The organism is Streptomyces sp. NPDC039609 (assembly GCF_055596705.1).
Window position 1 is genome coordinate 988,072 of record NZ_JBVIUJ010000001.1, and the last position, 56,307, is coordinate 1,044,378.

Annotated in this window: 52 protein-coding genes, 1 tRNA gene and 3 pseudogenes (1 of these 56 only partly in view); 35 read left to right on the forward strand and 21 right to left on the reverse strand. The window is 69.7% G+C overall.

Annotated elements, in window-relative coordinates:
- The first annotated feature begins 68 nt into the window (after positions 1-68).
- The 10 genes from ACZ561_RS04395 (at position 69) to ACZ561_RS04440 (ending at position 9,364) form a co-directional block, all read left to right on the forward strand.
- Entirely contained in the window at positions 69-323 is a 255-nt protein-coding gene (locus ACZ561_RS04395; protein ID WP_470989535.1) for a hypothetical protein, read from the forward strand.
- A gap of 759 nt (positions 324-1,082) precedes the next feature.
- The gene (locus ACZ561_RS04400) at positions 1,083-1,166 is read left to right on the forward strand and encodes a putative leader peptide (protein ID WP_376430351.1); all 84 of its coding nucleotides are present in this window, start codon (positions 1,083-1,085) and stop codon (positions 1,164-1,166) included.
- Positions 1,167-1,448: 282 nt separating this feature from the next.
- Entirely contained in the window at positions 1,449-2,516 is a 1,068-nt protein-coding gene (locus tag ACZ561_RS04405; RefSeq protein ID WP_470989537.1) for an ABC transporter substrate-binding protein, read from the forward strand.
- A gap of 4 nt (positions 2,517-2,520) precedes the next feature.
- Positions 2,521-3,372 carry an ABC transporter ATP-binding protein gene (locus tag ACZ561_RS04410; protein WP_470989540.1) on the forward strand — a complete coding sequence of 284 codons (852 nt, stop codon included), beginning with the start codon at positions 2,521-2,523 and terminating at the stop codon, positions 3,370-3,372.
- On the forward strand, positions 3,369-4,319 hold the full coding sequence (locus tag ACZ561_RS04415; protein ID WP_470989542.1) for an ABC transporter permease: 951 nt from the start codon (positions 3,369-3,371) through the stop codon (positions 4,317-4,319). The genes ACZ561_RS04410 and ACZ561_RS04415 overlap by 4 nt, the downstream gene beginning before the upstream one ends.
- Positions 4,320-4,432: 113 nt before the next feature.
- Entirely contained in the window at positions 4,433-5,788 is a 1,356-nt protein-coding gene (locus tag ACZ561_RS04420) for an LLM class flavin-dependent oxidoreductase (protein ID WP_470989545.1), read from the forward strand.
- A complete protein-coding gene (locus ACZ561_RS04425) occupies positions 5,785-7,389 on the forward strand; it encodes an FAD-binding protein (protein WP_470989548.1) in 1,605 nt (534 codons plus the stop codon). Before ACZ561_RS04420 ends, ACZ561_RS04425 begins: the two co-directional genes overlap by 4 nt.
- Positions 7,386-7,757, forward strand: a complete 372-nt coding sequence (locus ACZ561_RS04430; RefSeq protein WP_470989551.1) for a 4Fe-4S dicluster domain-containing protein — start codon at positions 7,386-7,388, stop codon at positions 7,755-7,757. Before ACZ561_RS04425 ends, ACZ561_RS04430 begins: the two co-directional genes overlap by 4 nt.
- Before the next feature lie 24 nt (positions 7,758-7,781).
- Positions 7,782-8,681 (forward strand): TauD/TfdA dioxygenase family protein, encoded by a 900-nt coding sequence (locus ACZ561_RS04435; RefSeq protein ID WP_470989553.1) that lies wholly within the window; start codon positions 7,782-7,784, stop codon positions 8,679-8,681.
- A gap of 158 nt (positions 8,682-8,839) precedes the next feature.
- Positions 8,840-9,364 (forward strand): SMI1/KNR4 family protein, encoded by a 525-nt coding sequence (locus tag ACZ561_RS04440; protein ID WP_470989556.1) that lies wholly within the window; start codon positions 8,840-8,842, stop codon positions 9,362-9,364.
- Between the two features lie 110 nt (positions 9,365-9,474).
- Here the strand turns inward: ACZ561_RS04440 and ACZ561_RS04445 are convergent, their stop codons facing one another.
- Positions 9,475-10,158 carry a hypothetical protein gene (locus tag ACZ561_RS04445; protein WP_470989558.1) on the reverse strand — a complete coding sequence of 228 codons (684 nt, stop codon included), beginning with the start codon at positions 10,156-10,158 and terminating at the stop codon, positions 9,475-9,477.
- Positions 10,159-10,412: 254 nt separating this feature from the next.
- Between ACZ561_RS04445 and ACZ561_RS04450 the strand changes: the two genes are divergently transcribed.
- The 4 genes from ACZ561_RS04450 (at position 10,413) to ACZ561_RS04465 (ending at position 12,807) form a co-directional block, all read left to right on the forward strand.
- A complete protein-coding gene (locus tag ACZ561_RS04450; protein ID WP_470989561.1) occupies positions 10,413-10,703 on the forward strand; it encodes a WhiB family transcriptional regulator in 291 nt (96 codons plus the stop codon).
- A 141-nt stretch (positions 10,704-10,844) separates the two neighbouring features.
- Positions 10,845-10,918 (forward strand) — tRNA-Met (locus tag ACZ561_RS04455).
- 168 nt (positions 10,919-11,086) lie between these two features.
- The gene (locus ACZ561_RS04460) at positions 11,087-12,268 is read left to right on the forward strand and encodes an FAD-dependent monooxygenase (protein WP_470989564.1); all 1,182 of its coding nucleotides are present in this window, start codon (positions 11,087-11,089) and stop codon (positions 12,266-12,268) included.
- Between the two features lie 170 nt (positions 12,269-12,438).
- Positions 12,439-12,807 (forward strand): low affinity iron permease family protein, encoded by a 369-nt coding sequence (locus ACZ561_RS04465; RefSeq protein WP_470989567.1) that lies wholly within the window; start codon positions 12,439-12,441, stop codon positions 12,805-12,807.
- 82 nt (positions 12,808-12,889) lie between these two features.
- Here the strand turns inward: ACZ561_RS04465 and ACZ561_RS04470 are convergent, their stop codons facing one another.
- Entirely contained in the window at positions 12,890-13,462 is a 573-nt protein-coding gene (locus ACZ561_RS04470) for a dihydrofolate reductase family protein (protein WP_470989569.1), read from the reverse strand.
- A 570-nt stretch (positions 13,463-14,032) separates the two neighbouring features.
- Between ACZ561_RS04470 and ACZ561_RS04475 the strand changes: the two genes are divergently transcribed.
- Together ACZ561_RS04475 and ACZ561_RS04480 are read left to right on the forward strand one after the other, a co-directional pair.
- Positions 14,033-15,487 carry a tetratricopeptide repeat protein gene (locus tag ACZ561_RS04475; RefSeq protein WP_470989571.1) on the forward strand — a complete coding sequence of 485 codons (1,455 nt, stop codon included), beginning with the start codon at positions 14,033-14,035 and terminating at the stop codon, positions 15,485-15,487.
- A 291-nt stretch (positions 15,488-15,778) separates the two neighbouring features.
- Positions 15,779-15,997, forward strand: a pseudogene (locus tag ACZ561_RS04480) (M20 family peptidase); the annotation flags it as partial.
- A gap of 211 nt (positions 15,998-16,208) precedes the next feature.
- Here ACZ561_RS04480 and ACZ561_RS04485 read toward each other — a convergent pair.
- Both ACZ561_RS04485 and ACZ561_RS04490 read right to left on the reverse strand, forming a co-directional pair.
- A complete protein-coding gene (locus ACZ561_RS04485; RefSeq protein WP_470989573.1) occupies positions 16,209-17,480 on the reverse strand; it encodes a TetR/AcrR family transcriptional regulator in 1,272 nt (423 codons plus the stop codon).
- 47 nt (positions 17,481-17,527) lie between these two features.
- Positions 17,528-18,622, reverse strand: a complete 1,095-nt coding sequence (locus ACZ561_RS04490) for an XdhC family protein (RefSeq protein WP_470989576.1) — start codon at positions 18,620-18,622, stop codon at positions 17,528-17,530.
- Positions 18,623-18,762: 140 nt separating this feature from the next.
- Between ACZ561_RS04490 and ACZ561_RS04495 the strand changes: the two genes are divergently transcribed.
- The 6 genes from ACZ561_RS04495 to ACZ561_RS04520 all read left to right on the forward strand — a co-directional run bounded on the left by ACZ561_RS04495 (position 18,763) and on the right by ACZ561_RS04520 (position 28,426).
- Positions 18,763-19,632 carry an FAD binding domain-containing protein gene (locus tag ACZ561_RS04495; RefSeq protein ID WP_470989579.1) on the forward strand — a complete coding sequence of 290 codons (870 nt, stop codon included), beginning with the start codon at positions 18,763-18,765 and terminating at the stop codon, positions 19,630-19,632.
- Entirely contained in the window at positions 19,632-20,168 is a 537-nt protein-coding gene (locus ACZ561_RS04500; RefSeq protein WP_470989581.1) for a (2Fe-2S)-binding protein, read from the forward strand. The genes ACZ561_RS04495 and ACZ561_RS04500 overlap by 1 nt, the downstream gene beginning before the upstream one ends.
- Positions 20,169-20,173: 5 nt before the next feature.
- Positions 20,174-22,561 (forward strand): xanthine dehydrogenase family protein molybdopterin-binding subunit, encoded by a 2,388-nt coding sequence (locus tag ACZ561_RS04505; RefSeq protein WP_470989584.1) that lies wholly within the window; start codon positions 20,174-20,176, stop codon positions 22,559-22,561.
- Positions 22,562-22,633: 72 nt separating this feature from the next.
- Positions 22,634-23,269, forward strand: coding sequence for an SRPBCC family protein (locus tag ACZ561_RS04510; protein ID WP_470989587.1), 636 nt, complete (start codon positions 22,634-22,636; stop codon positions 23,267-23,269).
- Between the two features lie 96 nt (positions 23,270-23,365).
- Positions 23,366-24,373 carry a TrmB family transcriptional regulator gene (locus ACZ561_RS04515; protein WP_470989590.1) on the forward strand — a complete coding sequence of 336 codons (1,008 nt, stop codon included), beginning with the start codon at positions 23,366-23,368 and terminating at the stop codon, positions 24,371-24,373.
- 213 nt (positions 24,374-24,586) lie between these two features.
- Complete coding sequence (locus ACZ561_RS04520) at positions 24,587-28,426, forward strand: S8 family peptidase (protein WP_470989593.1); 3,840 nt, start codon at positions 24,587-24,589, stop codon at positions 28,424-28,426.
- A 124-nt stretch (positions 28,427-28,550) separates the two neighbouring features.
- Here the strand turns inward: ACZ561_RS04520 and ACZ561_RS04525 are convergent, their stop codons facing one another.
- From ACZ561_RS04525 to ACZ561_RS04555, 7 genes are all read right to left on the reverse strand, one after another.
- Positions 28,551-29,528 carry a hypothetical protein gene (locus ACZ561_RS04525; RefSeq protein ID WP_470989595.1) on the reverse strand — a complete coding sequence of 326 codons (978 nt, stop codon included), beginning with the start codon at positions 29,526-29,528 and terminating at the stop codon, positions 28,551-28,553.
- Positions 29,529-29,713: 185 nt separating this feature from the next.
- On the reverse strand, positions 29,714-30,505 hold the full coding sequence (locus ACZ561_RS04530) for a DUF4253 domain-containing protein (RefSeq protein WP_470989597.1): 792 nt from the start codon (positions 30,503-30,505) through the stop codon (positions 29,714-29,716).
- A 118-nt stretch (positions 30,506-30,623) separates the two neighbouring features.
- Complete coding sequence (locus tag ACZ561_RS04535) at positions 30,624-31,487, reverse strand: carbohydrate ABC transporter permease (protein ID WP_470989599.1); 864 nt, start codon at positions 31,485-31,487, stop codon at positions 30,624-30,626.
- Positions 31,484-32,848, reverse strand: a complete 1,365-nt coding sequence (locus ACZ561_RS04540) for an ABC transporter permease subunit (protein ID WP_470989601.1) — start codon at positions 32,846-32,848, stop codon at positions 31,484-31,486. The genes ACZ561_RS04535 and ACZ561_RS04540 overlap by 4 nt, the downstream gene beginning before the upstream one ends.
- Positions 32,849-32,858: 10 nt before the next feature.
- Positions 32,859-34,181 (reverse strand): ABC transporter substrate-binding protein, encoded by a 1,323-nt coding sequence (locus ACZ561_RS04545; protein ID WP_470989604.1) that lies wholly within the window; start codon positions 34,179-34,181, stop codon positions 32,859-32,861.
- Positions 34,178-35,833 carry a glycoside hydrolase family 13 protein gene (locus ACZ561_RS04550; RefSeq protein WP_470989607.1) on the reverse strand — a complete coding sequence of 552 codons (1,656 nt, stop codon included), beginning with the start codon at positions 35,831-35,833 and terminating at the stop codon, positions 34,178-34,180. Before ACZ561_RS04550 ends, ACZ561_RS04545 begins: the two co-directional genes overlap by 4 nt.
- A 234-nt stretch (positions 35,834-36,067) precedes the next feature.
- A complete protein-coding gene (locus ACZ561_RS04555; protein ID WP_470989610.1) occupies positions 36,068-37,342 on the reverse strand; it encodes an ABC transporter substrate-binding protein in 1,275 nt (424 codons plus the stop codon).
- A gap of 123 nt (positions 37,343-37,465) precedes the next feature.
- On the opposite strand from ACZ561_RS04555, the gene ACZ561_RS04560 reads away from it, so the two are divergent.
- From ACZ561_RS04560 to ACZ561_RS04575, 4 genes are all read left to right on the forward strand, one after another.
- On the forward strand, positions 37,466-37,981 hold the full coding sequence (locus ACZ561_RS04560; protein WP_470989613.1) for a PadR family transcriptional regulator: 516 nt from the start codon (positions 37,466-37,468) through the stop codon (positions 37,979-37,981).
- Positions 37,978-38,733 carry an ABC transporter ATP-binding protein gene (locus ACZ561_RS04565; protein ID WP_470989615.1) on the forward strand — a complete coding sequence of 252 codons (756 nt, stop codon included), beginning with the start codon at positions 37,978-37,980 and terminating at the stop codon, positions 38,731-38,733. Before ACZ561_RS04560 ends, ACZ561_RS04565 begins: the two co-directional genes overlap by 4 nt.
- A gap of 3 nt (positions 38,734-38,736) precedes the next feature.
- Positions 38,737-41,055 (forward strand): ABC transporter permease, encoded by a 2,319-nt coding sequence (locus tag ACZ561_RS04570; protein ID WP_470989618.1) that lies wholly within the window; start codon positions 38,737-38,739, stop codon positions 41,053-41,055.
- Positions 41,056-41,297: 242 nt separating this feature from the next.
- Positions 41,298-42,140: a universal stress protein gene (locus ACZ561_RS04575; protein WP_470989622.1), complete on the forward strand. Its 843-nt coding sequence runs from the start codon at positions 41,298-41,300 to the stop codon at positions 42,138-42,140.
- Positions 42,141-42,349: 209 nt separating this feature from the next.
- Here ACZ561_RS04575 and ACZ561_RS04580 read toward each other — a convergent pair.
- The 3 genes and pseudogenes from ACZ561_RS04580 to ACZ561_RS04590 all read right to left on the reverse strand — a co-directional run.
- Positions 42,350-42,664, reverse strand: a pseudogene (locus ACZ561_RS04580) (ABC transporter permease); the annotation flags it as partial.
- Positions 42,661-42,819 (reverse strand): annotated as a pseudogene (locus ACZ561_RS04585) (ABC transporter ATP-binding protein); the annotation flags it as partial. The pseudogenes ACZ561_RS04585 and ACZ561_RS04580, both read right to left, overlap by 4 nt.
- Positions 42,820-42,966: 147 nt before the next feature.
- Positions 42,967-43,359 (reverse strand): hypothetical protein, encoded by a 393-nt coding sequence (locus ACZ561_RS04590; protein ID WP_376430232.1) that lies wholly within the window; start codon positions 43,357-43,359, stop codon positions 42,967-42,969.
- 300 nt (positions 43,360-43,659) lie between these two features.
- On the opposite strand from ACZ561_RS04590, the gene ACZ561_RS04595 reads away from it, so the two are divergent.
- Together ACZ561_RS04595 and ACZ561_RS04600 are read left to right on the forward strand one after the other, a co-directional pair.
- Positions 43,660-44,217: a hypothetical protein gene (locus ACZ561_RS04595; RefSeq protein WP_470989626.1), complete on the forward strand. Its 558-nt coding sequence runs from the start codon at positions 43,660-43,662 to the stop codon at positions 44,215-44,217.
- A 332-nt stretch (positions 44,218-44,549) separates the two neighbouring features.
- Positions 44,550-45,248, forward strand: a complete 699-nt coding sequence (locus ACZ561_RS04600) for a 2-phosphosulfolactate phosphatase (RefSeq protein ID WP_470989629.1) — start codon at positions 44,550-44,552, stop codon at positions 45,246-45,248.
- A 105-nt stretch (positions 45,249-45,353) separates the two neighbouring features.
- Here ACZ561_RS04600 and ACZ561_RS04605 read toward each other — a convergent pair whose 3' ends face one another.
- The 3 genes from ACZ561_RS04605 to ACZ561_RS04615 all read right to left on the reverse strand — a co-directional run bounded on the left by ACZ561_RS04605 (position 45,354) and on the right by ACZ561_RS04615 (position 47,951).
- The gene (locus ACZ561_RS04605) at positions 45,354-46,217 is read right to left on the reverse strand and encodes an alpha/beta hydrolase (RefSeq protein ID WP_470989632.1); all 864 of its coding nucleotides are present in this window, start codon (positions 46,215-46,217) and stop codon (positions 45,354-45,356) included.
- Positions 46,218-46,434: 217 nt separating this feature from the next.
- Entirely contained in the window at positions 46,435-46,560 is a 126-nt protein-coding gene (locus tag ACZ561_RS04610; protein ID WP_470989635.1) for a hypothetical protein, read from the reverse strand.
- Positions 46,561-46,574: 14 nt separating this feature from the next.
- Positions 46,575-47,951, reverse strand: coding sequence for a S41 family peptidase (locus ACZ561_RS04615; protein ID WP_470989637.1), 1,377 nt, complete (start codon positions 47,949-47,951; stop codon positions 46,575-46,577).
- A 281-nt stretch (positions 47,952-48,232) separates the two neighbouring features.
- On the opposite strand from ACZ561_RS04615, the gene ACZ561_RS04620 reads away from it, so the two are divergent.
- The 3 genes from ACZ561_RS04620 to ACZ561_RS04630 all read left to right on the forward strand — a co-directional run bounded on the left by ACZ561_RS04620 (position 48,233) and on the right by ACZ561_RS04630 (position 51,261).
- Positions 48,233-48,364, forward strand: a complete 132-nt coding sequence (locus ACZ561_RS04620) for a hypothetical protein (RefSeq protein ID WP_470989640.1) — start codon at positions 48,233-48,235, stop codon at positions 48,362-48,364.
- Between the two features lie 363 nt (positions 48,365-48,727).
- Positions 48,728-50,140: a purine-cytosine permease family protein gene (locus ACZ561_RS04625; RefSeq protein ID WP_470989642.1), complete on the forward strand. Its 1,413-nt coding sequence runs from the start codon at positions 48,728-48,730 to the stop codon at positions 50,138-50,140.
- Between the two features lie 299 nt (positions 50,141-50,439).
- Positions 50,440-51,261: a universal stress protein gene (locus tag ACZ561_RS04630; RefSeq protein ID WP_470989645.1), complete on the forward strand. Its 822-nt coding sequence runs from the start codon at positions 50,440-50,442 to the stop codon at positions 51,259-51,261.
- 34 nt (positions 51,262-51,295) lie between these two features.
- On the opposite strand, the gene ACZ561_RS04635 is transcribed toward ACZ561_RS04630, so the two are convergent.
- From ACZ561_RS04635 to ACZ561_RS04645, 3 genes are all read right to left on the reverse strand, one after another.
- Positions 51,296-52,501 carry a globin domain-containing protein gene (locus ACZ561_RS04635; RefSeq protein ID WP_470989649.1) on the reverse strand — a complete coding sequence of 402 codons (1,206 nt, stop codon included), beginning with the start codon at positions 52,499-52,501 and terminating at the stop codon, positions 51,296-51,298.
- Between the two features lie 229 nt (positions 52,502-52,730).
- Complete coding sequence (locus ACZ561_RS04640) at positions 52,731-52,883, reverse strand: hypothetical protein (RefSeq protein ID WP_470989652.1); 153 nt, start codon at positions 52,881-52,883, stop codon at positions 52,731-52,733.
- A gap of 26 nt (positions 52,884-52,909) precedes the next feature.
- Positions 52,910-53,368 carry a cyclic nucleotide-binding domain-containing protein gene (locus tag ACZ561_RS04645; RefSeq protein WP_470989655.1) on the reverse strand — a complete coding sequence of 153 codons (459 nt, stop codon included), beginning with the start codon at positions 53,366-53,368 and terminating at the stop codon, positions 52,910-52,912.
- 689 nt (positions 53,369-54,057) lie between these two features.
- Here ACZ561_RS04645 and ACZ561_RS04650 point away from each other — a divergent pair.
- The gene (locus tag ACZ561_RS04650; RefSeq protein WP_470989658.1) at positions 54,058-54,456 is read left to right on the forward strand and encodes an SHOCT domain-containing protein; all 399 of its coding nucleotides are present in this window, start codon (positions 54,058-54,060) and stop codon (positions 54,454-54,456) included.
- A gap of 141 nt (positions 54,457-54,597) precedes the next feature.
- On the opposite strand, the gene ACZ561_RS04655 is transcribed toward ACZ561_RS04650, so the two are convergent.
- Positions 54,598-54,945, reverse strand: a complete 348-nt coding sequence (locus ACZ561_RS04655) for a hypothetical protein (RefSeq protein WP_470989661.1) — start codon at positions 54,943-54,945, stop codon at positions 54,598-54,600.
- A gap of 230 nt (positions 54,946-55,175) precedes the next feature.
- Here ACZ561_RS04655 and ACZ561_RS04660 point away from each other — a divergent pair, with 230 nt between their 5' ends.
- The 3 genes in view from ACZ561_RS04660 to ACZ561_RS04670 are tightly spaced (each overlapping or abutting the next) and all read left to right on the forward strand, a layout consistent with a single transcriptional unit that may run on beyond the window.
- Positions 55,176-55,511 (forward strand): ArsR/SmtB family transcription factor, encoded by a 336-nt coding sequence (locus ACZ561_RS04660; protein WP_470989664.1) that lies wholly within the window; start codon positions 55,176-55,178, stop codon positions 55,509-55,511.
- Positions 55,511-56,248, forward strand: a complete 738-nt coding sequence (locus ACZ561_RS04665) for a cation efflux transmembrane domain-containing protein (protein WP_470990067.1) — start codon at positions 55,511-55,513, stop codon at positions 56,246-56,248. The genes ACZ561_RS04660 and ACZ561_RS04665 overlap by 1 nt, the downstream gene beginning before the upstream one ends.
- Positions 56,245-56,307: the 5' portion of a methyltransferase family protein gene (locus ACZ561_RS04670; protein WP_470989667.1), read on the forward strand. It continues 552 nt past the right edge of the window; 63 of the gene's 615 nt are visible here — the first part of the coding sequence; its start codon is at positions 56,245-56,247; its stop codon lies off the right edge, out of view. The genes ACZ561_RS04665 and ACZ561_RS04670 overlap by 4 nt, the downstream gene beginning before the upstream one ends.

A 56,307-nucleotide genomic window follows, 5' to 3' on the forward strand; every position in this document is an offset into this window, starting at 1 on the left:
GGCGCAAGGTGACCTTGGGATCCGTGAGGAGATCAGCTATGTATGCAGTGATTCGGCGTTACGAAGGAGTGACTGACTCCACCGAGGCAGGACGCCGGGTGGACGAGGGATTCGTGCCTCTCCTCCGCCGAGTCCCCGGCTTCGTGGCGTACTACTGGGTGGACGCAGGGGATGGAGTCATGGTCTCCACCAGCGTCTTCGAAGACCGATCCGGGGCCGACGAATCGGTCGAGCGGGCGGCGGACTTCGTCAGGGACAACCTCGCGTCGCTGCTCCCCAACCGTCCTCAGGTCACGGCCGGCCCGGTTGTGGCCGCTGGGTAGCGATCTGCGAGCGGGCTGCTGGATCGCAACAACCTCCAGATCGAGGATGTCGGCATGAGGGTGGGGGCCTGTGCGACGACGGCGCTATTCGGGAGTGCGGACGGCTGAATCCGGCACCCGAGTACGCGGGACCGGGGCGTCAGGCTGAGCGTGCCCCTGAGGGGGATTCCGTAGGCAGTGGCCGTGCTGGCGGCCATGTCTCCTCCATCGCAAGGGGGAGGTTCCGCAGCGGATGCCACCGGTCGGCCACGCCGAATGCCCCCGCACGGGTGTAGCCGGTTGCCCGGTCCCGGCGGATGACCTCCGCTCCCGGGTGGTGGCCTCCACCCAGGCGGCGAAGGTCTCCGAGCTGCGGTCGGACCGATCGGATGGCTTGCCGTTCTCCACGTCCGCGAGCACCGCTCCGCACCTGTGCCCAACGACGGAAGGCGAAACTGTCCACCCCGAGCACCCGCGGAGCCCGGGCCGGGGTCGGGGTCGCCGGCGGGGGCGGGCAACGGCCAGGAAGCCTGCTCCTCGCACGCGCCCAGGTCCTCGACCCTGATCACATCGTCTCCCGGGACCTTCCCACCGGCCGCGCCCATCGTCTCGACATGCGCAGGAGGGCCTGCGAACGGCTCGCCGCATCAAGTGCTTTCCCGGCCTCGCATCGGCCCATTGTGAACGCCGCACTTCACGCGTATGTCACGGGATTCAATATGCGAGACGCAGCCTGAAGAGACATTGACGTGTCCGGTTTTCGCTGCAAGCCTCTTGGTCATGAGCACGTACGAGAACCTCGCCGCGCGGCTCCACGTCGACCTTCGACGTCAAGCCGGCGCCATCTGTTCCGTCGGTCGATAGGCGCGCCGAACGGCGCGCCTTCTCCTGCTCTCCTCCATGGATCGTCAGTTGCCTCCGTACCGCTGCGGCAACTGACCGGACTTCTCGCTGAATTCTCAGGCGAGCTCCCTCAGCTGACGTTCGGCGTCTGCCATGCCCTGCTCGAATCCTGGCGTGCCGTTTCTGACCGGACTTCCCCATGCCGGACAGCCCGCCCTTGATGTCAGTTCTCGCAAGGTACGCAGAAGAACTCCGTAGAAGCACACCCCAGCCGCTCCATCAAAGAATGTGAACAGGAATTCCATGACTACGACGGCGTCGACCCGACGACAGTTCCTCACTCTGCTCGGTCTCTCCGCGGTCGCGGTCGGCTGCGGCGCGACTGCAACCGGCGCCGGTGGCAAGGGCCAGACCCGGACACTGCGGTATCAGGGCTGGGCAGGACAGGTCACGTTGCCCGAGCTGGCCGAGAACCTCGGCTACCTGGAGGACCTGAAGCTGGAGTGGGTCGGCAACACGATCAGCGGGCCGCAGGACATCCAGTCCGCGGCCACCGGACAGACGGACTTCGGCGGTGCTTTCAACGGCGCCGTCGTCAAACTGGCCGCGAACAAGGCCCCCATCAAGGCTGTCATCAGCTATTACGGCTCCGACAAGCACGCCTACAACGGCTACTACGTCCTTGAGGACAGCCCCATTCGATCCGCCCGCGATCTGACCGGCAAGAAGGTCGGGATGAACACTCTCGGAGCACACGCGGAAGCGATGCTCGACATCTATCTCCAGCGAGACGGTCTTTCCCAGGCGGAGATCGACAAGGTCGAACCACTGGTGGTGCCTCCGGTGAACACCGAGCAGTCGCTGCGCCAGAAACAGATCGACGTGGCCGTACTCGGCGGCATTCTGCGCGACAAGGCCCTCGAGACCGGTGGAATCCGACCGCTCTTCACGGACTTCGACCTGCTCGGCGCCTTCAGCGCCGGCACCTTCGTGATGACGGACCGCTTCCTCAAGCAGAATCCCGACACTGCCCGGATCTTCGTCACCGCGGTGGGACGGGCCATCGAGTGGTCGCGCAGCACTCCGCGTGCGAAGGTCATCGCCCGGATGACGGAGATCGTGAAGAAGCGCGGACGCAACGAGGACACCACACCCCTGAAGTACTGGCGGTCCTACGGCGTCGCCGAGACGGCAGGCCGGATCACCGGCAAGGAACTCCAGCTCTGGATCGACTGGTTGGCCGAGCGCGGTGACATCCGGAAGGGCCAGGTCACGTTGGGCGACCTCTACACCAATGAGTTCAACACCGCTGGCGGGGCCGGCACAGCGCCCGCCTCACCATCCTCCTCCGCCTCGACGAGCGGGAGCTGATCCCATGCCGGCATCCACCACACCCAAGATCGTGTTCGAGGGCGTGCGCAAGGTCTTCAAGGTCAAGGACACGAAAGCGAAGGGGGGTTCGGGGGCACGAAAGCCCAGAGAGTTCACCGCCGTCGACGGCATCGACCTGGAGATAGCGGCGGGCGAGTTCGTCGTCCTGGTCGGCCCCAGCGGCTGCGGCAAGTCGACACTGCTGGATCTCCTCGGCGGCCTTGCACGGCCCAGCGACGGACAGATCCTGCTGGACGGAGAACCCGTCACCGGTCCCGGCCTGAACCGCGGCATCGTCTTCCAGCAGTACGCCCTGCTGCCGTGGCGCACAGCGCAGGGAAATGTCGAGTTCGGCCTGGAGGCCACCGGCGTTTCACGCCGCGAACGGGCCGCACGGGCACGGGAGTTCCTGGACCTGGTCGGCCTGACCGGGTTCGAGAGTCGGCATCCGCATGAGCTGTCGGGCGGGATGAGGCAGCGGGTGGCGATCGCCCGCAGCCTCGCCTACGACCCGGACGTGCTGCTCATGGACGAGCCGTTCGCCGCTCTGGACGCCCAGACCCGTGAGTCGTTGCAGGACGAACTGCTCCGCATCTGGCAGCGCACCGGAAAGACAGTCGTCTTCATCACGCACAGCATCGACGAAGCCGTCTACCTGGGACAGCGCGTCGCCGTCATGACGTCCAGGCCTGGCCGCATCAAACAGATCGTGCCGGTCGCCCTCGACTCCCGCACCAGCACGGACGACATCCGCTCCAGCCCCGAGTTCGCACACCACCGGCACGAGATCTGGGCGCTGCTCCACGACGAAGTGGCCAGAGCTCAGCAGTTGGAGAAGGAGGAGGCTTCCGTATGAGCCTCACGACCGGCACGTCCACCGAAGAGACTCACCCCCGGCCGGCGGCGGGACCGGCGGGCCTCGCCGAAGCCACCCACCCCCCGTCCCTCTCCTCGGCGGTGGCAGCTTCGGCACCCTCACCGCAGCCGCGCCGAGCCCGCGATCAGAAGGTTCGTGTCCACGGGGCGGCCCACCGACTGCTGTCCCTCCTGGCCGCCGGGGCCACCAAGTCCGCGGCGATCGTGGCTCTGCTGTTGCTGTGGGAGACCGCGCCACGGCTCGGACTCGTCGACCGGACCTTCCTGCCGCCGTTCAGTGAGGTCGTCTCCGCCTGGTGGGCGCTGGCGGCCGACGGTCAGCTCGCCGACAACACCTATGCCAGCCTGGTGCGTTCGTTCAGCGGATTCGGCCTGGCCCTGGCCGTCGCCGTACCTCTCGGTCTGCTGATCGGCTGGTATCGGCCTGTCGCCGCTCTGCTCGGGCCGCTGCTGGAGGTGTTCCGCAACACCGCGGCGCTGGCCCTGCTCCCGGTCTTCGTCCTGCTGCTGGGCATCGGGGAGACGTCGAAGATCTCCATCGTGGTGTACGCGTGCACCTGGCCGATCCTGCTCAACACGATCAGCGCGGTACGGCATGTCGACCCCACGCTGCTGAAGTTGGCGAAGTCGATGGACCTGTCCACGCCCCGGCTGTTCCAGAAGGTGATCCTGCCGTCCGCCGTGCCGGTGATGTTCACCGGCATCCGGCTGGCCGGAGCGGTGTCGATCCTGGTGCTGGTCGCCGCCGAGATGATCGGTGCGAAGGCGGGGCTCGGCTATCTGATCAACGCCTCGCAGTTCAACTTCGCGATCCCGCAGATGTACGCGGGCATCATCACGATCTCCGCCATCGGCGTGACCTTCAACCAGCTCCTGGTGGCCGTGGAGCGTCGGCTCAGCTCCTGGCGCGTATCCGCCGACGACTGATCCCGCCGTCGTAGCCTGCCGCGCCGCGCTCATGTCACCGGCCGCGACGCCGCCACCGCTCATCTCGCCGCCCCCGATCGTCTCCCCGCCCCGCCCCGCATCCGAGGAAGCCCATGACCGTGACCAGCCCACGCCGACTGCATCTCAATGCCTTCCTGATGAACGCCGGCCATCATGACGCCGCCTGGCGCCACCCCCGTACCCAGCCCGAGCGGGTCACCGATGTGCGCTACTTCCAGCAGCTCGCCCAGACCGCCGAGCGCGGTCTGCTCGACTCGGTCTTCCTCGCCGACGGTCTCGCCCTGTGGGGGAACGCCCGGTACAACGCGCTCGGCGGCTTCGAACCGCTCACCCTGCTGTCCGCGCTGGCGGCGGTCACCGAGCACGTCGGACTGATCGCCACCGTCTCCACCACCTTCAACGAGCCCTTCCACACCGCCCGCAAGTTCGCCTCTCTGGACCACATCAGCGGCGGTCGGGCCGGCTGGAACATCGTCACCTCCGGCACCGTGAACGAGGCCCGCAACTTCGGCCAGGACGAGCACCTGGAGCACCGGCTGCGCTACGAGCGGGCTCGGGAGTTCGTCGAGGTCGCCACGAAACTGTGGGACAGCTGGGAGGACGACGCGATCCTGCTCGACCGCGAGCGCGGTGTCTACGCCGACACCGACCGGGTGCGGGCGATCGATCACCGCGGCGAGCACTTCGGGGTGCAGGGTCCGCTGAACGTTCCGCGCAGCCCGCAGGGCCACCCGCTGCTGGTCCAGGCCGGTTCGTCGGAGGACGGCAAGGAGTTCGCCGCCCAGTACGCCGAGGCCGTGTTCACCGCCCAGCAGACCCTGGCCGACGGCCAGGCCTTCTACAAGGACCTCAAGTCCCGGCTCGCGCACCACGGCCGGACCGAGGACCAGCTGCTCGTACTTCCCGGTATCGCCCCCGTCATCGGCTCGACCGAGGCCGAGGCACGGGAGCTGGAGCGGGAACTCACGGAGCTGCAGGTCCCCGAGTACGGTCTCGCCCAGCTGTCCGGGATGCTCGGCACCGACCTGACGGGGCTGCCGCTGGACGGGCCACTGCCCGAGCTGCCCGAGGAGCGGGACATCAACGGCAACAAGAGCCGCTTCACGCTTGTCGCCGAGCTGGGCAGCCGCGACGGCCTCACCCTGCGCGAGCTCATCGCCCGCCTCGGTGCCGGCCGCGGGCACCGTGTGTTCGCCGGCACGCCCGAGCAGATAGCCGACCAGATCCAGGAGTGGTTCACGCACGGCGCCGCCGACGGCTTCAACATCATGCCGCCCCATCTGCCGGGCGGCCTGGAGGACTTCGTCGACCACGTCGTGCCGATCCTGCAGCGCCGCGGTCTGTTTCGCACCGAGTACACCGGCCGCACCCTGCGCGAACACTACGGCCTGCCGCGCCCCGCCAACCGACTGGCCGCGCCGGCCGCGGCAGAGGGACGGCCCGCATGACCGGGCTCGAACTCTCCACGGACGTCCTGGTGGTCGGCGGCGGGCCCGCGGCGACGTGGGCAGCGCTCAAGGCGACCCAGGCCGGGGCGGACGTGGTCCTCGTCGACAAGGGTTACTGCGGCACGAGCGGTGCCACCGCATCGAGTGGTACCGGAGTCTGGTACGTGCCGCCGGAGCCCGCCGCGCGCGAGGCGGCCATGGCGAGCCGGGAGGCACTGGGCGGGTTTCTCGCCGACCGGCGCTGGATGGCGCGGGTGCTGGACCAGACGTACGCGGGCATGAACGAGCTGGCGGCGACAGGACGTTACCCCTTCCCGGCAGGTCCGGACGGAAAGCAGCTCAGGAACGGTTTGCAGGGGCCGGAGTACATGCGCAGGATGCGGATCCGCGTTCAGCGGGCCGGGGCACGCATCCTCGACCACAGCCCGGTCACCGAGCTGCTCACCGATGCCTCCGGGGCCGTCGCCGGAGCCAGTGGTCACCAGCGCCAGGCGGGGCGGTCGTACCGGGTGCGCGCGGGAGCGGTCGTACTGGCCACCGGCGGTTGCGCGTTCCTCAGCGGCGCGTTGGGCTGCAACGTCAACACCGGCGACGGTGCGCTGTTCGCCGCCGAAGCGGGCGCGGAACTGTCGGGCATGGAGTTCTCCAACGCCTATGGCATCGCGCCCGAGGGCACCTCCGTCACCAAGACCGCGTTCTACTCCTTCGCGACCTTCTACCGCGAGGACGACACGGTCCTGGAAGGCGCGGCCAGCCAGGGCGGCCGGCCCGTGATCGCGAGGACGCTGCTCAGCGAGAAGGTGTACTGCCGTCTGGACCGGGCGGACTCGGCCGCCCGGCAGGCGATGCGGCTGGCGCAGCCGAACTTCTTCCTCACCTTCGACCGGCTCGGCATCGACCCCTTCACACAGCGCTTCGCCGTCACACTGCTCGCCGAGGGCACCGTGCGCGGCACCGGCGGCATCCGCATCGCCGGCGACGACTGCTCCACCACCGTTCCAGGGCTGTACGCGGCCGGGGACGCCGCCACCCGTGAGCTGATCTGTGGTGGCTTCACCGGCGGTGGCAGCCACAACGCCGCGTGGGCCATCTCCTCCGGCACGTGGGCAGGTCAAGGCGCGGCCCGCCACGCCCTCTCGCTCGGCGTCCGCGCCGATACGAGGCGCCTCGCGGCCGCGGGTGGAGCCGGGCTCCGGCCTGCCGGCACCCCCGGCCCCGGCGACGGATTCCGCGACGTCATCACCGCGGTCCAGGCCGAAGTGCTGCCGTACGAGAAGAACTATCTGCGCCACGGCGAGCAGCTCACCGCTTCACTGCGGGTGCTCGACAGCGTCTGGCAGGGGCTGCGCACCACCCTGCACGCCGAGGGCGGGGACGTGGTGCGGGCCCGGCAGGCGGCGGCGATGGCGGCGCACGCCCGCTGGATGTACGCCGCGGCGCTCGCCCGCAACGAGACCCGCGGCATGGCCAAACGGCTCGACTTCCCGGCGCAGGATCCCCGGCAGCACCACCGCATCGTCACAGGAGGCCTCGACCGGGTGTGGACCCGGCCCGAGCCCCTGACAACCGCACCGGACGTACCACTGGAGGTGGCTTCGTGATCGAACTGGTCTCGGCGGAACGCTGTATCACCTGCGACAAGTGCATCAAGGTCTGCCCCACCGACGTCTTCGACAGGGGTGCGGACGGCATTCCGGTGCTCGCCCGCCGCGACGACTGCCAGACCTGCTTCCAGTGCGAGGCGAACTGCCCGGCCGACGCGCTGTACGTCGCGCCCCAGACCCGCCCGCTGCCCGACGACCACCCCACCGTCCGCGACGAGGAGCACCTGGCCCGCACCGGGCTGCTCGGCAGCTATCGCCGGCACATCGGCTGGGGCCGCGGCCGCACACCCGGCGCGCTGCGAGCCGTCGGCCCCTCCCTCGGCCCACCAGGGACCAAGGGCGCCTCACTTCCCATCACCTCCTGATCATCTCCCGAAGGGACCCCGCACATGACCACCAGTACCGGCTTCGACATCCGCAGGATCGGCGGCCGAATCGGCGCCGAGATCCTCGGCGTGGACCTCGGCGGCGAACTCGACCCCGCCGTCGTCACCGAGATCAACTCCGCGCTCCTGGCACACAAGGCGCTCGTCTTCCGGGACCAGCAGCTCGACGACGAGGGCCAGCTCCGCTTCGCCTCCCTGTTCGGCGACCTCACCACAGCGCACCCCACAGTGCCGTCCGTCGACGGCCGGCCTCAGATCCTGCCCGTCGACGGCGACGAGGGCATCCGCGCCAACCACTGGCACACGGACGTCACCTTCGTCCGCACCCCGCCGAAGGCGTCCACGCTGCGCAGCATCGTGGTCCCGCCCTACGGCGGCAACACCCTCATCGCCGACGCGGGCGCCGCCTACCGGGATCTGCCGGAACCGCTGCGCGAGCTCGCCGACAAGCTGTGGGCTGTGCACACCAACGCCTACGACTACGCCGCACCGAAGAGCGAGAAAGCGGCAGAGCACCGTAGGCGGTTCGTCTCCCGGAAGTACCGCACCGCCCACCCGGTCGTCCGGGTCCATCCCGAGTCCGGGGAGCGCGGGCTGTTCATCGGAGGCTTCGCCCAGAGCATCATCGGCCTCGGCCCCTCCGACTCCCGCGACCTGCTGCGCATCTTCCAGTCGTACGTCACCCGGCCCGAGAACATCGTGCGCGTGGCGTGGCAGCCGGGCGACCTCGTCCTGTTCGACAACCGCATCACCCAGCACTACGCCCCCGACGACTACGGCGACCTGCCCCGACTGCTGCACCGGGTGACCGTCGCGGGGGATGTCCCGGCCGGTGTCGACGGCATCCTCAGCTACGTCATCGAGGGCGACGACGCCACCCACTACACCCCGGCGGCGGGCTGAACTCCCCTTCGGCCGCCGGGCAGGGACCCCTGCCCGGCGGGCCGAAGGGGCCCACCCGTGGCGGACACCGCCGATGCCGTACGAGGACGGCGTCGATGAAGCCGGCCCGCTCCCTTCTGCCCACCCGCGTTGTCAGCGACGGGTGGTATCTGTTTTCCATGAATGTCGATCAGGCCGATCCGGCGGAGCTGGCCCTGCTCCGCAGCGTGCTCCGGAGCGAGGTTCCCCCTCTCGGCTGGGACGCGGTACGAGCCTTCGAGTCCCAGCACGGCATCGTTCTGCCGGAGCCGTACCGCACGTGCGTGGCGGAGATATCCGACGGTTGCGAGCAGGGACCGCCGGACTACGGACTCCTGCCGCTGGCGGAACTGCCCCAGGACTGGGGCGACGCCCGCGACGAACGGCGGCTCGCCATGCCTTTCCCTCTCACGAAGGAATGGATGTGGGAGGACGACGTGGACCCGGACGAAGACGTGCCTGATTCCGTCTTCGATCACGGCTCGATCGTGCTCGGCACCGACGGGTGTGGCATGTACTGGCACCTGATCGTCACCGGCCCGCAGCGCGGGCACATCTGGTGGATCAGTGGCGAGGGGGCCTACCCCTTCTCAGTGAGCGGATCCGGCTTCGGTGCCTGGGTGAGGCATTGGACCAGTGGCGATCCCTGGTACCCCCGGGGCTGACCGTCGTAGGAGCGGTGTCCCGGGCCCTTGGCCCAGTCCGCCGCGCGAACGAGGGGGGTTTCGCCTGCCGCACCGTCTCCTCAACGAGTCGCTGATCGAAGAGACGCCCTCTATGCCTCTGCCGGAGCCTTCGGCTTCTTCTCGTCCGGGGTTTCGGCAGGTGCGGGCTTGGAGTACATCACGGCGCCCTGCTGGGTTCCCTTCTCGACGATGCCCTTCCTGGTCAGGCTCTCCAGGTTGTTGCGGACGACCTGGATGGACGTCGTGCGCTCGGGATGCATCTCCACGAGTTCGGTGCGGATCTCGCTCACCAGGCGGGGCTCACCGGCGTGCTGGGTCAGGATGGTTTCGATGAGTTCGCGCAGGGGAGGCCCGGCGGTCTTCTTCGCGGCGGATGCCTGGGTGGTTGCTGTGACCTGCTTCGGTGTGGCCTTCTTCGTGACGGCCTTCTTGGCGGCGGGCTTCTTCGGCGCGGTCTTCTTGGCGGTCTTGCTGGTGGTCTTCGCCTGCCTGGGCTGCGGAACGGCGACGTCCGGCTCAGCGGGCGACGGGTTGGTGAGGTGCGGCTCCATCGGTGCGGGTTCGGGTGTCGCCTCGGTTGCCGCGGGCTGCGCAACCATGGTCGGCGGCACTGTTCCCAGCATTTCGGTCAGCCACTTCTCGTCCGTCTTGAGCCCGTCCAACCGTGCCTGGAGCTCCGTGAGTTGCCGAGCGATGTCTTCCTGCTCGGAACGGTTCTTCTCGATGTCCCTGGCGAACCGCTCTGCGTACGCGTTCTGAATGTTCTCGGCCATGGCAGCTGATTCTCCTTCGCGTGGTGTGTTGCTGCCGGATGCTACTCACTGCGGGCGTCATATGGGTGGGTTCTGTCCGGGGCCACACTTTCGAGACATGCTCACGGACGCAATCCCCGGCACCCGGAGGGGGTGCGGCATCATCCTGCAGGGTTTGAATCAGGCCATGTCCTGCGTCAGGAGCGCATCCACCGGCCGTCCGTGCAGATTGACGGCATAGGCTCGTTGTTGATGTCGATGGGGGAGGGGACGACATGACCATCGTGGAGGTCCACTGGCGCGAGGACGCCGCATGCAGGACCGCCGATTCGGAGGAGTTGTTCGCCAAGGCCGCCCAGCAGAAGCGCGCCAAGGTGGTGTGCGCGGGCTGCCCGGTACGTACGGAGTGCCTGGCCGAAGCCCTCGACAACCGGATCGAGTTCGGGGTGTGGGGCGGCATGACCGAGCGCGAGCGTCGCGCCCTGCTGCGCCGCAGACCGGATGTCGTCTCCTGGCGCAGTGTGCTGGAATCCGCCCGTGACAGCGCGATGCCCAAGGCGAGCTGAACGGCGACGGGGCGCCGGCAAGGGGCTCTACGTTCCCAGATCGCCTGCATTTCCTCCATGGTTTCGTGGCACGGCACTCGGCGTTGTTCGGCCCACGAAATCCCTTAGCCCGAGGACATGTTGGCGTTCTACGGTGGAGGTCGCCGGGTGGAGCAGGTCGGTAGCTCGCTGGGCTCATAACCCAGAGGTCGCGGGTTCGAATCCCGCCTCGGCCACGCAGGTGTCGGGCCCGTCGCACATGGTGCGGCGGGCCCGACTGCGTACGGGAGGCCGTATGAAGCCGCTGTCGGCGGTGTCCGGGCCCTCCTTGCTCCCTGGCCCAGTTGCGGAGTGAAGTCTCGGCAGCTGAACATGATGCCTTCAACCCGACGGAGAGGTGCTCCATGCCGAGACGACACGCGGTGGTGGTCGGGGCCGGAATGGGCGGCCTCACGGCCGCCATCGCACTGCACCGCCGCGGCTGGCACATCACCGTCTGCGAACGCGCCCCCGAACCCCCCACCACCGGCGCCGGCATCGGCCTCGCCCCCAACGCGCTGCGCGCACTCGCCACCATCGAGGTCGACATCGCCCACGTCACCGGCAGCGCCGTGCCCACAACCATGGGCCTACGCCGCTCCGACGGCCAGTGGCTCATCCGGGTCGACACCGCCGACATGGCAGCGCGCTACGGAATGCCCCCGATCGCCGTCCCCCGCCCCGCTCTTGCCGCGGCCCTGGCTGCCTCCCTGCCGCCCGAGGCCCTCCGCTACGGCACCGCCGTGACCGCCGTCGACGACGCCGCGGGCTGCCCGATGGTCCGTACGGCAGTCGGCCCGGACCTTCCGGCCGATCTCGTCGTTGCCGCCGACGGCATCCACAGTCCGCTGCGCCGTACGTTCTTCCCGTCCCACCCCGGCCTGCACTACATCGGCGAGACCGCCTGGCGGACCCTCGTGGACGCCCCGGACCTGCGGATTCCAGCCATGAGTGAGACCTGGGGACGGGGTGAGCGGTTCGGCGTGACCCCACTCTCCGACGGCCGGTTCTACCTCTACGCCACAGCGGTCGTCCCTGCCGGCACCCGGTCAGCCGCCCCACGAGCCGAACTCCTCCGTCGCTTCGGTTCGTGGCACGACCCGATCCCGGCCCTGCTGGAGCGCGTCAGCCGCCTCGACTCCGCTGACGTCCTCCAGAACGACCTCTACGACCTGGCCGCCCCGCTCGCCGGCCTGCACCACGGCCGGATCGCCTGGGTCGGCGACGCCGCCCACGCGATGGCCCCCAACCTCGGTCAGGGCGGCTGCCAGGCCATCGAGGACGCGGTGGTCCTCGCCCATCTGCTGCCTGCCGGAGACAGCGGTGACAGCTCGGACACCATCCCGGGCGCGCTCGCCGCGTACACCGCCGCCCGTCGCGACCGCACCGACGCCGTGCGCGTACGTGCCCGCCGGGTCGGCCGCCTGGGCGCCATCCGTAACCCGCTCGCGGCGGTGGCCCGCGACTTCGCGGTCCGTGCTACCCCAGGCAACCTGGCCCTGCGCGGCATGGACGACCTGTTCAACGGCTTCCGCCTCCCCGGGTAGCGGGGACCGTCCCTCGACAACGCCGACGCACGCGGGACGTTCTCGGTGGGAGGCGATGGTTCGCGTGCGCTCCAGGGACTCGGTGTGCTGAGCTTGACGGTGGGGTGATCAGGCGTGTCCCTCGGCCCGGCATCCCGTACCGGTGAGTGCCGGGCGGGGAGCATGACAGCATGACCACTCAGCACCCCGCAGAGCGGGGCGGCACCGGGCGCGACCGGTTCGCCGCCTTCTCCGAGCGGGCGTCGAACGTCACCAGCTCTCCGGTGTTCTACGTCCTGTGCGTGTTCCTGGTCCTCGGCATGGTCGCCGTACACCTGGCGCACCTGTCCGTGCCCTGGCTGATCTTCGCGGGGGATGTGATGACGGCCGTGAACCTGCTCCTGCTCACTCTCCTGAAGAACACCGAACGGCGTGACACACACGCCGTTCAGCGCAAGCTCGACGCCCTCGCGGCGGCCTTGTTGGAGCAGCGCGAGGGCACGAGCCACACAGCGGCCGACGAGCTACGGCGTGCCATCCGCATGGAAGAGGAACAGTGACGGGGCGGCGACCCTGGTGGCGGGTACGCCGCCGGTCCGCCACCTGCCGGACGGACGGTCAGGCAAGTGGCGGGCGGCTCCATCAGCGGACGACGTCGAAGACCTGCTTCTGGAGGCCGTTGGCGTACGCCTCCTGCTCGACCAGCTTCAGCTTCTGGGTGTCCTTGTCCGAGCCGCTGAACAGTCGCTTGCCCGCGCCGAGCAGGAGCGGGAAGACGAGCAGGTGGTAGCGGTCGATGAGGCCGGCGTCCGAGAGGTTCCGGTTGAGGGTGGCGCTGCCATGCATGATGATCGGGCCGCCTTCGGTCTGCTTCAGCGCGGCCACCTCGTCGAGCGAACGGAGGATCGTGGTCGCGCCCCAGTTCGTGACGAGGTCGTCCTCGGCGAGGGTGGTGGAGACGACGTACTTCGGCATGAGTTTGTAGTCGGCGAAGTCCTCCATGTCCGGCCACACCGGGCTGAACGCCTCGTAGCTGGTCCGGCCCAGCAGGATCGCGGACGATTCCTTCTGCTCCCGGCTCTTGATCTCGAACGCCTCGGGAAGGAACTCCACATCCTTGAAGGTCCATCCGGAGTTCCGGTAGCCGGGCTCGCCACCCGGGGCCTCCACGACGCCGTCCAGGGAGATGAAGGCAGAGCTGATCAGAGTACGCATGTGATTCCTCAGTGACTCGTACGGGCTTCTCATCGTTCGGCCGCCGTGTGCTCCGGTCGAACACCATGTCAGACAGAACATCGCGCAGAAACTCATCGGCTTCCGGTGAAAATGTTCTCGACCCCGCGAGGTCGGCGGAGACGGAACAAGGTGTCGAACTTCTGCATCTTGCCCTCCTCCCTCTGTCGCGGGCACTCCCTGCCCCGCTATTTCTGACGATGGAAAGCTACGTTGCATTCGAGCTTCTGGCTACATGCGCGTCGCGCGTAGCTGTCATTGATGCAGGTGAATGCCTGGGAATCGTTGCGATGATATGGAGCCTAACGCAACGATCCGTTCCGATTCGTTGCAATGGCGTGCCGCTGAATGCACCGTAACCATGTCTCTCGGTGGGCTCATGCCGGCGGAGAGCAGACCCGCCGGTGAACGGCAGGGCGGATCATGGCACTTCGACGGATGGCGCATGTCGGGGTAGCGCCGGACGCGCCGCCGGTGGCTACATGGTGGTCGCGGGTGCGTTCACCCGCCGCGGTTCTCCACCACCCCGTAGGCGCGCCGAGGTGATTTCTGATGGTGACAGACCGGTACGGCAACCCACTGCACGAGTGCACACAGGAGACAGCCGCGCACCTGGACCGCGCCGTCGAGGCGCTGCTCCACTTCAGCCCCGCGGTGGAGCGGGCTGTCGACGACGCTCTCGGCAGTGGGCCGGCCTCACCCGTCGCGCAGTCGTTCGCCGCGTATCTGGGGATGTTGGGGACCGAGCCGGGCGAGGCCGTCGCGGCACGGCAGCGGTTCGACCGGTACACGGCCGGCGTGGACATCCCCTCCCTGCCCGTACGGGAGCGCATGCATCTTGCTGCGGCAGAGGCATGGCTGGCCGGAGACCTGCACCGCGCCGGCGGGCTGCTGGAGGAGCTTTCCCTGGCGTACCCCCTGGACGCGCTCGCCCTCGCCGTCGGACACCAGTTGGACTTCTTCACCGGTGACGCGGTGCGCCTGCGTGACCGCATCGGTGGAGCCCTCGGCGCCTGGGACGCCGACGAACCGCACCGGGGCCTGATGCTGGGCATGTACGCGTTCGGATTGGAAGAGTCGGGTCACTATCGCCTGGCCGAGGAGGCGGGTCTCGCCGCGGTCGAGCAGAACCCCCGTGATGTCTGGGCGATCCACGCCGTCGTCCATACGTACGAGATGCAAGGACGCGTGTCCGAAGGGATCCGTTACCTCGAAGCCCGCCGTGACAATTGGGCGCGGGGCAACTACCTCAACGTCCACAACTGGTGGCACTACGCCCTCTACGCCCTGGAGGCCGGAGACACCGACACCGCCTTGAGTATCTACGACTCCGCCCTGCACAACGACGATTCTGCCGGGACGGCCATGGAACTGCTGGACGCCGCAGCGCTGTTGTGGCGGATCCGGCTCGCGGGAGCGGAGCCGACCGCCCGCTGGGAGGCACTGGCCGACGCGTGGGCTGCGCGAGCCGATCCCCCCTTCTACGCGTTCAATGACGTACACGCCGTCATGTCCTATGCCGGCGCCGGGCGGTTCGGGGAGGCGACGCGGCTCATCGACGACCGGCGGCGGTGGCTGGCCCAGGAGAGCACCGACACCGTCACCAACCGCCGGATGACAATGGAGATCGGCCTGCCCGCGTGTGAGGCGCTTCTCGCGCACGCCCAAGGCAAGCACACCACCGTTGTCGACCTGTTGTGGCCGCTGCGTCGTCGGCTGCACGAGTTCGGAGGCAGTCACGCACAGCGCGACGCCCTTCAGAAGACCCTTCTCGACTCCGCGCTCAGTTCCGGACGACACGACCTGGCCCGTGCGCTCATCAGCGAACGCGTCGGGCTTCGGCCCGACAGCTCCTACAACTGGTCGGCTCGAGCCGACCTGGCCGATGGCCTGGGCGATGCCGCCCTGGCCGCCGCCGCCCGCAACCATGCGCGGGACGCGGCGGCAGCAGCGGCCGAAACCCTCCGCTCCCCGGCCTCGCTTTCCGGCCCCGATGTCGGCGCATGATCCGGAAGCGATGGGCCTGGAGCAAGTCCCGTACCTCGGTGAATCTCGGGGGGGGGGCTCCGTCTTCCGTCAACGGCCGGAAGACGGAGACCCCCTGTGGAGGCGCCGGCTCGGGATACGGCGCGAACTCACCCGCTATGCGCGGACGATCGTCTGATCGACGCAGTTGCCCGTGGCGTCCGCCGCCTGGACTCGCAGAGAAACGAACCCATTGCGGGGGTCTTCGTCTGAGCGGTCCAGGGCCCGGCAGCGGACTTGCGCAGGTGGAGCGACGTCCAGGTCTTCCCGAGCGTGCTGGTCACGGGCGACGAGGAAGTCGGCTCGGGCACCTCCCGCCCGCTCAGCGAGGACCGGGCCCGTCGGTGTGCGGCGACCTTCGTGCTGGAGCCGTCGGCTCCCGGGGGAGCGCTCAAGACGAGCCGCAAGGGTATGTCGCTGTACGACATCACCGTCCACGGCCGCGCCGCCCACTGGGGGCTCGAGCCGGACAAGGGCCGGGCCTCGGCGTCGACCCACCGCCCGACATCCTCGACGAGGTCACCACCGCCACCGAATGGATCGCGTTCCAGGACCTGTCCGGGCCCCGGCGCCCCGCCCGGAGCAGGCGACATCTCGCCCGTGCGTGCAGCCCTGCCGCGGCGGGGCCCCGCGCGCCGGGGCTCTCCACGAGCGCTGCGCGGATCGGGCACGGATGACCGACAACCGCCATCGCCTGATGCCGTCACTGCTCCGGGACACCTGCCCCCAGCGTTTGTTTCAGAGAGCTGAGCAGTCCGGAGAGCCGGCGCCGGTCTGTCGCGCCCAGCGCGGCGAGCAGTTGCTGCTCCTGGGCCGACCGTACGGCGAAGATCCGCTCGGTCAGTTCGAGCCCCTCCGGGGTGAGACACAGCCGGATGATCCGGCGGTCGTCCGCGTCGCGCTCCCGCCGGATCAGACCCGCGGCCTCCAGGCGGTCCGCGTGCTGGGTGAGACCGCCCGCGCGGACCCTGCCGGCCGCCGCCACCTCACCTGTCGTCCGGCGATAGGGCTCTCCCGCCTCGCGGAGGGCGGCGAGCACGTCGTAGGCGGGCAGGCTGATGCCGTACTCGCGGACGGTTCTGCCGATCAGCCCCTGATGAGCAGCGGCGCACTCGTCGAGCCGTGCGAACACGGCTGAGGGGGAGTCTTCCGCCGCCAGGGCCGCGGGCTCCGGGCGGAGAAGCTCGGGATGTACGGGCTCCGAAGGCGGCAGGGTGTTCACGGCGCCCATGGCGGAGCGGCCGTTGTCGGGGTGTACGGACTCGTGCTCGCCGACGGCCGAGCCACCCGGCGCAGGCGGGGGAACGAGGCCGGGAGCGTCGCCGAAAGCGGTGGTGAGTACGTCCGTCAACGCCGGAGCGAGCTCCTCGGTGGGGACGGAGGCCGCCGGTTCATGGGCGAAGAGGTAGCGCTCCATGATCACGCCGAACAGGACGCTCCGAATGACAGCGGCGCGCACCTCGGCGTCGGCCGAGTCGCCGAGGAGGTGCGCGAGAGGTTCGCCGACCTGCTTGTCCAGGATCGTGCGCAGCAACTCGGCGCTCGGCGGGTGGCTGACGGCCGAGCGGATCAGCGCGGGCCAGGGGTCGTCGGTCGGCAGACGGTCCCACCGATCGAGGTAGGCGCGGGCCAGAGCGGCCGGCAGCTCGCCGACGCTGTCGGCCGCGGCCGACAGCACGTCGTCGGTGACGCCCGACCCGCCGCCCACCGCCTCACGGAACAGACCGTCCTTGGTACCGAAGTACGCCATCACCAGGCCGGGCGTCACTCCCGCCTCGGCCGCGATGGCGCGGACGCCCACACCCTTGTAGCCGTGCGCGCCGAACAGCCGCCGGGCCGCGTCGAGGACCGCTCGGCGATTGCCCTTCGGGTCATGGGAGCCGGGTCGGCGCTGCGACGGCTGCCCTGCTCCCCGGGCGGTTTCCGGCGGGGGAGTCGCGGCCGATCGTCGACTGCTCTCGTTCCTTGGATCCACAGGTCCAGTTTAAACGAGTGTTCATAAGAACAGTCGTTCAAAATTGATCACACTTCGTGTATCGGACCTGTCCGCAGAGTGAGTGGCCGCGCGGTGCCGCCGCGCCGCACCGCGACGATCTCCGCCATGATCGACAGGGCGGTCTCCTCGGAGCCCCGGCCGCCGAGATCCAGCCCGATCGGCGAGCGAAGCCGTGCGAGTTCGGCTTCGGTCGTGCCCGCCACGCGCAGTCGCTCCAGCCGGTCCTCGTGCGTCCTGCGGCTGCCCATGGCTCCGACGTATCCCGCCCTGCTGCGCAGGGCCAGGGCGAGGACCGGCACGTCGAACCGTGCGTCATGGGTCAGCACGCACACCGCGGTGGCGGCATCGACCAGGTCCTCATGGGCGCGGAACCAGCGATCGGGCCGATCGGCGACGACATCGTCGGCGCTCGGGAAGCGCTCGACCGTCACGAACGCGGGCCTGGCGTCGCAGACCGTCACCCGGTGCCCGAGCGCGGCCCCCATGTCCGCCAGGGGCCGGGCGAACTCGGCTGCGCCGAAGATCAGCAGTCGTGGCCGAGAGGCGAAGGACTGCACGAGCAGCTCACGTTCCGGCGCGCAGGCGACGTCGTCACCTACGCTGTTTCCGCTGGTCACGAGTCCGCTGGCGCCGCGCCCGAGCATGCCCTCCGCGGCCAGGGTCGCCGCCCGGTCCGCCCGTGGGTCGCCCAGCGAACCGGCTGTCGTCCCTCCGCCGACGACCAGGCCGCCGCCGCTGTCGACGGGGGTGACCAGAGCCACCGGTACGCCGGCCGCGACGTCGGCGGCGAGCCGGCCGAGCGGTACATCCGCACCCACCTCGCGGATCAGTACCTCGATCGTTCCGCCGCAGGTCAGACCCACCGCAAAGGCGTCCTCGTCGCCGACTCCCCAGCGCTCGAGCACCGGAGCGGCTCCCGCGAGCACCTCCTCCGCGATCGCGTAGACGGCGGCTTCGACACAGCCGCCGGAGACACTGCCGACGATGCGGCCTTCCTCGGACACGAGCATCGACGCACCCGGGGCGTGCGGGGACGAGCCCCAGGTCCGCACGACGGTCGCCATGGCGAAGCGCGTTCCGGAGAGTTGCCAGGCGGCTGCCTGGTCGATGACGTGTCGCATGTCGCCTCCGCGGACCGTGAAATCTCGAGCAGCCTCTTGCCAAGAAGAAACTTTAATGTAAATCATTTCAGGTACTAGATGATCGGTCCGTGTCGAATACCGCGGCGCGACGACGACACGAGAGGTCCGGTGGCAGCAGGTTGAAACCCACACCCTTCGACTACACCGCCCCCAGCACCGTCGGCGAGGCGGTCGCCCTCCTCGCCGACGAGGAGCGGGACGCCAAGGTCGTGGCCGGCGGTCAGTCCCTGATCCCCATGCTGAACATGCGTCTCGCCAGGCCCGAGCTGCTCGTGGACATCACCCGGATCCCCGAGCTCGGCCGTCTTCACGTGGACGGGACGGGCAACCTCCGCATCGGAGCCGCCGTACGGCAGGCCCACGCCGCCGCGGACAATGCGGTACGGGACGGATGGCCGCTGCTCGCCGCCGCGATCGGTCACATCGGACACCCTCAGATCCGCAATCGCGGCACCGTTTGTGGGAGCCTCGCCCACCATGACCCGGCCGCGGAGCTGCCCACCGCGGCGCTGGCCCTGGACGCCCGCTTCGTGATCACCGGTCCGCGGGGCACCCGTACGGTCACCGCCGAGGACTTCTTCGTCGCCACCTTCTCCACGGCCGTCGAAGCGGACGAGCTCCTCACCGAGGTCGTGTTCCCGCCGCTCCCTGCGCGCCACGGCTGGGCCTTCGAAGAACTCACCCGCAGGCATGGCGACTTCGCCACCGTCGGCGTGGCCGCCGTCCTGGAACGTGACACCTCCACCGGCACCTGCCGCTCCGCCCGCGTGGTCTTCTGCGGCGCGGGCCCCGTCCCCGTACGTCTGCCCGCAGCGGAGGACGCACTCGTGGGGAGCGACGTCGGCGAGCAGGCTCTCGCCGCAGCGGCCGACGCCGCACTCTCCGGCCTCACCCCCTCCAACGATGTCCACGCCACCGCCGAGTACCGGCGCGAGGCCGCCGCTCACCTCCTCGTCCGCGCCTGCACCACCGCCTGGGAGCGCTGCTGATGACCCCCTCGGTCCCCACCCCGCTCGACGCGAGCACACCGCCGCTCGCCGAGCCCTCCGCCTGGCACGAGATCAGCCTCACCGTCAACGGACGACCGGTCACCGCCCAGGTCGAGTCGCGGCTGCTGCTCAGCGACTTCCTGCGCGACCGGCTCGGCCTCACCGGCACCCATGTCGGCTGCGAGCACGGAGTCTGCGGGGCCTGCACCGTTCTCGTCGACGACGAGCCCGTGCGCACCTGCCTGACGCTGGCTGTGCAGTGCGCCGGTGCCGCGCTCCGCACCGTCGAGGGACTCGCCCCCGCCGACGCCCCGCTCACCCCCGTGCAGCGAGCCTTCCACGAGTGCCACGGCATGCAGTGTGGTTTCTGCACGCCCGGATTCGTCATGACGGCGACCGCCCTGGCCGAGCAGCACGAGCGCCCCGACGAGGAACGGGTCGCCGACGCGCTCAGCGGGCACCTGTGCCGGTGCACCGGCTACCGCAACATCCGCCGTGCCGTGTGCCAGGCACTCGACGAGCGATTCGGGGAGTGACCCGCATGTCCCACGATTCCGACCGGTCCCGGTCCGGCGACAACAGCTGGATCGGCCGTTCCGTCCCCCGCGTCGAGGACGACCGGCTGCTGCGCGGCAACGGCCGCTATGTCGACGACATCGCCCTCCCCGGCGCTGTCGAGGCCGCCTTCCTGCGCAGCCCGCACGCCCACGCCCGTATCGAGTCCGTCGATGCGACCGCGGCCCTGGCCGCACCCGGAGTCGTCGCCGTGTGGACCGGCGACGACGTGGCGGACCTGCCCGCGATGCTGAACAAGGAAGAACTGCGCACCCCGCCGGGCCTCGCCGAACTCCTGGACCCGCTGGTCCGGATGACCCCCATGCCCTTGCTCGCCCGCGACAAGGTCCTCTACGTCGGCCAGCCCGTCGCCGTCGTCCTCGCGGAGAACCGCTACCTCGCCGAGGACGCCCTGGAACTCGTCGAGGTGCGGTACGCCCCACTGCCGGTGCTCGTCGACCCCGACCACGCCCTGGACGAGGACGCGACCCGGCTTCACGAGGACCTGCCGGACAACACCGCGGTCGCCGTCGCCACTCGTGTCGGTGACCCGGAAGCGGCGTTCGCCGGCGCGCACGCCGTGGTGAGCGAGCGGTTCGAGGCCCACCGGTACGTCGCCTCGCCGATCGAGACCCGCGCGATCTCGGCCCAGGTCGATCCGTACAGCGGCCGGCTGACCGTCTGGTCGGGCACCCAGACCCCGCACCGGCTGCGGGACGCCGTCGCCCACACCCTCGGCCTGGAATCCGCCACGGTCCACGTCATCGCGGCCGACGTCGGAGGAGGCTTCGGCCAGAAGGGCATCCTCTACGTCGAGGAACTTCTCATCCCGCACGCCGCACGCCGCCTCGGCCGTCCCGTGCTGTGGCGCGAGGACCGCAACGAGAACCTCACCGCCTCCTCGCACGCCCGCGAACAGATCCACCACATCGAACTCGCCGCGGACGCCGACGGTCGCCTCCTGGCCGTACGCGATCGGATCACCGTCAACTTCGGCGCGTTCAACATGACCGGCCTGGTCGTGCCGTACAACTCGCTGTGCCACCTCCTGGGCCCCTACCGCGTCCCGAACGTGCACGTCGACGTCGTCGGCGTGCTCACCAACACCACCTTCGCCACGCCGTACCGGGGAGCCGGACGTCCGGAGACGGTCTTTGCCATGGAACGGGCCATGGACCGGCTGGCCGTGGAACTGGGCATCGAGCCCGAGGATCTGAGGGCGCGCAATCTCGTGCGGCCCGACGAGATGCCGTACGAGACCGGCCTGGTGGACCGCTCGGGCAGACCGCAGTCCTACGACTCGGGGGACTTCCCCGAACTCCTGCGCCGCGCCGTCGCGAAGGCCGACGTCGAGCAGGTACGTGCCCGACAACGCGCAGGCGCCCGCGACGGCAAGCACATCGGCATCGGATTCGCCATGTACATAGAGGCCACCGGCCTCGGACCGTTCGAGACCGCGCGCATCGACGTCGCCCCCAGCGGCCGGGTGCGGCTCGCCATCGGCGCCCCCTCCCAGGGGCAGGGACACCGCACCTCCCTGGCGCAGATCGCCGCCGACGCCATCGGAGTGCCGCTCGATGTCATCGACGTGGTCGGCGGCGACACCGAAGCCACCCCGTTCGGCGTGGGCACCATCGCCAGCCGTGCCTTGGTCAACGCCGGGAACGCCACCCACCGGGCCGGCCGGCTCGTCCGCGAGAAGATCGTCGAAGCGGCAGCCCGCCGCCTCGGTGTCGCGGCGGGCTCCCTCGACCTGAGCGACGGCATCGTGCGGGCCAAGGAACCGGGCGGCCCGTCCATCAGCCTGGCGGAACTGGCCGGGAAGGCACCGCTGCCCGGTACCCCCGAACCCACCGACGGCCGGTACGGAACCGAGATCAGCGAGACCGTGCACTTCCGCCCACCGGGTTTCGCGGTCGCGAGCGGAGCGCATGCGGCCGTCGTCGAGGTGGACGAACACACGGGCGAGATCGAGATCCTGCACTACGTCGTCGTCCACGACGCGGGCAACATCGTCAACCCGATGATCGCGGAAGGACAGGTCACCGGCGGCATCGCGCAGGGGATCGGCGGAGCGCTGTACGAGGAGATGGTCTACGGCCCCGACGGTCAGCCCCGCACCGGCACTTACATGGACTATCTGGTGCCCACGTCCTCGGAGATCCCCGACCTCGACGTGGACGAGATCTTCACCCCGAGCCCCATGAACGATCTCGGCGTCAAGGGACTCGGCGAAGGTGGTGCGATCGCCCCGCAGGCGGTGCTCGCCGGCGCCGTCGAGGACGCGCTGCGCCCCTTCGACGTCGTCGTACGCCGCGGCCCCCTCTCGCCGAGCCGGGTGCGCGCGCTGATCCGCACGACAGCCGACACCTGAGTCCGCCCCGCACCCGAACCGGCTCCGCATCCACGGCCGTCCTCGGCCGGCCGCCCCCCTGATTGGACAACCATGCAGCTCGACCACTCCTTCACCGTCCCGGCCGACCTCGACGACGCCTGGAAGCTCTTCCAGGACCTCGGCCGGGTCGCGCTCTGTATGCCCGGCGCCGTGCTGGACACCCTCGAAGGCGACTCCTTCACCGGCCGCGTCAAGGTCAAGGTCGGTGCGGTGCAGATGAGTTACCGCGGGGAGGGCACCGTCACCCGCGACGACGCCGCCCGCTCGATGCTCCTGGACCTCAGCGGGAGTGAGACCCGCGGCGCGGGCACCGCGTCGGCCACGGTCACCGCGACGCTGACCCTCGACCCGGCCGGCACCCTGGTGCGCGTGCGCACGGACCTCGACATCACCGGCCGGCCTGCACAGTTCGGCCGGGGCATCATGACCGAGGTGGGCGACCGCATCGTTCAGCAGTTCGCCGCCCGGCTCGAAGAGTTGCTGCGGGACGCCGGACCTGCCGCGTCCGAGGTGTCCACGACGGACACGGGGGAGAATCTCCAGGGCCGGCTCGTTCCCGAGCCGGAGGCCGTCGACCTCGGTGCGGCGGCGCTGCCTGTGCTGCTCAGGAAGGCTGCGGCACCCGCGGCGGCCGTGCTGTTCGCGGTCGTGGTGATTCAGGCGCTGAGGCGGCGTTCCCGCGGGTGAAGCCCTACGGCGCGGTCACCCCGGGAACGGACTACGGTTCCCGGGGCAGCCGTCCGCAGAGGAGGCGCGCAAGGAATCGGCGAAGAAAGGATATGCATGCTGGAGGCGCTGGGCCTGAGCACGGCCGAGTCTCAGGTGTACCAACTGCTGGTGGGGCGTGGCCGAAGCCAGGTCGACCGCGTGGGGCGGCTGCTCGGGCTGAGCGGCGAACATCTCGACGAGGCCCTGAGCGGGCTCGCGGACAAGGGCCTCGTCACCATCACCGACGACCGGCCCGCGCAACTGATACCCGCCCCGCCGGACATCGCCGGGGAGACGCTGCTGCTGTTGCGGATGAACGAACTTCAGTCCGTCAGGGGTGTACTGAGACAGCTCACCAAGGAGTACCGCACCGCGCCCGGAACCGCCTCTCTGGAGGAGATCGCCGAGATCGTGCCGAAAGAGACGCTGGCGCAGCGGTACGAACAGATCCAGCGCCATGCGCGCCAGGAGGTGCTGCGTTTCGACACGGCGCCGTATCTGGTGGACGAGGACGTCAACGCGGCCGAGCTCGAACAGCTGACCGCGGGCATTCACTACCGCACGGTGTACGACCGCGCCGCGATCGATGAGGACGGTGCACAGGGGGAGATGCGTCTGTATGCGGATGCCGGTGAGCAGGCACGTGTGCTCGGCAAGGTGCCCGTCAAACTCGTCATCGTCGACAGATCCGCCGCCCTCGTGGCACTGCAGACGGACGGCGGGAAATCGCCGGGTGCCGTCGTGCAGATTCACCAAGGGTCCCTGCTCGATGCCCTGATCGCACTCTTCGAACTCGCATGGGCGTCGGCACTCCCTCTGGAACCGCGGCTCTCCGGCACACGCGGCAGAAACGAACTCTCGGGTGCGGAGATCCAGCTCCTGATCCTGCTGCTGTCCGGCCTGACCGACGACGCGATCGCCCGGCAACTGGACATCGGCAAGCGGACGGTCAACCGCCGCATCCGCGGCCTCATGGACCTGGCCGGCGCCTCGAGCCGCATGCAACTGGGCTGGCAGGCGTCCGAGCGGGGCTGGATCACGCTGTCCGACGTGAACGGGATGCACATGGACAGCTCCGCTTGAGGGGGCACTTCGTCCCTTCGCCGGGTGACCGTCGTGCCATCGCCTGGCCACGATGCGCCAGTTGGCATGTATGCGCCACTCAGGCTCTGGATGACGCCCCGACCGGACAGCTAGGTTCCGGTTGGCGCGTCGTCGGCCGGACGTTCGGTCGGGAACCATCAGGCATCAATTGCCCTGACGCGCGCACATGTTGAGCCCGCGAAAGGACACCTGATGCAGACAGCCCGCCTCAGACGACGGCGCAGAGCCCTCGTCAGCGGGATCGCGGTGACAGTCGCCCTGTCACTGACGAGCCAGCTCCCGACGGCGACCGCAGCGACACTCCAGGACCTGAGCGATCGGCCGGAGCTGCGGAAGGGGGCGACCACATCGGCCGTCACCCTGATCACCGGCGACACCGTCTCGCTGACCACCGAGCCCGGCGGCCGTCAGGCGGTGCAGGTCCTGTCGGCGGAGGGGACGTCCAGGATCTTCGAGTCCACCAGCGGTCGGAACGGCGATGTCTACGTCTACCCGGACGACACGGCAACGGCGCTCGCCTCGGGCACGGTCGACCGCGAGTTGTTCAATGTCAGCCGGCTGATACGGGACGGATACGCCGACACCGAGTCCGCCGAACTCCCGGCCATCGTCGACTTCCAGGGCAAGCCGGACGCCGCGGCGCTGAGAACGAAGTCCGAGGACCTGCCGGGCAGCGAGAGCAAGCGCGTCATGCCCCGCCTCGGGCTGTCCTCGGTGCACGTCCACAAGCAGTACGCGAAGGACTTCTGGCAGTCCGTCAATCCGAAGGCCGGCAAGACCCGCGGCGCGGCGGCGCCCGGCACGGCCGGGGTGACCAAGCTCTGGTACGACGGCAAGGCCGAGGTCGCGCTGGACCGGAGCGTGCCGCAGATCGGTGCCCCGGAGGCCTGGGCCAAGGGGTACGACGGCAAGGGCGTGAAGGTCGCTGTCCTGGACACCGGTGCCGACCTGAACAACGCCGACATCGCGTCGGAGATCGTCGGCAGCCAGAGCTTCATCAGCGGTCAGGGCGTCCAGGACGGCCATGGCCATGGCACCCATGTCGCGGCCACCGTCGCGGGCAGTGGCGCCAACTCCGGCGGCAAGCACAAGGGCGTCGCCCCGGGCGCCGACCTGCTGATCGGCAAGGTGCTCAGTAACACCGGCCAGGGCCCGACCTCCAGCATCCTGGCCGGAATGGAGTGGGCCGTCGCCGAGGGCGCCGACATCGTCAGCATGAGCCTCGGCGGCGACGACGCTCCCGGTGAGGACCCGCTGACCATGGCGGTCGACTCGCTCAGCGCCTCCTCGGACACCCTGTTCGTCATCGCCGCGGGCAACCGCGGACCCGGCGACAGCACCCTCGGCACCCCCGGCGCCGCAGACTCGGCCCTCACCGTGGGCGCCGTCGACAAGTCCGACGCGCTCGCCCCGTTCTCCGGCCGCGGCCCGCGGCTCGGCGACATGGCGATGAAGCCCGAGATCACCGCGCCAGGTGTGGCCATCGTCGCCGCTCGCGCGGCCGGCACCTCCATGGGCACCCCCGTGGACGCCGACTACACCTCGGCCAACGGCACCTCGATGGCCACCCCGCACGTGTCCGGGGCCGCCGCGATCCTCAAGCAGCGCCACCCCGAGTGGACCGGGCAGCGGATCAAGGAGGCCCTGACCGCGCACGCCAAGTCGGCCGCCGGGCAGACCGTCCATCAGCAGGGCTACGGCCGGGTCGACATCCCCGCCGCGCTCGACCCGTCGCTGGAGCTGTCCGGTACGGCCGACTTCCGCATGATCCCGTGGCAGAAGGACACGTACGAGAAGCGGACCCGCACCCTCACGCTCCGCAACAACGCCACGACCGACACCGTCGTGACCCTGCTCGCGTCGGCCGAGGACGCGAGCGGCACCGAGGTCCCCGCAGGCTCGCTGTCACTTTCAGGAGCGGGCCTGTCCGACGGACGGCTCACCGTCCCGGCCGGCTCCACCGCCGAAGTCAACGTCACCCTCGACCCCAACGGCCTGAAGACCGGGCGGTACAGCGGCTCCGTCACCGCCACCGCCGCGAGCGGTGAGTCGGTGCATGCCGCGCTCGGCTTCGTCACCGCCGTCGAACAGCACGACGTCACACTGAACGTCACCGACCGGTTCGGCAAGACCCCCAGCACGTTCAAGTTCACCCTGCACGGGCTGGACAACACCGTCTGGGAGAGCCGGACGCTGTACGCCACCGGCACGGTCACCCTGTCAGTGCCACTCGGGCACTACTCCGTCGAGGGCTCGGTCTACTCGGTGGCTCCCACCGGCGGCGCGGTCTTCCACGCGGCAGATCTGTTCACCGTGCCGAACATCGAAGTGACCGACCGGGACCAGAGCTTCACCGTCGACGGCACCACCGCCACCGACCTCGGAGTGAAGATCGACGGTGAGAAGCGGCCCCTGGAGACGGGCCAGGTGGCCATGCAGATCGTCCGCGACGACGGCGCGATCAACAGCCACTCCAACTTCACCTCGATCAGCGGGACCGGCAACAGGTCCGACACCAGGTTCGGCGCCATTCCCAGTGCGGGCGCCACCTCTGGTGCACTGCGGGTGGAGACCTTCCTCCACCGGCGCGAGCCGCTGATGCAGTTGGAGGTCACCAGCCCCGGCCACCTCGACATCCCGCTGAAGACCTCGGTACTCGCGAAGCGGTTCGAGGGCACCAGGCGCACCGAGCTGGTCGACCTCGGCGCGGGCACCGAGCAGGACTTCGCCGGCGCCGACGTCAAGGGGAAGGCCGTCCTGGTCTCCGTGGCCGACGTCACCAAGGCCGGCGACCAGGCCGTCAGGGCCGCGGCGGCCGGGGCCGTCGCCGTGATCGTGACGCCCGCGGAGCCGGGTCCGAGCGGCAGCGGCGTTCCCGCGGGCCAGACCGTCCCGGTCGCCCACGCCATGTACGACGATGCCGCACGTCTCAAGGCCTTGCTGGCCAAGGGCCAGGTGCGGATCGCCCTGAAGGGCGTCCTGGAGTCGGGCTACACCTACGCGCCGCACTTCACCGACGACCGGGTCCCCGACGACCTCGCCAAGACCGTCGACGTGGGGGCTTTCGCCAAGGTCAGGAACACGTACCACTCCGACGGAGCGCGACGCCTCGGCGCCGAGCACCTGCCGGCCTGGGGTCCGAAGCAGTGGACCGCGATCAGCGACGGTCAGCCCCTCTACCAGGGCACCACCCGCGACGACTACTTCCTGGCGGGCACCGGCGTCTCCTACATGCCGTCGGTGGGGGCCAACTTCCACACCTCCACCTGGACGATGGCCGATCTGCGGAGCACCTTCGGAACACCGGGCAAGTCCTACACCCGCAGCTGGTTCGCCGGTCCGACGCGCCTGTCCCCGTACGAATTCGGGCCGTGTGTGTTCTGCCGCGCCGACGTCTGGCAGAAGCTGCCCGGCGGCAGCGGTGCCGACAACGAGCCCACCCACACCCTGCGGGGCCTGACCAACACCTGGAGCTTCTACCTCAACGGGCAGCCGATCACCGGATTCGGCCAACTGGTGCCGGAGAAGGCGGACTACCGGTACGTGCTCGACCAGAAGCTCGCCACCGACGTCCCGGGCGTCACCCTGGGCCGCCAGATGCGCACCGAGTGGAACTTCAGCCAGGCGGCACCGACCACCATGGCCGTCAAGGACTGCGACACGGCGTTCATCCCCACGCCCAAGGTCTGCGAGCCCATGCCCGTGGTCCTCCTCGACTACGACCTGCCGCTGAACGAGCTCAACCAGGCGAGGGCCGGCCTGCCGTTCACCTTCACCGTGGACGGCGCCAGGGCCAAGGGCTGGACCGGCTCCACCGCGATGGCCGGCGCCAAGGTGTCGGTGTCGTACGACGACGGGACCACCTGGAAGTCCGCCACGATGCTGCGCAAGGACAGCAACTCCTTCCAGGCCCTGCTCTGGCACCCCAAGCTCGCCGACACCAACGGGTACGTGACGCTCAAGACCGAGGTCTGGGACGCGGCAGGCAGTCGCACCGTCCAGACCATCACCCGGGCGTACGCCCTCAAGTGAGGCGGCACTGAGCCACGCTCACGCGAAGTGCGTCCCCCGCCGGGTGGTGACATCCGGCGGGGGAGGCGGGCGGGTCCGGCATCCGGCGATGTCGGGCCACGCAGGGCGTCCTGCCTCCGCGGGATCACCCCGCTTCGTGCCCGCGGCAACGACCGGGGCACGAGGCGGTCGCCTGATCGGACGGACAGGTCCCGGCGGGCGTGCATCGGGTGGTGCCCTCGAGTCGGTCTTCCGGCTCCTCGTCGTGGTCGGTGGACCGGTAGTGGTACGCGTCCGCCCACCAGTCGTCGTCCCACCAGTCGTCGTCCTCGTGACCGTCGTCGTCGAGTTCCTGGTCGGTGCCCCGCCACCTGCTGCGCTCGCGGATGCTCGTGTGGACGTGGATCCGCTGCTGCTCGTCCAGCGCCACGAGGGAGGGATGGGAATCCGCGCGGTATCGGTCTCCCAGAGGGTCCTCGCATGCAGTGCGGGCGTGGACCGCCTTGTTGGCGTCGTCGGCGTACAAGAGTGCCGCCAGGCCCGCGCCGGCCACTGCCGCGGCGGCCCACGCCAGGACGCCGTGCGGGCGCACCATCACCAGCAGCACGAACGCCACGAGCCAGAAACCGACCACCATGGTGATGACCATGCAGGAGCAACAGGCGAGCAGCTGCCGCCCCTCACCGTCCGGCATTCGCGGGATCTCGGGCAGCAGGGCGTCCTGCTCGCCGAGGTACGCGCTGCGCCGCGCCCGGTACTCCTCGTCGCACCAGTCGATCCAACCGATCGACACCGGCTCGGGATCGTGCCGGCGCACCGCCTCCAGCAGGGCGGTGGGCAGCGGATGGACGGGCGTCCGGCGGGGGTCGCGGCCCGCCTCGGTCAGGAGCGCCACCCCTTCCACGTCGATGTCGAGGTACCCGCCGAGCAGCAGTTCGGCGGCGGCCGCCTCGGTCTCCCGGTTCTTCATCACGGCGACGTGGTACGGCTCGAGGTCCACGGTGGCGACCACCCCGAGGATCTCGCGCCGGATCCGGGCCCGGCGCCACCACCGGAGGCCGATGGCTCCGTACACGGCGGTGGCTACCGTGAACACGGATGCGGCTAGGACGAGTTGGAGCACGCTCCGAGGCTACGTCCGCGCGCGCCGGAGCAGACATGGATTTTCTTCGGCCCTCCGGCACGATCCGCCGGACACCCTCTGGTCGGCTGCTGCCGGACTCGGGCGTTCAGCGCCGTCGGCGCAGACGGCCGACGCGCTCTCGGCCACCGTGGTGGAGAACGGCCACGGAAGCCACGGGCTGAGCGTCAGTCCCACCAGAACGTCCAGGTGTGCTCGCGGATGAGGTTCTTGGCGTACGCCTCCCATGTGCCGGGCTCGCTCTGCAGGACGTTGTCCGGGCAGAAGGCGAAGTGCTCCGCCGCCACCTCCTCGGCCTCCGCGAGGGTGGCGGGAGGGGCGGCCACGGAGACGACCAGGATGTCGAAGCCGAGGCCGATGACGCGTATGCCGAAGCGGTCCTCCCAGGAGCGGAGGACCGCGCACAGGCGTGCGGTGTCGTTCTCGTGGTTCATCGGGCCCGTCCAGCCGACGGCCGCCGGGATGTCGGCGCTGCGACGGGCGGGCACGAGCGCGAGATGCGGGTCCTTGAACCAGGAGGGGCACTCGGCGGACAGCGCGTCGGCGGCCTCGACCGCCCGCGCGTCCGGGGTGGCGGTGGCGGCAGGGATGCTCTCGCCGATGCCGGGCCAGTCCTCGTTCTCCGCCGCGTACGCCTCCCAGTGCTCGGCGAGTACGTCGCCTGGGTCGTGATCCCCCGGGTAGGACGCCTCGCCCGGCATCAAGTCCCAGCTCTCGGGCCCGCCCTGGGGTCCACCGAGATCCACGAGCACGGGGAGCAGTCCCTTGCGCGCGCCCGGGGCGCCCAGTGCCGACCAGGTGCCTGGCGCGGCCGCCTTGTCCGCGCGCCACAACAGAGGCTCGTGCCACGGACCCTCGTCGGTCGCGTCGATCAGACGCCCGGGAGGAAGCTGAAGCCCGAGGGAGCGGCCGCTCGGGTCGGTGGCCAGCCGGGGCAGTGGGTTGGGAAGAGTCGCCATGCCGGTGACTCTAGGAGCAGCCGCTGACAATGCGGTTGCCGCAGGGACCATCGCCGGGGCGCCCCCGAGAGTCCGATGGCAGCAGGGCCCCGCCGGTGCGCGAGGCCCCGCCCATCAGTCACTTCACCGAACCCGCCATCACCCCCTGCACGAAGTGGCGCTGGAAGGCGAAGAAGACCACCACCGGCACGATCAGGGAGAGGAAGGCGCCCGGCGCCAGGACGTCGATGTTGCTGCCGAACTGCCGCACCTGCGACTGCAGTTCCACCGTCAGCGGCTGCGACGAGCTGTCGGCGAAGAGCAGTGCCACCAGCATGTCGTTCCAGACCCAGAGGAACTGGAAGATCGCCAGGCTGGCGATCGCCGGGCGGCCCACCGGCAGCACCAGCTGCGTGAAGATCCGCCACTCGCCGCCCCCGTCCATACGCGCCGCCTCCAGCATCTCGCGCGGGATGTCGGCGAAGTAGTTGCGCAGCAGGAACACGGCGAACGGCAGCCCGTAGGCGACGTGGAAGAGCACCACGCCCGGGATCGTGCCGAACAGTCCCAGCTGCCCGAACAGCTTCGCCACCGGCAGCAGACCCACCTGCACCGGCACCACGAGCAGCGCCACCACACCCAGGAAGATCCAGTCACGGCCGGGGAACTCCAGCCAGGCGAAGGCGTATCCGGCGAGCGCCGCGACCACGACGACCAGGACGGTCGTCGGCACCGAGATCAGCACCGTGTTCCAGAAGGCGCGGGTGATACCCGCATTGCCCAGCAGGGCGGTGTAGTTGTCCAGAGACAGCTGACTTGGGCCGGCCAGCGCCGTCCACCAGCCGCTCGACGCGTTGTCGTTCGCCGAGCGCAGCGAGGACAGCAGCAGTCCGGCGACCGGGGTCACCCAGATCAGGCCGACCACGGCCAGGAACGCCTGGACCAGGCCGTTGCCCAGCCAGCGGCGCAGCCGGCCGCCCGGCATCGTCGCGGTGGCACTCATGACTGACTCCTGCGGAAGCGGCGGACGTTGAACACCATGGCGGGGATCACCAGCAGCAGGAGCAGCACACCGAGCGCGCTGCCGAGCCCCTGGTCGTTGCCGCCGCCGAAGGACACCAGCCACATCTGGGTGGCCAGCACGGTGGCGTCCTCCTGAACGGGCCCCGGAGCGATGATGTAGATCAGGTCGAAGACCTTCATCACATTGATCACCAGCGTCACGAAGACGACGGTCAGCACGGGCGCGAGCAGCGGCACGGTGATCCGGCGGAAGACCTGCCACTCGTTCGCCCCGTCCATCCGCGCCGCCTCCAGCGCGTCGCGCGGCAAGGAGGACAGTCCGGCGCCGATGAGGACCATCGCGAAGCCCGTCCAGATCCACAGGTACGCGCCGATGATGGCCGGCGTGACCAGGGCGGGGCCGAGCCAGGACACACCCTCATAGGGCGGCGCGAAGTTCTCCGCGGGCAGTCGGACCGTATAGGTGCCCGCCGCGAGGCCGGTGAAGCGGAACGACCCGTCGGCTGCCGTGGTCGCGGTGGCGACCGTCTTCCCGTCGCGCACCGCCTCCACGGTCAGGCCGGGCAGTCCCCGTTCCGTGGCGTCGATCGCGCCGGGCCGCCCACCGCCACCTGGCGTGAAGTCCAGATACACGGCGCCGGTCACATCCTTCGGGCCGGCCTTGCCGGATGCGGCGGGCCTCGCGTCGGCGGGCATGTCCCTGGGCGCCACGCCGACGAGGCCGAGGGCGACGCTCTGTCCCGGTGAGACGGTGTCGGCCGTCCCGTACGAGCCGTCCGGCCGCTTGTCCAGTCCTTGGCCGTCGCGGGCCCGGGCCGTCGGGTACGACGAGGCGTCCTGGAACACATCGTGCACGCCGACCGCGGCCGCGTTCAGAACACCCTTGTCCGGGTCCTCCTCGTACGCGAGGCGGAAGATGATGCCCGCCGCCAGGAAGGACACGGCCATGGGCATGAACAGCAGCAACTTGAACGCGGTCGCCCAGCGGACCTTCTCCACCAGCACCGCGAGGATCAGTCCCAGCCCGGTCAGCAGCGTCGGCGCGACGACGACCCAGATGGCGCTGTTGCGGATGGCGGTCAGGGTGGCCGGGTCGCGGAAGATCTCCGCATAGTTGTCCCCGCCGACGAACCGTGTGCCGCCGGCGTCGAAGAAGCTGCGGCCCACGGAGAACAGCACCGGGTAGACGACCAGCGCGCCGAGCAGCAGCAGTGTCGGCAGCACGAACGCCACGGCGATGATCCGCCGGCGCCGACGGGCCCGGTCCCGCGGGCCGTTGTCCCGCGGGCCGCCCTTCGCGGCGCCGACCCGGGGCGATGGGGGAGCGGTGACTGTGGTCATGACGGCCGCCTCAGCTCTTGTACGCCTTGGCCGCCGCGCCTTCCAGCGCCGCGGCGGTGGCGGCCGGGTTCGACGGGTCGCGCAGGAAGTCCTGGAGGATCTTCCACTCGCCCGCGCCCTTGGTGCCGCCGAACGCCGCCGGAGCCTGGTCCGACATGTCGAAGCGCACCGAATCCCCGGCGTCTATCAGCGACTTGGCCGTCTCGCGCAGCGTGTCGTCGCCGTAGGAGGCGAGGTCGAGCTTCTTGTTCGGCGACAGGAAGCCGCCCGCCTCGGCCCACACGGCCGCGGCCTCGGGCGTCGCGAGGTACTCCAGGAACGCCGTCGCAGCCGCCTGGTTCTTGCCGTCCTTCAGGACGACGGCTGCGTCACCGCCGCTGACCACCGGTGCCTTGCCACCCGCGACCGCCGGGAAGGGGAAGAAGGTGGCATCCTCGCCGATCTTCCTGCCGAACTGGTCCTTGGCGACACCGGCGACGAAGTCGCCCTCGTACACCATCGCGGCTTCGGGCTTCGGGCCGAAGACCTTCTCGACGGAGCCCGGGAAGTCGGTGCCCAGTGCGCCCTTCTGGCCGCCCGCGATCAGCTTGCTGTCGGAGAAGAGTGCGCCGAGGGTGGTCAGCGCCTTCACCACGGTCGGGTCCGTCCACGCCAATTCGTGCTTGGCGAGCCGGTCGTACTTCTCGGGGCCTGCCTGGGAGAGGTAGATGTTCTCGAACCAGTCGGTGAGCGTCCAGCCGTCCTCACCGGCGACCGCGAAGGCCGGCAGGCCCGAGTCGGACACCGCCTGCCCGCTCTTGAGCATGTCCTCGTACGACGTCGGCGGCTTCACCCCGGCCTGCTCGAACGCCTCCGGGCTGTACCAGACGGTCGACTTGTGGGCGGCCTTGAAGTACAGGCCGTACAGGGTGCCGTCGACGGAGCCGTAGTTCTTCCACACAGGCGCGTAGTTGGCGTCGACGGACTTCTTCGTGGTCTCGGACAGCGGCTTGAGCCACTGCTGCCGGGCGAACTGCTGGAGCACGCCGACCTGCGGGACCATCACGACGTCGGGGGCGTTGCCGCCCTCGATCTTGCTGCCGACGACGGTGGAGACATTGTCACCGGTGGACACGAACTGGGTCTTGGCACCCGTCTTCTCGGTGAAGGCGTCCAACACCTTCTGGAAGTTCTTCTGCTCGGCGCCCGACCAGACACCGGCCACATTGAGGGTCTGGCCGGACAGCTCCTTGCTCCCGCCGCCGGCGCTCACCGGGCCACCGCCGCACGCGGTGGCGCCGAGCGCCAGGGTGAGTGCGGAGCAGCAGGCCATCGTCATCCGTCGCATGGTCATCGCAGTCCCTCCAGGGTGGTGTCGTCACTGATCCACCAGGCGGCGGTGGATCCGGGCAGTGCGCCGGTCGGGCACGGTCCGCTGGCCAGCAGCGGGGCGCCGGAGACCGGGGCGGGCACCGGAGCGGTGCCGAAATTGACGGCGCAGACGAGTCCGTCGCCGCGCAGGAAGGCCAGCACGCCGGGTGGCGCGTCCAGCCAGCGCAAGGTCCCCTCGCCCAGCTGCGGCAGACCGTGCCGCAACTGCAGGCCCTCGCGGTACAGGTGCCACGACGAGCGGGTGTCGGCCAGCGCCCGGTCGGTGGCGTGCTCGGCGAACCAGCCGGGCTGCGGCAGCCACGGCTTGGCGCTCTCCGCCCCGGTGCTGAAGCCGAACGGGGAGGCGTGGCCCGACCACGGCAGCGGCACGCGGCAGCCGTCGCGGATCCGGGCCCGGTTGCCGGTGCGCCGGAATATCGGGTCGGTGAGCACCTCGTCCGGCAGGTCCACGACCTCCGGCAAGCCCAGTTCCTCGCCCTGGTAGATGTACGCGGCGCCGGGCAGGGCCAGCATCAGCAAGGCGGCGGCGCGCGCCCGGGCGGCGCCGAGGCCGCTGCCTTCGGTGCCGGACTCGCCGTACCGGGTCACCGTGCGCACCTGGTCGTGGTTGTTGAGCACCCAGGTGACGGTGGAGCCGGTGCCCGCGATGTCGCGCATCGCCTCGTCGATCACCTTGCGGAAGGTGTCGGAGTCCCAGGGAGCGCCCAGCAGGTCGAAGAAGAAGGCCTGGTGCAGTTCGTCGGGGCGGACGTACAGGGCGTGCTCGCGGGCGGTCGGCACCGACACCTCGCCGACCAGCAGCCGCTCGCGCCCGTCCCGGGCCGTGTACTCCTCGCACACCGACCGCCAGTGGCGCCACACGTCGTGGACCTCGGGCTGGTTCCACGCGAGCGGGTTGACCGAGTCGCGGGTGCGGGCGTCGGCCTCCGGGTCGGGCGAGTCCGGCAGGTCGGGGTGTTTGAACAGTCCGGCCGCGACGTCGATGCGGAATCCGTCGACGCCCCGGTCCAGCCAGAAGCGCAGGGCGTGGTCGAAATGTGCGCCGACTTCTGGATTGCGCCAGTTCAGGTCCGGCTGCTCGGGGGTGAACATGTGCAGGTACCACTGGCCGGGGGTGCCGTCCGGCTCGGTGACTCGGCTCCAGGCCGGGCCGCCGAACATGGCATGCCAGTTGTTGGGCGGCATGTCGCCGTCGGGGCCGCGGCCCTCGGCGAAGTGGAAGCGGGCGCGGGCCTCGCCGCCGGGGCCGGCCGCCAGTGCCTCGCGGAACCAGGCGTGCTCGCTGGAGCAGTGGTTGGGGACGATGTCCAGCAGCACCTTGATGCCCAGTCGGTGGGCGTCGGCGACCAGCAGGCCGAACTCGGCGAGGTCACCGAAGACGGGGTCCACGTCGCAGTAGTCGGCGACGTCGTACCCGTGGTCGTGCTGCGGCGACGGGTAGAAGGGGCTCAGCCAGATGCCGTCGACCCCGAGCTTCTTCAGGTACGGCAGGCCGGCGCGGACACCGGCGAGGTCGCCGATCCCGTCGCCGGTGCTGTCCAGGAAGCTGCGGACGTACACCTGGTAGATCACCGCGTCGCGCCACCAATGACGGTGGCTTGGGGCTGTGTGCATCACCCGTTGACCTGTGTTTCTGCGTGAAGGGTGCGCGCCACCCAGAGCGGGTAGCGGTTATGCATACATGTTAAGTAGGCGTGACGAGGGGGTGTCAACGAAGCTGCCGAAGAACGGCGCTTGTTGGGGGTATATGCCCTAGTTCGTTCAGATGCTCAGGGCGTGGCAGTCCACATGCTGATACCTAACAGGTAAGTAGGTGCCCTGGAAGTGAAAAGAGTGATGACCGAGGAGTCAGCGACGTCGGGCGATGGCCGCGAGTTCGTCCGCGAGCCGGCGCACCGCGGCCTCGGGCGTCTGGTGCTGCGCCATCGCGTCATGCGCCACGGCCTGCACGGCCAGGCTCACCTGCTCGTAGTGCGGGCTCTTGGGGCGCGGCGCGGCCGCGAGCACACTCGCCCGCAGCGCGGGCAGATACGGGAAGCGCGTCACCAGCGCCGGATCCTCGTACAGCGCGGCACGCACCGGCGGCAGGGAGCCCTCACTCAGGACGCGGCGCTGCACCCGCTCGCTCGTGAGGTACGCGATCAGGTCGCGCGCCGACTCGGGGTGCCGGGCATGGCTGCTCACAGCCAGATTGGAGCCGCCCAGCACACTCGCGCCCGGCCCCCTGGGGCCCGGCAACGGCACAGCGCCGAACTTTCCCGCGACTCTCGACTGCGCGCCGGAGGCGCCGGCGTACGCGTACGGCCAGTTGCGCAGGAAGAGCAGCCGGCCGTCCTGGAACGCCTGGCGGGACTCCTCCTCCTTGTACGTGAGGGCTTCCTTCGGTATCCAGCCGTCCCGCACACCCCGGGCGAGGAACCCCAGCCCTTCGCGAGCGGCCGCCGAGTCGACCGTGACCCGCTCACCCTCGTCGCCGAGGACCGTCCCACCCGCCGAGTACACCGCCTCGGCGGCGTTGACCGTCAGCCCCTCGTAGGGCAGGAACTGGCCCGCGTACCCACTCAGGCCGTGTTTCGGCGCGACGGTGCGGGCCTGCCGCTCCAGCTCCGCCCACGTACGCGGCGGGCGCTGCCCCACGCGGTCGAGCACGTCCTTGCGGTAGAAGAGCATCCCGGCGTTCGTCACATACGGGACCGCGTACAGCCGCCCGTCGTACGTCGCGGTGTCCACCACCGGCGGCAGGAAGCTCTCCAGCGGGAACCGGCCCCGCTCCAGCGGCGCGATCCACCCCGCCGCGGCGAACTCCGACGTCCACGCCACATCGATGTTGAGCAGATCGAACCTGCCCTCGCCCGACCTCAGATCCGTGATCATCTGAGCCCGGGTCTCGTCGGCCGAATCCGGCAGCTCGACCAGAGTGACCCTCTCGGCCGGATGCGCGCGGTTCCAGCCCTCCAGGACGGAGCCGAGATAGCCGGTGAGATCACCGGCCGTGGCCAGAGTCATGGGGCCGCGTCCGCCCTCGCGCTCCGCGCTGCCCGACGGGGCGCCGGAGGCCATGTAACCCGTCAGTACGACAGCGAGAACCAGGAATCCCCTACCCGCGGCCCGTATCCACCGCATAGGTTCCTCCCAGAGCGCCGCGCCGTACACCTTCGTCCAGCAACAGGGCATGTATACCCGTTAGGCATGGGCGATACTAGAGCCCTCATCACAACAGGAGCACGCCAAGGGAGGACAGTACGGGTGCGTCATCCCCTCCTCGCCCTCCTGGCCAGGGGCCCCGCCCACGGCTACGAGCTCAAGCAGGACCTTGAGCAACTGCTGGGCGCCGCGTACCCTCCCACCAACGTCGGCCAGATCTACGTGACGCTCGGCCGGCTGGAGAAATCCGGACTGATCGAGGGCGAGGAGATCGCCCAGGAGAGCCGCCCCAACAAGAAGATCTACCGCCTCACCGACGCCGGGCAGGAAGCACTGCGCGCCTGGTTCGACGAGACGGCGGACGAACCGAGGGTCCGGGACGAGTTCTTCATGAAACTCGCTCTCGCCCCGCGCACCGGTCTCGCCGACCGGATCGCCCTCATCAACAAGCAGCGACGCGAGTACCTCACCACCATGCGCAACCTGTCCAAGCTGGCAGCCGCCGAAGACCGGGACAACCGCATAGCCCACCTGCTGATCGAAGGCGCCATGCTGCACCTCCAGGCCGACCTCGACTGGCTGGAGCGCTGCCAGGAGGAACTGGAGGAGCTGCAATGACGGACTCCGCCGTACCGGTGCCGCTGCTGCACGCGGACCGCATCGTCAAGACCCACCACAGTGAGGGCGCGCCCGCCCACGCCGTGCGCGGCGTCGACCTGACCGTGCGGCGCGGCGAATTCGTCGCCGTCACCGGCCCCTCAGGCGCCGGCAAGTCCACCCTGCTGCACCTGCTCGGCGGCCTCCAGCGTCCCGACAGCGGCTCGCTCCTGCTCGACGGCGAGAGCACCGACGGCTGGTCCGAGGCCCGCTGGGCGGTGGAGCGACGCCGTCGCATCGGCATCGTCTTCCAGTTCTTCAACCTCGTCTCCAACCTCACCGTCGCCGACAACGTCGAACTGCCCGCCCTGCTGGCGGGCACCTCCGCCAAACAGGCCCGCGCCGAACGCGAGAAGCTCCTCGCCGAGCTGGGCCTCGAGAGCAAGGCCCGCAGCATGCCGGGCGAGCTGTCCGGCGGCGAACAGCAGCGCGTCGCCCTCGCCCGCGCCCTGGTCAACCAGCCGCGGCTGCTCCTCGCTGACGAACCGGCCGGCAGCCTCGACAGCAAGGGCACCCGCGAGGTGATGCGGCAGCTCGCCGCCTTCCACCAACGCGGCCAGACCATCGTGCTCGTCACCCACGACGCACGGCTCGCCAGCGCCGCGGACCGGGTGATCAGCTTCTTCGACGGCCGGATAGCCGACGACGTCGAACTGGGCGGCACGCCGCCGCGCGGCACCGGCCTCGCCGGCGTACTGGAACTGAAGGACTGACCCGTGCGGGCCATGCTGCGCTGGGCGCACGCCGATCTGCGCACCCACCGGGGCGAGGCCCTGTTCATGGTCGCCGCCACCGCAGGGATCGTCGCCTCCCTGCTGCTGGCCACTGCGCTCTTCGGCTACGCCACCAACCCCTGGCAGCGGGTCTTCACCCAATCCCGCGGCGCTCACGTGTGGATCCACACCGGTCCCGCCGCCGACACCGGCTCCCTCACCTCCCTGGACGGCGTCGAACAGCTCGCCGGCCCCTCCCGCACCGCGTCGGACACCGTGACCTCCCGGGGCGCCCGCGCCGGCGTGGAGCTGCGCGCCACCGGCACGGAGCCCCCGGCCACCGGGCGACCCGTGCTGACGTCGGGACGCTGGCTCGACGCCGCCGTCCCCGACGGAATCGTCCTGGAATCCGGCCTCGCCCGTGCCCTGTGGGCCGAACCCGGCGACCGGCTGACCCTGCCGAACGGCCGTACCCTGACCGTCCTCGGCGTCGCCGACAGCGCGGAGCCGCGCTACCGCCCCGGTGAGCGGCCCGGCACCGTCTGGGCCCTGCCGCGCGCGGTGCCGGACGGACGCGGCGGCGGCCAGGTCGTCGGACTGCGCCTCACCGACCCGGGCGACACCGACTACGCCGTCCAGCGCGCCGTCACCACGCTCGGCGCCGGCGCCGTCACCGACGTCTCCACCTGGCAGCAGGCCCGCGCCGAGGCGCAAGGCGACACCAAGCTGCTCGGTCAGGTCCTCGGGCTCTTCGGACTCGGTGCGCTGATCGCCGCCGCCCTCGCGGTGTTCGGCGCCATCAGTACCCGGGTGCGCGGCCATCTGCGGGACATCTCCGTCCTCAAGGCCATCGGCTTCACACCCGGCCAGGTCGTACGCGTCTTCCTCGTCCAGCACCTCGCCTTCGCCGTGCTCGGGGCGACCCTCGCCACGGCGGCCGTCCGGACGCTCGGCAACCGCCTGCCCGGCCGGCTCGGCGACGCCGTCGGTGTCTGGCAGGGGCTCGAGGGCCACTCGGCGGCGCTGCTCGCGGTGCCCGTCGCGGCGGTGCTGTTCATCGGGGCGGCCACCTGCCTCGCGGCGTGGCGGGCCGGACGCGTGGAGCCCGTACCCGTCGTTCCCGCCGCCGCGGCATCGGGCCGCCGGGGGGCTGCCCGGACCACGTCCGCGGGAGGACTGTCCCGCGCCGCCCGAGGCGCGCTCGGACTGCGCATGTCGCCCACCCTGGTCCTCGGCTGGCACCGGGCCTTCGGCCGAGGACGGCGTGCCCCGGCCACCATCGTCCGCCTCGCCCTGCCGCTTCTGCTGATCACCGTCGCGCTCAGCGCCTGGACCACCATCGAACGTTTCGACAGCCGCCCCGAACAGTTCGGCCACGCCGCCGCGCTCACCGCCCGCCCCGACGCGACGCTGACCGACCGCGAGGCCGCCGCGCTGCTGGCGGCCAACGACAAGATCACCGCCGCCCACCCCGGCCTGGAGGTCGCCGCACTGGTCCCCGGCCAGACCGGCACCATCGCGCTGCGCGGTCTCGGCACCCGCGACGAGCCCTACCCGTACACGATCGCCGAGGGCCGCCCCACTCGAGGCCCCGACGAGGCCGTCGCCGGCCAGGGCCTGCTCGACCTGCTGAACGTACGCGTCGGGGACTGGGTCCGTGTCACGGTCGGCGGCCACCCGCAGGTACTGCACCTCGTCGGCCGCAGCATCGAACCGGAGAACGGCGGCCGGGTCATCTCCACCTCGCTCGACACCCTGCGCGAGAACGACCCCGCCCTGAGCCCCACCCTCTACCAGCTCCGTCTCGAGCCCGGCGCGGACCCGCGCGCCGTCCGCGCCGAACTCGCCGAGGCCTCCCGGGGCCACCTCGACATCCACGAGGTCACCACCCCCGCCGACCGGCTCTCCGCCCTGCGCGGCGTCGTCGTCGGCCTGATCACCGTCCTCGCCCTGATCGGCCTGACCGAACTGTCCACGGCGATCGGCGGCAGCATCCGCGACGGTGAACGCGACCTGCTGGCTCTGAAGGCCATCGGCCTCTCCCCGCGCCAGATCACCGCCGTCACCGTGACGGCCATCGGCTGCACAGCGCTCGCCGCCAACCTCGCCGCGACGGCCCTCGGTGTTCCCCTCGCTCACTGGCTGATCGACCACGAGGCACACACCACGGGCATCGGCTCCGGCATCGCCCAAGCCCCGCCCGCCGCATACCTCGTGGCCATGAGCGCCACCGCCGTCCTCGGCGCGATCGCCCTGACGGCCCTCCCCGCGTCCCGCGCGGCCCGCCGCCGCCTCGCGGACACCCTGAGCGCGGTCAGCTGACGTCCTGCAGGGTGCTGTGGCCGGGCCGCTTCGGACGGCTGCGGCGGGCGCGAGCCTGCGCATCCGATGTCCTTGGCCCGTCGTCCGCCAGATGGGGCACTTCGGTGGCGTCGTGGAACGCGGTGCGCCGCGATGTTCGCAGCAACTCGGTAGTTTCCCGATCAGGCGCCCTCGCGCGTGGATGCCGAAGGGCTGCCCTTGTGACGGCCCGTTGATGACAGCCCCGAGGCGAGGAGAGCGGCGTGTCCCGACCGATCACTGTGGGAGTGGACGGCTCCGAAGGAAGTGTCGCGGCCCTGGACTGGGCCGCCGACGAAGCGGCACTGTGCGGAAACGGCCTACGGCTGGTCTACGCCACGCGGTGGGGGCAGCACCAGCTGCAGGCGGTCAAGGTGTCGCACGAGGACCGCGCCGGTGACGCGGAAGGTGTGCTCGCTGCGAACGAGCAGCGTGTCCGGGGCAGACGACCGGACCTCGCCATGACCGCCGATGAGGTCGAGGACGCCCCCACCAGCGTGCTGCTGGCCGCCGCTTCGGAGGCTGAACTGCTGGTCGTGGGGTCGCACGGGCTCGGCAGCGTCCGCGGCTTCATCGTCGGTTCGGTGGGGCAGGAGGTCGTCGCCGAGGCGACGCGTCCGGTGGTGCTGGTACGCCCCGGGTACGGGGAGGACGAGTCCGGTGCCCCGGGTGACAGCGACCGGAAGGTGGTGCTCGGCCTGGATGTGAGCGAGGTGCAGGGTGAGCTCCTCGACTTCGCGTTCGGCTTCGCGGGGCGGCATGGCGCCCCGTTGCAGATCGTGAACACGTGGCACCACCCGTTTCACCACAAGGCCGTAACCGACGCCGACCTGGCGTCGGCGCTGTCAAGCGCGGTACGCCCCTTCCGGGACAAGTACCCGGCGGTGGAGGTCTCCGAGGTGTCCGCTCCCGGGCGGGCCGCCGAGCACCTCGTCGAGGCCGGGTCGGACGCGAGCCTCGTGGTCGTCGGCCGGCGCAGGGCGGCCAAGGGCTCCCATATCGGATCGGTCACCCATGCCGTGATCCACCACGCCGCCTGTCCTGTCGCCGTCGTGCCGCACACCTGAGGGAGCGCGGCGCGTGCCGCCCTCGCCGGCACGGACGGCGTCGATCGGCGGCGGACCCGGTCGACCCGCACGATCCACGCCACTCACGTGGCGTTGAGCGCCGTGGTCGGATCGAGCCGGGAGGCCCGGACGGCGGGGTAGAGGCCGGCCAGGGCGCCGACCAGGAGGGTGGTAGCGAGGCTGCCGGCCAGGGACCAGGGCGTGACGAAGGCCGTCGCGTGCTCGACGGGTCCGATGCGTTCGACCATCGCGACCGCGTTCTTGGGCAGCTTGACTTCCTGTCCGAGCGGATCCTTGCCGGCTTCCGCGGTGAGCAGGTTGGTGCCCAGGCGGTCGAGGCGGCTCAGCAGGTCGGCCGGGCTCGAGGTGGAGAGGCCGACGACTGCGACCATGGTCGCGATGCCGATGGCGATGCCGAGCGCGGAGAGGACGACCCGGGCTCGGCGGGCTCGCAGGCCGACCCCTCCCGTGCGCAGGATGTCGGCGGGTGAGAGACGAGCCGGTCGAAGTCGGGCCGAGGTCATGAGAACTCCCTCGGCGGGGCGGGGGCATGGGAGTCGGAGACCACACCGCCGTCGCGGAAGCGCACTCGGCGAGGCAGGGTGTCGGCGATCTCGTTGTCGTGGGTGATGACGCAGACGGTGGTGCCCGCGGTGTTCAGTTCGTACAGCAGCTTCATAGACTCCCTGTGATCATGAAGCCAACCCCGCGTGCCGCCCTGCCGGGCATCGCGCTGCTCGTCGCCCCGCTCTTCGCTCTGACCGGTTACGGAGTGCAGCCCAGCGGCGTGATCGAGGCGGGCCGGCCCGCGTCCGGGGTGGGCCCCTCATACCCGCGCTCGTCGTCGCGCGCCCTGGCCGCTCGCGAGGAGCGCCTCCGTGATGAGGCGGACACCCCGTGCCAGGCGGCTCAGTTGCTCCAGTTCGACGGCGTACAGCCTGATCGTGCTCTCGATCGTGGGGTCGGACACGCCCAGCGTGGGCAGCTCCGCTCGGCAGGTCTGCATCGCCACCCGCACCGCACGGATCTCGTGCTCGATCTGCAGCTGGGCGTGACGGGCCAGGAGAACGGGCTGGCGCGTGAGGGTGGTGTAACCGCCGTAGCGGGCAGGCAGGAGGTCTCGCAGCCAGCGTACGGCCGTACTTTCCCAATCGCGGTGGCCGGGGGTCGTGACCGAGTACGGCCAGTCGGCGCTGACCGGAGGGCGGTGATGGGACACGTTGTCGCCTTAGGGAGGGGCCTGTGCGGAGGGGTGCGGACGACTCCGCCCCAGGTTGAAAGCGCGGAGTGTCCCGTTGGAACAACCCAGGGGGTCGATCGAGGGACGAGGGGGTGACCCGCGGGCGTCATGTTCGAGCCCGCGGGAGCACCTGTAGTAAATGCATATACCGTCGAGTACGCAAGAGAATGAAAAAATTCATGCGCTTCAGGGGTGTGAGGCGCCCTGCCCCGGCGCCGCGACATTGCCCGAAACCTGAGCTCCCACCCCCGGCCGGCGCCTCGCACCTCTGCCCGTGCCATGAACCGCACACACCGGGAAGGGGGTGCGTCGCGGATGTGGCCGTGGGGGCGGAAGAAGAAGGAAAGGGAAGCGGCGCTCGCGCGGTCCGAGGCCGCGCTACGGGACGCGAGGGCAGGTTTCTACGAGGTCGAACTGCACGCGCGCCACATGGAGTTCGTCACTGATGAGGCGCGGCGTATGGTGAACGAGGGCATCGGCCTCGCCAAGGAGCCCTTCGACGAACTCTTCGAGTCCGGCGCGCGGGGTCTCGCCAGTCTCGACGAAGCCTTCGTCACCCACTTCGAAGATCTTGACGCCCAGACGCCGCTTGGGCGGCACGGGACCGCGGAGGAGCTCGACCGGGCGGCGCTTGTCCTCGCCGACTGGGCGGAGCAGTTCGAGGAATACCTCGGAGCCCGGATCGCGAACAAGGGGCGACCGACCGCCTCTTCGACAACCTTGCCGCCTTCCGCACCGTGTGTTCCCCGCTCATGCGGACGGCGGTCGACACTCTGGAGACCGCCCGCGAGGAGCTGGCCGCGCTCGCGGCCGAGGGGGGCACCAGCCGCCCGCTGAAGCGCGTCCTCCGGGAGACCGGGGCTTCCCTGACCCGGCTCAGGGAGGGGACACCGGGACCGAGGGCCGCGAGAACGTCGCCTCCTTCTTCCGCCGGCTCCATGCGGAGGCGGAGGACATCCGACGGCGGATCCGCCTTGCCCGCCCGCTGGCCACCGCCTTCGGCGAAAAGCCGACAAACGCCTCCACCTGAGGCCCTCGCCGTCCGCCTGCGCGCGGCTCCTCCAGGGCGTGGTCGGCACCCGTGCCGGAACCGCTTCGCTGACCGTCACCCCGACGGCAGTCGGATCGATCGTGCCCTACGTGTGATCCCGGGGCGTCAGAATGATGCGATGGACCATCACTTCGTTGGCATCCAAGAGTTGACCCGCGTTCCCCGCGTTGCTGTCGTCATCGACGTCATGCGCGCCTTCACTGTGGCAGCCTGGGCCTTCTCGCGTGGCGTCGAGAGGATCGTCCTTGCCTCGACGGAGAGTGAGGCACTCGCCTTGAAGGAGAGCCACTCGGGTTGGCTGGCTTTGAAGGACGGAGCTCCAGCAGCGGGCTTCGACGCGGTGAACTCACCCGGCTTGCTCAGGTCATGCGACGTCGCCGGCCGCACGCTGGTGCAGAAGACAACGGCAGGGACCGTGGGCGCGCTGGCCGTCGCGAACGCACCGCTGGTCCTGTGCGCGAGCTTCGTGGTGGCCGGCCCGACCGCGCGGTTCCTGCAGAACAACGATTCCGGCCCCGTGACGTTCGTTGTCACCGGTGACGGAGGCCAGGCCGACGAGGACCTGGCCTGCGCCGAATACATTGGTCGATCCATGGCCGGTGGCGATGTCGAGGAGGCCCCGTATCTCCACCGCGCACGGACTTCCCGTGCCGCGGCCGATCTCGCCGGTGGGCGGCGGAGTGGATACCACCCGGACGATGTCGATCTCTGCTTGGAAATCGACAGGTTCCCGTTCGCGATGATGGCTCGCCAGGAAGAGTCCCTCACGGTACTCCGTCCCGTTGCGGTGCCTGACATGCCGTCCAGCCTCCGCTGACCTGCTGGAACCTTGGACGTCCGTGCGGCGGAGCTGTTACCGCCGCCGCCCATACGTCCGGGCGGCGGAGCTGTCACCGCCGCCGCCCTCCTCATCGGGATCCGATCACGACTCGGCGGGCAAGAGCGCGGCGATTTCACCCAGTACCCGGGCCGCCGGTGCCGGGTCGACCAGCCACTTCAGGTGGCTGCTGGTGAGCGTACGGACGTCGTAGGGGTTCTCCGGTGTCAGTGCGTCGCCCTCGCGGATCATCCGGTCCTGCATGGCGAGCGGCACGCTGGTGTCCTCAGCCAGCCGGACGTACGTCCTGGGGATCCGCCCCCAGCTGTCGGGCTGCGCCCGGTCATCGGGTGTGCCGACGTCGAGGTTCTCGTCGGGCTGGAAGGTGTTGAGGAAGACCATGAACTCGTCGTCCGTCGCGTCGGCGAGAAAAGCCGCTTTGAAGGCCGAGAGGACGCCGGGGTCGGCGGTACGGAAGTTGGAGCGCAGCAGTTCGAGCTCGGCAGGGTTCCCGACCATCGCCGATGCCAGCCCTGTGGCGTCGATCGTGGCCATCTCGGGCTCTGCGTAGTAGGCGCTGACGTCGAGGTCGACGGGGCACCAGGCGGAGACATAGACGATGCGGTCGATCAGGTCGGGCCGCCGGTTGGCTGCGACGGTGGCCGTCATGCCGCCGCGGCTGTGTGAGACGAGGATGACGGGCCCGTTCCGCTTGGCCCGCTCCAGTATCCCGATGAGGTGCGCGGCGTTGTCGGCGAGCGTGACACCCTTGATGGCCCCGGGCGCGGTGGCGAGCCCTCCGAGATCCTGCGGCGCCTGATAGGCCCGTGGGTACGTCGCGGCGAACCCGTGCCCCGGAAGATCGACGGCGACCGAACGGTGTCCGAGGAGGCCGAGTTCGGCCTGGAGCGGTGCGAAGGAGAAGGAGTTCGCGAAGGCTCCGTGAACCAGTACGAACGTCGGTTGCATCTGTCTACACTCACTTTCTTTTCCTCTACGGCGTCGACGGCACGCGGCGCCCGTCCCTCGACCGCGAACCACATCGTCGCCGAGGGACGAGACATCGCCCTGCGGCGCATCATTCAGCCGCAGAGACGTCTTCTTACATGGCAGGCGTCAGCGGTCGAGCGCGGAGTCACGAAGGCAGCGTGCGAACGGCTGCCCACTGTCCGGTGATCCACACTACTCAGCGAAAGATCATCCGCACTACCCGGACGAGCCCGTGCATGTGGGCCGCCAGATCGAGGGCGGTGCGGGCGACCTCGTAGCACTGGCGGTAGTGACTTTCCGTCAACTCCGGTGGATTGTCCACCAGCTGCTCCCGCGTCAGCTCGTGGAACGGCCCTGGTTCCGAAGAACGTTCACAGCCCTGTCGAAGGCGGAGTCCCTCTTCTCGTCGAACTCCTCCTCGGTGAAGACCGGCTCAGCGAGGTGGGGCGGAATGCCCGTGCCGTCGAAGGTCCTGCCCGAACGGGTCAGGAACTCCTCGTTCGGCAGCCAGGCCGACATGCCGTTGGGGAGCTTGCGCGCCATGAAGTCCGAGAAGACGCCCTGTGTGGGCTGCCCGATCCGGACCGTCCTGCCGGGCCGGTTCATGAGTGCCTGGGTGAAGGTCTCACCCGCGCTGATGGTCGAGCCGCCGGTCAGCACGGCGACCGGCCCGGTGTAGCGGGGACCCTGGGCGGGCGTCACGTCCACGGGCTGGGGGCGAGTGTGCCGGGTGGCGTCGGCAGGGTCGTTGCGGGCCCTCTTGGAGTAGGCGACGTATGGGGTGTTGGTGAGACGCTCGGCGATGTGGATCCCCAGGGCGTCGGAGCCGCCGCCATTGATCCGCAGGTCGATGATCAGGCCCTTCAGGCTCTGGGCGCGTTCCCGGCTGACGACCGTATCCAGCGCCCCGTCGAGCTCGGCCAACTGCGCCGCGTAGGAAGCCCCCTTGCCCGCGTACCCGGCGAAGCCGGAGATCCGCAGATAGCCCTGCCCGGCGGGAAGATCGGCGTAGGTGATCCGCCCGTGGGCGAAGTCCTGGATGTTCCGGGCCTTCTCGAGGTCCCGTTCCACGATGAACTGCTTGACCTTGGCGTCCAGTTCTCCGTTGGGCATGACGGTGCCGGGGCGGACCTGGTGGAAGGCGCGTTCTCCGTCCTTGACGACGACGTGGGCGTCGTAGAGCGGCTTGACCATCTCGCTGAAGACGGCGAAGAGTTCGTCCCTCGGCGTGTCGGCACGCACCTTGGCGCGGTGCTGATCGCGGACCTTGTTCCAGTCGACGCCCTTGGACGCGAAGAACGGGTAGTTCTCCCCGAAGGTCTGCCAGAAGACGTCGAAGGTCGTCAGGGAGTCCTTTGCCGTCGGGCTCGCGCAGACGTCGGGCAGCGCCGGGATGCGCCGGAGGCTCCGACGGCCGACGTTGCCGGCCTCGCGCATGGACGCGTGGTCGCGGTCTTCCTGGGCGCGCACGGTCAGGACGGTGCCGTCGGCCATGGTGTAGGTGCCGGGGCCGGTCCGCTGCGCGGAGTCGCCCGCGAGGCAGCTGACGGCGGTGGTCTGGTACTCCTGGAGGGTTCCGTTCCGGATGGACAGCACTATGCCGTAGCCGTCCGTTCGCCAGAGTCCGTCGGTGGGCGGCTGTTGGGCGGTGGCGGCCGGAGCGGCTCCGCCGGCGAGGGCCAGTACGACGGCGGTGGCCGTGACGATGCGCACGATCTCGTCTTCTCTGTAGTCGACTTGCTCGGGACAACCCCACAGTCGCGGACGGGGCGATCTCCCGGCCATCCGGCTGTCCGGTTGATCAAGGGTGGGGCCACCCCCACCCGAGGCCACCCCGCCCACCCACCCACTACCGGTAGTACCCCGGACGTTCTCCGCATGGCCGGCAACGGGTACCAGTCGCCTGTGCGCGAAGGCGGACGGGACGTCAGACAGGATGCTTGACGGCCACGGCGAGCGTGTCGGCGCTCGAGGTGCGTGCAGCGGTGGCGGGCATGGATGGGTGGAACCTGGCCGAACTCTGGTTCTCGGAGCTGATGGGCGAGCGGATACGGCGACGCGTCCACAAGCCGTGCCAGGTGCTGGAGGAACCCATTCGCAAGTGGACCAACTCACGGATCAGATAACCGAGTTCATCTACTCGGAGGCCCCATGTCGTTCACGCCGTCGATGTCGCCCTCCCTGCCGGATCGTGGGCGACCGTGGTGCGCCACCGTGTGGCCGAAAGGGAGTCCTTGACTGTCCGTGCAGGACGGCCCCGGGTGGCGAGGCTCCGCCCGTATCGCGGCCCGGCCAGTGTGGCGGCGCAGATGCTGGACGGCTGAAGTTGAAATTGTTCATTCAGGATCTTGATGTCTGTTCACCTCTATGCCAGATTCGGCGCAGCACCACCTGGCTCAACGGCGGCGGGTCAACCCGATTCGCCGGAATCGCTGCGGGGAGAGGTCACCAACATGCCGGTCCAACACGCCCCTGGGGAACGACTCGCGATGGAGCGACGCACCATCGAGGTCATCCCGGACGCCGAGCGGCACGGCACGCCGCGCAGCCAGTTCACACTGTGGTTCGGCGCCAACATGCAGATCACCGCGATCGTCGACGGCGCGCTGGCGGTCGTCTTCGGCGCCGACGCGCTGTGGGCGATACCCGCGCTGCTGATCGGCAACGTGCTCGGTGGCATCGTGATGGCGCTGCACTCCGCGCAGGGGCCGCGGCTCGGCGTTCCGCAGATGATCTCCAGCCGCGCGCAGTTCGGCGTGTACGGCGCGATCCTGCCGCTGCTGCTGGTGATCCTCATGTACCTCGGCTTCGCCGCGACCGGCAGCGTGCTGGCCGGGCAGGCGGTGTCCGAGATGCTGCACATCGACAACACGGACGCAGGCATCCTCATCTTCGGCGCGCTGACGGCCGTGGTCGCCGTCACCGGCTACCGACTCATCCACATCGCCGGCCGCATCGCGACCGTCGTCGGTGTGCTCGGTCTCGGCTACCTGATGGTGCGGGTGTTCACGCAGTACGACGTCGGCGCGCACGTCGGCATCAAGGGCTTCGAGGCGGCTACCTTCCTGCTCGCCGTGGGACTGGGCGCCGGATGGCAGCTGACCTTCGGCCCGTACGTCGCCGACTACTCGCGCTACCTGCCGCGCGACACCAGCACGCGCGCGACGTTCTGGTCGACGTTCGCCGGTTCCGTCATCGGCTCCCAGTGGGCCATGACGCTCGGCGCTCTCACCGCTGCCGTCGCGGGCAAGGCCTTCCTGCCCGACCAGGTCGGTTTCCTCGGCGACCTGGCCGGCCCGGTCTTCCTCGCGTTCCTCATCTACCTCGTGATCGTGGTCGGCAAGCTGACCGTCAACTGCCTGAACGCGTACGGCGGTTTCATGTCGATCCTGACCACCGTCACCGCGTTCGACGGCCGCTCTCGCATCTCGGCCGCCGCACGCGCCGCCTACATCGTCGGCTTCGTCGCGGTGTCGATGGTCATCGCGCTCGCCGCCAGCGACGACTTCCTGACCAACTTCAAGAACTTCGTGCTCCTGCTCCTGATGGTGTTCACCCCGTGGAGCGCGATCAACCTGGTCGATTACTACCTGGTCTCCCGCGAACGCGTCGACATCCCCGCCCTGTACGACCCGGACGGCCGCTACGGTCGCTGGAACGCCGCCGCGCTGACCTGCTACGTCGTCGGTGTCGTCGTACAGATCCCGTTCCTGGCCACCAAGCTGTACACCGGCGCGATCACCAAGAAGCTCGACGGCGCCGACGTCTCGTGGATCGTCGGGCTGATCGTCACCTCGGTCCTGTACTGGCTGTGGGCGAGGCGCACCGCCAACCCGCCCGCCGAGACCATCCACCCGGCCTCGGCCGAGGGCGGCGACCGGGCGACGGCCCCGGTCGGCTGACCCCGGGCACCCCGCCGGCACGACATCCGCCCACAGGGCGGCCGCGTCGGGTGCGAGCGCTGCGAGCGCTCCGCCCGGCGCGTCGTCGCATCCGTCCCCCTACAAGGCCGGCCGGACGGCAGAAGACGTCCTTCAGCGCCCGCCTGCCGGCGGGGGAGGGCGAACTGCGCGGTGATGAGGGCGCGGCCGGCATCCAGGCAGGCCAGGATCCGAGCGCAGAGCAAGTGGGGGCAAGAATTGCAGGGACAGGCCGACGGGGTGAAGCTGAGACTCCACCGCTTGAAGTGGAGCAGTCAGCCATGGCCAAACCGGTCGTCGTCGGGGTGGACGGCTCGTCAACGAGTCTCGCCGCCGTGGGAGCAGCCGCCACGGCAGCATCTCGGCGCGGTGCGGCACTGCGTGTGGTCCATGCCGAGGTTCCGATCAAGCCCAGACACGTGGTGCCGGATCCGGCCGGCAGGGCGTTGGTCCAGGAAGCGGCGGACCATGCCTTCGACGTGGCTCCTGAGGTGGTGGTCACCAAGGTCGTGGTAACCGGTGACGTGGTGCACGTGCTGGAAGCCGAGTCGCGGGCTGTGGACCTGATCGTCGTCGGCTCCAGGGGCATCGGGGGCATCGCAGGCCTGCTGCTGGGATCCACACCGGTGTCCTTGGCAGCCCGCAGCCACTGCCCGGTGATGACGGTCCGCGAAAAGCACCGTACCTCCGCTGACACGGGACCTGTCGTACTGGGAGTCGACGGCTCCCCGGACAGTGACGAGGCCGTCAACGTCGCCTTCGCCGAAGCCGCGCAGCGCCAGGCTGAACTCGTGACCGTTCACGCATGGCAGCCGGACAAGGCTTCGCCCGGCACAGACTCCGAGTCTGCGGAGCAAGTGCTGGCCCAGGCGATCGCCGGTCGCACGGACACCTATCCGGACATCGCCGTGGGACGCGACCCGGTGGTCGGCACAGCGCGTGAAGTCCTGCTCGAGGCGAGCAAGGATGCTCAGCTACTGGTTGTCGGAGCCCGCGGGCGCAGCGGCATTGCCGGACTGTTCCTGGGCTCGGTCAGCCAAGCCGTGATGACCCACGCACACTGCCCCGTCGTCGCCGTTCGCAGGACGACGCGAGCAGCCTGAGAAGGAACGAGGTTCGGGGCCGGCCGGCGAGGTCTCAGGGAGTGGCCAGGGCGGGGGTGTCGAACGGGTCGTAGTGGATGCGGTCCGCCGACGTTCCGCCGCTCATGAGCGTCTCTCTGGCGGACGTGACCATCGGGGCCGGACCGCTGAGGAAGACATCGTGGTGGTACCACGGTCCGTACTCGGCCAGAACCTGCGGCAGAGATCCCTGGATCCCGGGGATGTCCTCGTCGGAAATCGCGCCCCTGACCGAGAGCCAGTGATGCCGTTGTGCCATGCGCAGCATGTCGTCCATCCCGTACAGCTCGGCACCGGTGCGGGCGCCGAGGAAGAGATTCACCTGGTGCCTGCCGCCGCGGCGGGCGACCTCTTCGATGAGCGCGCGGATGGGGGCGAGGCCGGTGCCGCCGGCCACGCAGAGCAGGTCGCTGTGGACGGCGGCGTCCAGGATCATGTCGCCCATCGGCGCGCCCAGGTGGACCACGTCGCCCGCAGCTGCCCGGTGCACCAGCGCATTGCTGACCGAGCCACCGGGCACGGCCCGTACATGGAAGGTGAGGATGCCGTCCTCGCGGGGCGCGTTGGCGGGGGAGTAGTAGCGCCACTGCTTGGGATACCAGGGGGTCTCGATGCTGACGAACTGACCCGCGGCATGCTCGTAGGGCATGTGGGGATGCAGGGTGACCTCGGCGATGCCGTGCCCGCAGGGGACGATACGCACGATCGTGGCCGGCCAGACGGCGGGCCGTTCCTCCGCGTCCTGTTCGGCAGCGCTGATCATGACGTCGGCGACTGCCCCGTACGCCTTGGTCCAGGCGGCTGCGATGTCTTGGGTCCAGGCGGAACCGGCGTAGCGGGCCAGTGAGGCGAGGAGGCATTCGCCCACGGCGGGGAAGTGTGCCCGCAGCGCCCCGAACTTGCGATGGTCACGCCCGAGGTGTCCGCAGAAGCGGACCAGGTTCTCCGGATCGTCGACCAGATCGACGATGCGCAGCAGGGCGCGCAACAGGCGGCCGCGCTGGGTGTCCATCCCCGGCGGGAACATCGGCCGCACCTCGGGGTAGCGGGCGAAGAGGATCGCGTAGAAGTAGACCGTCATGTCTGCGGCGAGTGGCTCGACCACCGAGACGGAAGCACGTATGAGATCTATCTCGTGGGCCGACAGAGGCGTCTCGGTGACCTCTGGCTCATCGATGTGCTCGGCCGGGGTGGGTGCCGGATCCTCCGGATGCGGGACCACGGGCGTGCTGCCTTGGCGTCTGATCCGGAACCTCAAGGGACCAGAGCTCCATCGCCCGGTATTCGAGACGGCCGGACCCGGGCGGACCGCAGGGTGGCCGCATCGATGGCGCGGCGCCCCCGATGGGCCCTACGGGCGAAGACTTCACTGGCAGGCATGGGTCCCCAAGACGGACGTGAGCATCGAAGCGGACTGAGCAGCTCCGGACGCTACCTGATCACGGAGGTACTCAGAAGTAGCCAAGGGACGCATGAAGCGGTCGATCCCTCACCTTCGACTCATCCATCTGCGCCACGATCTCGTTGTACGGCGCGTCATGGCCGATCGCGATGACGGCGCGGGTCATGGCGTCGCCGACGGTCGCCGTGGCGCGAAGCGGCATCGCGGTCTGCAGGAAACGGTGGGGATCTACAGGCCGCTGCCATGGTGGGCGTACAGGTCCAGCAGACGTACACGGGCGGAGAAGAGACGGTGGGCGAGCATCTGCCCGACGACGTGACCCAGCGCGGAGCCGAAGCTCGGGTCGGCGTCCATCATCATCCTTACCGTCACGGCGTCGAACTCGTCCGCTCGCACCCGCGTCATGGCCTCCGCCCCGAAGTGCCAGCGGTACGGCTCGAACAGCCACGACCAGCCGAGCAGCTCGCCGGCACTGACGCTGTCGATCACTGCCGGCCGCTTGCCGGGCACGCGGACGTCCAATGTGACCGTTCCGGTCCGCATGATCCAGAACCGATCGGCGTACCCGCCTTCCTCGAACAGTCGTGTTCCTTCGGGGAAGTCCACCGGACGAGCCTGCTGCAACAGGCCGTCGCGATGGTTGGCGGACAGAGCTGCGGTGAACCGTGGGGGCATTCGAGTGCTCATCGGGGGCCTCCTCATCTGCGTCCGTTTCCAGTCTCCCGCTCATGCCGAGTACGCGGGGAAGGCCGGATGGTCCTTTCTCCGCACCCCTTGGTTGCAGGCGCGGGCAGCCGGATGACGCCAGATACTGCTGGAACGGGCATCCAGCCACCGTGCGGGCCCCGGCAGGGCTCAAGACTTCGGTCACGTGCTGAGAAGGCATTCGGTGGTCCGGGCGTGGGATGCACTTTGATCTGCGGGATCATGCTGGATGGCCGGCCGCTTCCATTCTTCAGACGTCCCTCGGATGGCGCTACATGCGATCAACGACCGAACGGGCGATCATGGACGTGTCGGCCACACATATCCGGCGTCCCCTGGTGGCGGCGGTCCGGGCATGTGCTCTGCAGCCCCCTTGGCGGTGTTGCCTGTGCGTCCAAACAAGTCCCCCAGAGGTCGACGGGAAGCCCGTCCGGGCGGACCTCCCGCCGGTCGACACCGCGCAGCCGGAAGTGGACCCGTCCTGGGACCCGCTGCTCAGCGCGAAGCTCTCGATCCCGGTGACCGCTCTCCGGTGCGTGTGCAGGCCCGGCAAGACGACTCTGGTCGCGGGACGTGGGCGCGTACGACAAAGGAGCCCGGGCCCCCGAAGACCGCATCCGCATCGCCATGGGCCGTCAGTGATCCACGGCGGCACGCCGAGGAGAACGATCATGGACTATCCGCTGCTGAACGTGTTCTGGACCGTCATGTGGGTGTTCCTGTGGGTGATGTGGTTCATGCTGCTCTTCCGCATCATCGGCGACATCTTCCGGGATGACTCGATGAGCGGCTGGGGCAAGGCGGGTTGGACGGTCTTCGTCGTCGTCGTGCCGTTCCTCGGCTGCTTCGTGTACCTCATCGCCCGGGGCAAGGGAATGGGTCAACGCGAGCTGAACCGGGCACGCCAGAACGAGCAGGAGTTCCAGGAATACATACGGGCGGCCGCCGTCGCGAGCGGCGGGACGACCGATCACGCCGCGGCGCTCGGCAAGCTCGCCGAACTCAAGAACCACGGCGACATCACGGCCGCGGAGTACGAGCAGGCCAAGCAGAAGGTGCTCGCCGGCTGATGGAGGGGGAAACTGGCGCACGGCCGGGCCGAGGAAGCCGGCATCGCCCTGCCGCCCGTCACGGCAAACCGCCACCGCCCACGTCGCCGCACTCCGCGTCGCCGGCATCTTCATCCGGTTCGCGGGGGTGATCCGAACGGCTCAACCCGCCATGTGGCCAACCAACATGGTCAGAGCGACACCAAGCGTTGCGCCCAACAGCAGTGCGGTGACACCAGCCGACCGGCCGACGCCCTGATCGAACGGAACGCTCGGCACAACCTTGTGAAGACCAGGCGCCACCACCACGATCAGACCGAAACCGACACCGAGGCGCCAGTACGTCCCGCCCGAGCACGCAGCCTGGAAACGCCCCCCGCAGCCGCTCGGTTCCAAGGCGAAGCCTGTCACCAAGAGAAACAACGCGCTGGCGTACACCGCGCCGAACAACATCGATGTGCCGAAGTCGATGCGCCGCAATCTGCCGGAGCTGCCGCCGTCATCTGCCACGTCGCCCCCCTAAAACGACTCGTGGAACCAAGCGCGTGGAGTCTAACGCCCGGCTTGCGCGGGTCATCAAGGATGGCGGCCCCTCTGATCCGAAGGAACTCCCCAGCGCTGGCAGCCGAGCCAGTCGCGGCCTGAACCTCGCCCCACGAGTCCTGCGTGATCCAGCGACCCGGCAGCCCAGAAACTGGTTCAGGGTTTCCTGAATTCAGGAATCTATGTACTGTCAGGGTGTGTTGACTCTCGCTACCGACATCGAGGCTCTGGCGCGGTTCGGCCGCGCCCTGGCCGACCCGATCCGCTGCCGCATCCTGCTGAAACTGCAGCAGGGCCCTGGCTACCCCTCCGACTTCGCCGACGCCCTGGGGATCTCCCGTACTCGGCTGTCGAACCACCTGGCGTGTCTGCGGGACTGTGGCCTCGTCGTCGCGATCCCCGACGGACGCCGGACCCGCTACGAACTCGCCGATGCCCGGCTCGGGCACGCGCTGTGGGACCTGCGGTCGGTGGTCCTGGCGGTGGACGCCGACAAGACGTGCGTGGACGCGGAGACGGAGGGCTGCTGTTGATGAGCGCCATATCTCTCGGTCCGTCACCCGCCCGCCGCGACGCGCTTGCGCGGCGCATACGGTTCCTGGTCGCAGCGACGATCACCTACAACGTGATCGAGGCGATCGTCGCGATCACCGCCGGGACGATCGCCTCGTCGACCGCGCTGGTCGGCTTCGGCCTGGACTCGGTGATCGAGGTGTCCTCCGCCACCGCGGTCGCCTGGCAGTTCTCCGCCCGCGACCACGCCGCGCGCGAGGCAAGGGAGAAGAGGACGCTGCGGATCATCGCCGTCTCCTTCTTCGCACTCGCCGCGTATGTCACTGTCGACGCGGTACGTGCGCTGACCGGTACAGGCGGGGCTGAGTCGTCGGTGCCGGGCATCGTGATTGCCGCGCTGTCTCTGGCGGTCATGCCGTTCCTGTCTGCGGCGCAGCGCAAGGCGGGGCGCGAGTTGGGCTCGGCCTCCGCGGTCGCCGACTCCAAGCAGACCCTGCTGTGCACCTACCTTTCCGCCGTCCTGCTGGCCGGCCTGATCCTCAATGCGACGCTCGGGTGGTCCTGGGCCGACCCGATCGCAGCCCTGATCATTGCGGCCGTCGCAGTGAAGGAGGGCATCGACGCCTGGCAGGGCAAGGGCTGTGCCTGTGGTCCCGTGCCGTCACTGACCGAAGCAACCACCAGCGCGACGACACGTACCTGCGGCACAGACGACGAATCATGCTGCTCTGCCGACAAGACAGGGGTGACAACATGACTGCGTGGGCCTGGTCGGCTCTGGCTCTGTTCATCGGGTGGGCGGTGACCGCCTTCGGG

What these genes read in the sequence shown, in the direction of transcription:
- ACZ561_RS04440 (WP_470989556.1), top strand. Translation starts at nt 8,840, where the DNA reads ATGAATGTCGATCAGGCCGATCCGGCGGAGCTGGCCCTGCTCCGCAGC.
- ACZ561_RS04415 (WP_470989542.1), top strand. Translation starts at nt 3,369, where the DNA reads ATGAGCCTCACGACCGGCACGTCCACCGAAGAGACTCACCCCCGGCCG.
- ACZ561_RS04620 (WP_470989640.1), top strand. Translation starts at nt 48,233, where the DNA reads ATGGATGGGTGGAACCTGGCCGAACTCTGGTTCTCGGAGCTGATGGGC.
- ACZ561_RS04465 (WP_470989567.1), top strand. Translation starts at nt 12,439, where the DNA reads ATGACCACTCAGCACCCCGCAGAGCGGGGCGGCACCGGGCGCGACCGG.
- ACZ561_RS04650 (WP_470989658.1), top strand. Translation starts at nt 54,058, where the DNA reads ATGGACTATCCGCTGCTGAACGTGTTCTGGACCGTCATGTGGGTGTTC.
- ACZ561_RS04490 (WP_470989576.1), bottom strand. Translation starts at nt 18,622, where the DNA reads ATGCGACACGTCATCGACCAGGCAGCCGCCTGGCAACTCTCCGGAACG.
- ACZ561_RS04520 (WP_470989593.1), top strand. Translation starts at nt 24,587, where the DNA reads ATGCAGACAGCCCGCCTCAGACGACGGCGCAGAGCCCTCGTCAGCGGG.
- ACZ561_RS04445 (WP_470989558.1), bottom strand. Translation starts at nt 10,158, where the DNA reads ATGGCCGAGAACATTCAGAACGCGTACGCAGAGCGGTTCGCCAGGGAC.
- ACZ561_RS04425 (WP_470989548.1), top strand. Translation starts at nt 5,785, where the DNA reads ATGACCGGGCTCGAACTCTCCACGGACGTCCTGGTGGTCGGCGGCGGG.
- ACZ561_RS04405 (WP_470989537.1), top strand. Translation starts at nt 1,449, where the DNA reads ATGACTACGACGGCGTCGACCCGACGACAGTTCCTCACTCTGCTCGGT.
- ACZ561_RS04600 (WP_470989629.1), top strand. Translation starts at nt 44,550, where the DNA reads ATGGACCATCACTTCGTTGGCATCCAAGAGTTGACCCGCGTTCCCCGC.
- ACZ561_RS04500 (WP_470989581.1), top strand. Translation starts at nt 19,632, where the DNA reads ATGACCCCCTCGGTCCCCACCCCGCTCGACGCGAGCACACCGCCGCTC.
- ACZ561_RS04540 (WP_470989601.1), bottom strand. Translation starts at nt 32,848, where the DNA reads ATGACCACAGTCACCGCTCCCCCATCGCCCCGGGTCGGCGCCGCGAAG.
- ACZ561_RS04640 (WP_470989652.1), bottom strand. Translation starts at nt 52,883, where the DNA reads ATGCCGCTTCGCGCCACGGCGACCGTCGGCGACGCCATGACCCGCGCC.
- ACZ561_RS04450 (WP_470989561.1), top strand. Translation starts at nt 10,413, where the DNA reads ATGACCATCGTGGAGGTCCACTGGCGCGAGGACGCCGCATGCAGGACC.
- ACZ561_RS04530 (WP_470989597.1), bottom strand. Translation starts at nt 30,505, where the DNA reads ATGGCGACTCTTCCCAACCCACTGCCCCGGCTGGCCACCGACCCGAGC.
- ACZ561_RS04475 (WP_470989571.1), top strand. Translation starts at nt 14,033, where the DNA reads ATGGTGACAGACCGGTACGGCAACCCACTGCACGAGTGCACACAGGAG.
- ACZ561_RS04665 (WP_470990067.1), top strand. Translation starts at nt 55,511, where the DNA reads ATGAGCGCCATATCTCTCGGTCCGTCACCCGCCCGCCGCGACGCGCTT.
- ACZ561_RS04555 (WP_470989610.1), bottom strand. Translation starts at nt 37,342, where the DNA reads ATGCGGTGGATACGGGCCGCGGGTAGGGGATTCCTGGTTCTCGCTGTC.
- ACZ561_RS04545 (WP_470989604.1), bottom strand. Translation starts at nt 34,181, where the DNA reads ATGACCATGCGACGGATGACGATGGCCTGCTGCTCCGCACTCACCCTG.
- ACZ561_RS04435 (WP_470989553.1), top strand. Translation starts at nt 7,782, where the DNA reads ATGACCACCAGTACCGGCTTCGACATCCGCAGGATCGGCGGCCGAATC.
- ACZ561_RS04550 (WP_470989607.1), bottom strand. Translation starts at nt 35,833, where the DNA reads ATGCACACAGCCCCAAGCCACCGTCATTGGTGGCGCGACGCGGTGATC.
- ACZ561_RS04400 (WP_376430351.1), top strand. Translation starts at nt 1,083, where the DNA reads ATGAGCACGTACGAGAACCTCGCCGCGCGGCTCCACGTCGACCTTCGA.
- ACZ561_RS04510 (WP_470989587.1), top strand. Translation starts at nt 22,634, where the DNA reads ATGCAGCTCGACCACTCCTTCACCGTCCCGGCCGACCTCGACGACGCC.
- ACZ561_RS04410 (WP_470989540.1), top strand. Translation starts at nt 2,521, where the DNA reads ATGCCGGCATCCACCACACCCAAGATCGTGTTCGAGGGCGTGCGCAAG.
- ACZ561_RS04470 (WP_470989569.1), bottom strand. Translation starts at nt 13,462, where the DNA reads ATGCGTACTCTGATCAGCTCTGCCTTCATCTCCCTGGACGGCGTCGTG.
- ACZ561_RS04565 (WP_470989615.1), top strand. Translation starts at nt 37,978, where the DNA reads ATGACGGACTCCGCCGTACCGGTGCCGCTGCTGCACGCGGACCGCATC.
- ACZ561_RS04420 (WP_470989545.1), top strand. Translation starts at nt 4,433, where the DNA reads ATGACCGTGACCAGCCCACGCCGACTGCATCTCAATGCCTTCCTGATG.
- ACZ561_RS04505 (WP_470989584.1), top strand. Translation starts at nt 20,174, where the DNA reads ATGTCCCACGATTCCGACCGGTCCCGGTCCGGCGACAACAGCTGGATC.
- ACZ561_RS04515 (WP_470989590.1), top strand. Translation starts at nt 23,366, where the DNA reads ATGCTGGAGGCGCTGGGCCTGAGCACGGCCGAGTCTCAGGTGTACCAA.
- ACZ561_RS04460 (WP_470989564.1), top strand. Translation starts at nt 11,087, where the DNA reads ATGCCGAGACGACACGCGGTGGTGGTCGGGGCCGGAATGGGCGGCCTC.
- ACZ561_RS04535 (WP_470989599.1), bottom strand. Translation starts at nt 31,487, where the DNA reads ATGAGTGCCACCGCGACGATGCCGGGCGGCCGGCTGCGCCGCTGGCTG.
- ACZ561_RS04605 (WP_470989632.1), bottom strand. Translation starts at nt 46,217, where the DNA reads ATGCAACCGACGTTCGTACTGGTTCACGGAGCCTTCGCGAACTCCTTC.
- ACZ561_RS04625 (WP_470989642.1), top strand. Translation starts at nt 48,728, where the DNA reads ATGGAGCGACGCACCATCGAGGTCATCCCGGACGCCGAGCGGCACGGC.
- ACZ561_RS04645 (WP_470989655.1), bottom strand. Translation starts at nt 53,368, where the DNA reads ATGAGCACTCGAATGCCCCCACGGTTCACCGCAGCTCTGTCCGCCAAC.
- ACZ561_RS04630 (WP_470989645.1), top strand. Translation starts at nt 50,440, where the DNA reads ATGGCCAAACCGGTCGTCGTCGGGGTGGACGGCTCGTCAACGAGTCTC.
- ACZ561_RS04595 (WP_470989626.1), top strand. Translation starts at nt 43,660, where the DNA reads ATGAACCGCACACACCGGGAAGGGGGTGCGTCGCGGATGTGGCCGTGG.